Annotated in this window: 32 protein-coding genes and 23 pseudogenes (1 of these 55 running past the window's edge); 23 read left to right on the top strand and 32 right to left on the bottom strand. The window is 60.7% G+C overall.

Annotated elements, in window-relative coordinates:
• Positions 1-280 precede the first annotated feature (280 nt).
• On the bottom strand, positions 281-421 hold the full coding sequence (locus P6U30_RS11080) for a hypothetical protein (protein WP_407169176.1): 141 nt from the start codon (positions 419-421) through the stop codon (positions 281-283).
• Positions 422-566: 145 nt separating this feature from the next.
• Between P6U30_RS11080 and P6U30_RS11085 the strand changes: the two are divergent.
• Positions 567-1,476 (top strand): annotated as a pseudogene (locus P6U30_RS11085) (IS3 family transposase); the annotation flags it as partial.
• 258 nt (positions 1,477-1,734) lie between these two features.
• On the opposite strand, the pseudogene P6U30_RS11090 reads toward P6U30_RS11085, so the two are convergent.
• Positions 1,735-2,756: pseudogene (locus P6U30_RS11090) on the bottom strand (IS110 family transposase).
• A 79-nt stretch (positions 2,757-2,835) separates the two neighbouring features.
• On the opposite strand from P6U30_RS11090, the pseudogene P6U30_RS11095 reads away from it, so the two are divergent.
• Together P6U30_RS11095 and P6U30_RS11100 are read left to right on the top strand one after the other, a co-directional pair.
• A pseudogene (locus P6U30_RS11095) lies at positions 2,836-3,104 on the top strand (transposase); the annotation flags it as partial.
• A gap of 101 nt (positions 3,105-3,205) precedes the next feature.
• Positions 3,206-4,244 (top strand): annotated as a pseudogene (locus P6U30_RS11100) (IS110 family transposase).
• A gap of 288 nt (positions 4,245-4,532) precedes the next feature.
• Here P6U30_RS11100 and P6U30_RS11105 read toward each other — a convergent pair.
• From P6U30_RS11105 to P6U30_RS11120, 4 genes and pseudogenes are all read right to left on the bottom strand, one after another.
• A pseudogene (locus P6U30_RS11105) lies at positions 4,533-4,685 on the bottom strand (transposase); the annotation flags it as partial.
• Positions 4,686-4,728: 43 nt separating this feature from the next.
• Positions 4,729-4,851: pseudogene (locus P6U30_RS11110) on the bottom strand (IS66 family insertion sequence element accessory protein TnpB); the annotation flags it as partial.
• 119 nt (positions 4,852-4,970) lie between these two features.
• A complete protein-coding gene (locus P6U30_RS11115; protein ID WP_407169177.1) occupies positions 4,971-5,444 on the bottom strand; it encodes an Lrp/AsnC family transcriptional regulator in 474 nt (157 codons plus the stop codon).
• A gap of 766 nt (positions 5,445-6,210) precedes the next feature.
• Positions 6,211-6,684, bottom strand: a complete 474-nt coding sequence (locus P6U30_RS11120; protein ID WP_407169178.1) for an Lrp/AsnC family transcriptional regulator — start codon at positions 6,682-6,684, stop codon at positions 6,211-6,213.
• 323 nt (positions 6,685-7,007) lie between these two features.
• On the opposite strand from P6U30_RS11120, the pseudogene P6U30_RS11125 reads away from it, so the two are divergent.
• Positions 7,008-7,107, top strand: a pseudogene (locus tag P6U30_RS11125) (IS200/IS605 family transposase); the annotation flags it as partial.
• Positions 7,108-7,408: 301 nt separating this feature from the next.
• Here P6U30_RS11125 and tnpC (P6U30_RS11130) read toward each other — a convergent pair.
• From tnpC (P6U30_RS11130) to tnpA (P6U30_RS11140), 3 genes and pseudogenes are all read right to left on the bottom strand, one after another.
• Positions 7,409-8,419 (bottom strand): annotated as a pseudogene (gene tnpC, locus P6U30_RS11130) (IS66 family transposase); the annotation flags it as partial.
• 72 nt (positions 8,420-8,491) lie between these two features.
• Complete coding sequence (gene tnpB / locus P6U30_RS11135; RefSeq protein ID WP_407169179.1) at positions 8,492-8,839, bottom strand: IS66 family insertion sequence element accessory protein TnpB; 348 nt, start codon at positions 8,837-8,839, stop codon at positions 8,492-8,494.
• Positions 8,836-9,243, bottom strand: a complete 408-nt coding sequence (tnpA, locus tag P6U30_RS11140; protein WP_407169180.1) for an IS66-like element accessory protein TnpA — start codon at positions 9,241-9,243, stop codon at positions 8,836-8,838. Before tnpA (P6U30_RS11140) ends, tnpB (P6U30_RS11135) begins: the two co-directional genes overlap by 4 nt.
• 861 nt (positions 9,244-10,104) lie before the next feature.
• On the opposite strand from tnpA (P6U30_RS11140), the gene ehuB reads away from it, so the two are divergent.
• The 5 genes and pseudogenes from ehuB to P6U30_RS11165 form a co-directional block, all read left to right on the top strand.
• Complete coding sequence (gene ehuB / locus P6U30_RS11145) at positions 10,105-10,950, top strand: ectoine/hydroxyectoine ABC transporter substrate-binding protein EhuB (RefSeq protein WP_407169181.1); 846 nt, start codon at positions 10,105-10,107, stop codon at positions 10,948-10,950.
• 48 nt (positions 10,951-10,998) lie between these two features.
• Positions 10,999-11,649: an ectoine/hydroxyectoine ABC transporter permease subunit EhuC gene (gene ehuC / locus P6U30_RS11150; protein WP_407169182.1), complete on the top strand. Its 651-nt coding sequence runs from the start codon at positions 10,999-11,001 to the stop codon at positions 11,647-11,649.
• Between the two features lie 5 nt (positions 11,650-11,654).
• A complete protein-coding gene (gene ehuD, locus P6U30_RS11155; RefSeq protein ID WP_407170425.1) occupies positions 11,655-12,359 on the top strand; it encodes an ectoine/hydroxyectoine ABC transporter permease subunit EhuD in 705 nt (234 codons plus the stop codon).
• 223 nt (positions 12,360-12,582) lie between these two features.
• On the top strand, positions 12,583-13,389 hold the full coding sequence (gene ehuA, locus P6U30_RS11160; protein WP_407170426.1) for an ectoine/hydroxyectoine ABC transporter ATP-binding protein EhuA: 807 nt from the start codon (positions 12,583-12,585) through the stop codon (positions 13,387-13,389).
• Positions 13,390-13,641: 252 nt separating this feature from the next.
• Positions 13,642-14,020: pseudogene (locus tag P6U30_RS11165) on the top strand (IS66 family transposase); the annotation flags it as partial.
• On the opposite strand, the pseudogene P6U30_RS11170 reads toward P6U30_RS11165, so the two are convergent.
• The 4 genes and pseudogenes from P6U30_RS11170 to P6U30_RS11185 all read right to left on the bottom strand — a co-directional run.
• Positions 13,999-14,316, bottom strand: a pseudogene (locus P6U30_RS11170) (IS21 family transposase); the annotation flags it as partial. The pseudogenes P6U30_RS11165 and P6U30_RS11170 overlap by 22 nt on opposite strands.
• 166 nt (positions 14,317-14,482) lie before the next feature.
• Positions 14,483-15,339, bottom strand: a pseudogene (gene istB / locus P6U30_RS11175) (IS21-like element helper ATPase IstB).
• Entirely contained in the window at positions 15,336-16,598 is a 1,263-nt protein-coding gene (gene istA / locus P6U30_RS11180) for an IS21 family transposase (protein ID WP_407169139.1), read from the bottom strand. Before istA (P6U30_RS11180) ends, istB (P6U30_RS11175) begins: the two are co-directional and overlap by 4 nt.
• A gap of 1,649 nt (positions 16,599-18,247) precedes the next feature.
• On the bottom strand, positions 18,248-18,730 hold the full coding sequence (locus P6U30_RS11185; protein ID WP_407169183.1) for a MarR family winged helix-turn-helix transcriptional regulator: 483 nt from the start codon (positions 18,728-18,730) through the stop codon (positions 18,248-18,250).
• 474 nt (positions 18,731-19,204) lie between these two features.
• On the opposite strand from P6U30_RS11185, the gene P6U30_RS11190 reads away from it, so the two are divergent.
• Positions 19,205-20,728, top strand: a complete 1,524-nt coding sequence (locus P6U30_RS11190) for a porin (RefSeq protein WP_407169184.1) — start codon at positions 19,205-19,207, stop codon at positions 20,726-20,728.
• A 1,119-nt stretch (positions 20,729-21,847) separates the two neighbouring features.
• Here P6U30_RS11190 and istB (P6U30_RS11195) read toward each other — a convergent pair.
• From istB (P6U30_RS11195) to istA (P6U30_RS11210), 4 genes and pseudogenes are all read right to left on the bottom strand, one after another.
• Positions 21,848-22,624 (bottom strand): IS21-like element helper ATPase IstB, encoded by a 777-nt coding sequence (istB, locus tag P6U30_RS11195; protein ID WP_407170427.1) that lies wholly within the window; start codon positions 22,622-22,624, stop codon positions 21,848-21,850.
• A gap of 17 nt (positions 22,625-22,641) precedes the next feature.
• A pseudogene (istA, locus tag P6U30_RS11200) lies at positions 22,642-24,191 on the bottom strand (IS21 family transposase).
• A 195-nt stretch (positions 24,192-24,386) separates the two neighbouring features.
• Positions 24,387-25,229, bottom strand: coding sequence for an IS21-like element helper ATPase IstB (gene istB, locus P6U30_RS11205; RefSeq protein ID WP_407169186.1), 843 nt, complete (start codon positions 25,227-25,229; stop codon positions 24,387-24,389).
• Positions 25,226-26,728: an IS21 family transposase gene (gene istA, locus P6U30_RS11210; RefSeq protein WP_407170428.1), complete on the bottom strand. Its 1,503-nt coding sequence runs from the start codon at positions 26,726-26,728 to the stop codon at positions 25,226-25,228. The genes istB (P6U30_RS11205) and istA (P6U30_RS11210) overlap by 4 nt, the downstream gene beginning before the upstream one ends.
• A gap of 624 nt (positions 26,729-27,352) precedes the next feature.
• Between istA (P6U30_RS11210) and P6U30_RS11215 the strand changes: the two are divergent.
• Together P6U30_RS11215 and tnpC (P6U30_RS11220) are read left to right on the top strand one after the other, a co-directional pair.
• Positions 27,353-27,820 (top strand): annotated as a pseudogene (locus P6U30_RS11215) (transposase); the annotation flags it as partial.
• 36 nt (positions 27,821-27,856) lie between these two features.
• A pseudogene (gene tnpC / locus P6U30_RS11220) lies at positions 27,857-28,534 on the top strand (IS66 family transposase); the annotation flags it as partial.
• Between the two features lie 23 nt (positions 28,535-28,557).
• On the opposite strand, the pseudogene tnpC (P6U30_RS11225) reads toward tnpC (P6U30_RS11220), so the two are convergent.
• From tnpC (P6U30_RS11225) to tnpA (P6U30_RS11235), 3 genes and pseudogenes are all read right to left on the bottom strand, one after another.
• Positions 28,558-29,709, bottom strand: a pseudogene (tnpC, locus tag P6U30_RS11225) (IS66 family transposase); the annotation flags it as partial.
• 97 nt (positions 29,710-29,806) lie between these two features.
• A pseudogene (gene tnpB, locus P6U30_RS11230) lies at positions 29,807-29,989 on the bottom strand (IS66 family insertion sequence element accessory protein TnpB); the annotation flags it as partial.
• Between the two features lie 50 nt (positions 29,990-30,039).
• The gene (gene tnpA, locus P6U30_RS11235) at positions 30,040-30,405 is read right to left on the bottom strand and encodes an IS66-like element accessory protein TnpA (RefSeq protein ID WP_407169187.1); all 366 of its coding nucleotides are present in this window, start codon (positions 30,403-30,405) and stop codon (positions 30,040-30,042) included.
• 360 nt (positions 30,406-30,765) lie between these two features.
• Here tnpA (P6U30_RS11235) and P6U30_RS11240 point away from each other — a divergent pair, with 360 nt between their 5' ends.
• Positions 30,766-31,275 carry a hypothetical protein gene (locus P6U30_RS11240; RefSeq protein WP_407169188.1) on the top strand — a complete coding sequence of 170 codons (510 nt, stop codon included), beginning with the start codon at positions 30,766-30,768 and terminating at the stop codon, positions 31,273-31,275.
• Between the two features lie 253 nt (positions 31,276-31,528).
• Here P6U30_RS11240 and istB (P6U30_RS11245) read toward each other — a convergent pair whose 3' ends face one another.
• A complete protein-coding gene (gene istB / locus P6U30_RS11245) occupies positions 31,529-32,269 on the bottom strand; it encodes an IS21-like element helper ATPase IstB (RefSeq protein WP_407169189.1) in 741 nt (246 codons plus the stop codon).
• An 11-nt stretch (positions 32,270-32,280) separates the two neighbouring features.
• Positions 32,281-33,804 (bottom strand): IS21 family transposase, encoded by a 1,524-nt coding sequence (gene istA, locus P6U30_RS11250; RefSeq protein ID WP_407169141.1) that lies wholly within the window; start codon positions 33,802-33,804, stop codon positions 32,281-32,283.
• A 178-nt stretch (positions 33,805-33,982) separates the two neighbouring features.
• On the opposite strand from istA (P6U30_RS11250), the gene ltrA reads away from it, so the two are divergent.
• The gene (gene ltrA, locus P6U30_RS11255) at positions 33,983-35,143 is read left to right on the top strand and encodes a group II intron reverse transcriptase/maturase (RefSeq protein WP_407169190.1); all 1,161 of its coding nucleotides are present in this window, start codon (positions 33,983-33,985) and stop codon (positions 35,141-35,143) included.
• Positions 35,144-35,414: 271 nt separating this feature from the next.
• Here ltrA and P6U30_RS11260 read toward each other — a convergent pair.
• The 4 genes and pseudogenes from P6U30_RS11260 to P6U30_RS11275 form a co-directional block, all read right to left on the bottom strand.
• Positions 35,415-36,593: pseudogene (locus tag P6U30_RS11260) on the bottom strand (2-isopropylmalate synthase); the annotation flags it as partial.
• 834 nt (positions 36,594-37,427) lie between these two features.
• Entirely contained in the window at positions 37,428-38,231 is an 804-nt protein-coding gene (locus tag P6U30_RS11265) for an isocitrate lyase/phosphoenolpyruvate mutase family protein (RefSeq protein ID WP_407170429.1), read from the bottom strand.
• Positions 38,232-39,013: 782 nt separating this feature from the next.
• A pseudogene (locus tag P6U30_RS11270) lies at positions 39,014-39,406 on the bottom strand (transposase); the annotation flags it as partial.
• Positions 39,407-40,306 (bottom strand): annotated as a pseudogene (locus P6U30_RS11275) (IS481 family transposase); the annotation flags it as partial.
• A gap of 383 nt (positions 40,307-40,689) precedes the next feature.
• Between P6U30_RS11275 and P6U30_RS11280 the strand changes: the two are divergent.
• From P6U30_RS11280 to P6U30_RS11305, 6 genes and pseudogenes are all read left to right on the top strand, one after another.
• Positions 40,690-42,297: a carboxyl transferase domain-containing protein gene (locus tag P6U30_RS11280; RefSeq protein ID WP_407169191.1), complete on the top strand. Its 1,608-nt coding sequence runs from the start codon at positions 40,690-40,692 to the stop codon at positions 42,295-42,297.
• Between the two features lie 18 nt (positions 42,298-42,315).
• Positions 42,316-44,313 carry an acetyl/propionyl/methylcrotonyl-CoA carboxylase subunit alpha gene (locus P6U30_RS11285; RefSeq protein ID WP_407169192.1) on the top strand — a complete coding sequence of 666 codons (1,998 nt, stop codon included), beginning with the start codon at positions 42,316-42,318 and terminating at the stop codon, positions 44,311-44,313.
• Positions 44,314-44,317: 4 nt separating this feature from the next.
• Positions 44,318-44,425, top strand: a pseudogene (locus P6U30_RS11290) (IS200/IS605 family transposase); the annotation flags it as partial.
• Between the two features lie 1,048 nt (positions 44,426-45,473).
• Positions 45,474-46,733, top strand: a complete 1,260-nt coding sequence (locus P6U30_RS11295) for a glycosyltransferase (RefSeq protein WP_407169193.1) — start codon at positions 45,474-45,476, stop codon at positions 46,731-46,733.
• A gap of 126 nt (positions 46,734-46,859) precedes the next feature.
• Positions 46,860-48,074, top strand: coding sequence for a Bcr/CflA family efflux MFS transporter (locus tag P6U30_RS11300; RefSeq protein ID WP_407169194.1), 1,215 nt, complete (start codon positions 46,860-46,862; stop codon positions 48,072-48,074).
• Between the two features lie 28 nt (positions 48,075-48,102).
• The gene (locus P6U30_RS11305) at positions 48,103-48,969 is read left to right on the top strand and encodes an alpha/beta fold hydrolase (protein ID WP_407169195.1); all 867 of its coding nucleotides are present in this window, start codon (positions 48,103-48,105) and stop codon (positions 48,967-48,969) included.
• 63 nt (positions 48,970-49,032) lie between these two features.
• Here the strand turns inward: P6U30_RS11305 and P6U30_RS11310 are convergent, their stop codons facing one another.
• The 5 genes and pseudogenes from P6U30_RS11310 to P6U30_RS11330 form a co-directional block, all read right to left on the bottom strand.
• Positions 49,033-50,358 carry a type II toxin-antitoxin system HipA family toxin gene (locus tag P6U30_RS11310; RefSeq protein WP_407169196.1) on the bottom strand — a complete coding sequence of 442 codons (1,326 nt, stop codon included), beginning with the start codon at positions 50,356-50,358 and terminating at the stop codon, positions 49,033-49,035.
• Positions 50,358-50,612, bottom strand: a complete 255-nt coding sequence (locus P6U30_RS11315) for a helix-turn-helix domain-containing protein (RefSeq protein ID WP_280973140.1) — start codon at positions 50,610-50,612, stop codon at positions 50,358-50,360. The genes P6U30_RS11310 and P6U30_RS11315 overlap by 1 nt, the downstream gene beginning before the upstream one ends.
• Positions 50,613-51,025: 413 nt before the next feature.
• A complete protein-coding gene (locus tag P6U30_RS11320; RefSeq protein WP_407169197.1) occupies positions 51,026-51,199 on the bottom strand; it encodes a hypothetical protein in 174 nt (57 codons plus the stop codon).
• 148 nt (positions 51,200-51,347) lie between these two features.
• A pseudogene (locus P6U30_RS11325) lies at positions 51,348-52,908 on the bottom strand (ABC transporter permease/substrate-binding protein).
• Positions 52,905-53,705, bottom strand: coding sequence for an ATP-binding cassette domain-containing protein (locus tag P6U30_RS11330; protein WP_407169198.1), 801 nt, complete (start codon positions 53,703-53,705; stop codon positions 52,905-52,907). The pseudogene P6U30_RS11325 and the gene P6U30_RS11330 overlap by 4 nt, the downstream one beginning before the upstream one ends.
• A gap of 1,240 nt (positions 53,706-54,945) precedes the next feature.
• Between P6U30_RS11330 and P6U30_RS11335 the strand changes: the two are divergent.
• Positions 54,946-55,248, top strand: a pseudogene (locus P6U30_RS11335) (hypothetical protein).
• Positions 55,245-55,672: pseudogene (locus tag P6U30_RS11340) on the top strand (VapC toxin family PIN domain ribonuclease). The pseudogenes P6U30_RS11335 and P6U30_RS11340 overlap by 4 nt, the downstream one beginning before the upstream one ends.
• Positions 55,673-56,026: 354 nt before the next feature.
• Here the strand turns inward: P6U30_RS11340 and P6U30_RS11345 are convergent.
• On the bottom strand, positions 56,027-57,070 hold the full coding sequence (locus P6U30_RS11345) for a GSU2403 family nucleotidyltransferase fold protein (RefSeq protein WP_407169199.1): 1,044 nt from the start codon (positions 57,068-57,070) through the stop codon (positions 56,027-56,029).
• A 526-nt stretch (positions 57,071-57,596) separates the two neighbouring features.
• On the opposite strand from P6U30_RS11345, the gene P6U30_RS11350 reads away from it, so the two are divergent.
• Positions 57,597-57,671, top strand: partial view of a HipA domain-containing protein gene (locus tag P6U30_RS11350; protein ID WP_407170430.1) — the 5' portion only. The gene runs 534 nt beyond the window's last position; only the first 75 of its 609 coding nucleotides appear in the window; it begins with the start codon at positions 57,597-57,599; the stop codon falls past the right edge of the window.

Raw genomic sequence — 57,671 nt, forward strand, 5'->3', positions numbered from 1 at the left:
GGAAGGCTTGCACATCTCGTCGCATCCGCTTGTGCGGGATAGGGAGACTCCCTTCGTCCGCGGCGTCGATCTTGAGTGTAACCGGTATGAGCTCCCACGTCCGCGGCGATCAGCAGGCGCGTGCGTAGCGCATTGGCATCCACCGTGATGTTCGTCAGGCGGTCGATCACGGGAGAGCATGCGGCATCGTGCTCGCCGGTGAAGGCGACCGCTGCGCGGCGGCGATGCCGGCCTTGACCGGCGGCGCGCGCTGCCGCATCGGCTCACCGTGATCGACCGCTCATGCTGCAGGCTTTGCTGCATCTGATCCGTCACGGATCATGGCGTTGAGCGTCACCAGCATTTTGCGAATCACGGCGGTCAGCGCGACCTTACCCAGGCGGTGATTGTCGTTGATCAGTTGCTGATAGAATGCTTTCATGACGGGATTGAAGTGGATTGGCAACGCGGGCCCCGTTGAAGAGCATCTTGCGGACGCCTGGACGATCATGACCAATCGGCGTGACCTTGCCCCACGGGCTTAATCCAGTTTGAAGTTCGCTCTGGCCCACGACAAGGACCAGAGCATGAAGCGCAGCCGCTTTTCGGAAGAGCAGATCATCGGGATTTTGAAGGAGCACGAGGCCGGCGTTTCGGTCGCCGACCTGTGCCGCAAGCACGGCGTCAGCGACGCCAGCATCTACAAATGGAAGGCGAAGTTCGGCGGGATGGAGGTGTCGGAGGCCAAGGGGCTGGAGGATGAGAACACGCGGCTGAAGCGGCTGCTGGCGGATGCCATGCTCGACAATGTCGCGCTGAAGGACCTGCTGGGAAAGAAATGGTGACGCCCGCGGCCAAGCGGAAAGCTGTCGCCCATCATCATGGATGCCCACGGATGAGCGAACGGCGGGCGTGTAAAGCCATCGGCTGTTGCCGCATGACCATGAGATACAAGACGACCAGGTCGGACGATGCCGGCCTGCGCCAACGCATGCGAGCGATCGCTCATGAGCGCCGCCGCTTCGGCTACCGGCGCCTGCATGTCCTGCTCAAGCGGGAGGGCTATGCAATCAACCACACGAAGCTGTTCCGGCTCTACCGGGAAGAGGAGCTCGCGGTGCGCCGCCGTGGCGGCCGCAAGCGCGCCATCGGGACCCGGGCGCCGATGACGGTGCCGATGGCCCGAACGACCGCTGGTCGCTCGACTTCGTCTCGGATCAACTGACCGACGGCCGCCGCTTCCGCGTCCTCACCGTGGTCGATGACTGCACCCGCGAGTGCCTGGCGCTGGTCGCCGATACCTCGCTCTCCGGCACCCGCGTGGCGCGGGAACTGGACCGGCTGATGATCGAGCGCGGCAAGCCGACAATGGTGGTCAGCGACAACGGCAGCGAGCTGACCAGCAACGCCATCCTGACCTGGGCCGATCAGCGCCGCGTCGCATGGCATTACATTGCGCCGGGCAAGCCCATGCAGAACGCCTTCATCGAGAGCTTCATGTATAGACGGCCCCGCGGATGCAAGGGATTTCAGCAGCACTTTGGATACCGGTCGGGTGCGTTCATGTATACGGCCTGTGAGTGCGACCGATGCCATGGCCGCTGGCCCTGATGGAGATCGCGGATCGAGGCCTCATCAACGGGTCGCGCTTGTTGCGCTTAAAGCTCTTCGGGCTTGCTCGATCCCCAGCTCCGCCGGTGTCCATCATGCTGTCATTTGCCCTCACACCATAAGGTGGCCAACGTACGCGGAAAGTCAGGCCGCGAGCTTAGGCCGATAGAATTCCCCGGTCGTCATCATCGCCCAGACGATCCGGGCCAACTTGTTGGCAACGGCGATGGCGACGACCATGGGCCGACGCCGGTCAAGCAAGGCTTCGATCCAGCCGCCTCCAACCCGGGAGCGTGCCTTTGGGTACCGAACGACGTTACGTGCTCCGATGACAAGCAAGTGCCTGAGATAGGAATCGCCCTGTTTCGTAATCCGGCCGAGCCGATCCTTGCCGCCGGTGGAATTCTGTTTAGGCGTCAGGCCAAGCCAGGCCGCGAACTCTCGCCCGGAGCGGAACACGGTCGCGTCCGGCACGGTCGCGGCGAGAGCCGTGGCCGTTATGGGACCAATGCCCGGAATCGAGGACAGCAACTTCGCCATCGGATTTACTCGCTGGATCTGAGCTAGCTCGCGCTCGATGGCCTCGACCTGCCGGTCCAATTCCTTCAGTTGGTTCACAAGAACGGCCAGTGCGATGCGGGCATGGGCCGGTAGCGTCAGCCCCTTGTCATCCAGCAGATCCACCAGACCATCCACCCGTTGCCGGCCTTGCCCGACAATGATTCCGAACTCAGCAAAGTGAGCTCGAATGGCGCAGGCTGTCATGGTTCGTTGGCGGACCAGCAAGCCTCTTGCACGATGAAGCATCAAGAATCCTTGGTTCTCGACGCTCTTGATTGGAACGAACCGCATATTGGGACGGTGACCGCTTCGCAGATCGCGGCCGCGTCAGCGGCGTCATTCTTGGCCCCCCTACGTACGTAGGGTTTAACATAGGCCGGCGGAATCAATCTCACATCGTGTCCAAACTGCCGAATCTCCCGCGCCCAGTGATGAGCGGTCGCACAGGCCTCGATGCCGACCAGGCAAGGTGCGAGCGAGGAGAAGAACGAAATGATCTCACCTCGCCGAAAGCGTTGGCGACCGGCCACCTGGCCTTGGCTATTAACTGCATGGATGTGAAATACGTGCTTCGAGATGTCCAATCCAATTGTCGCGACTTCCATTGGTGCATTGCTCCTGTTAGCGGCTCGTCCATCGCCAGTATATCGCCGGCGCCGAGGGAGCGGGGCCGTCTTCCCCATCAACGGCCGGCTGCGCGACGAATCGTTGAACGAGACGCTGTTCACGTCGCTGGCCCAGGCCCGCGTCGCACTCGGATGTTGGCGAGCCGATTACAATAACACACGACCGCACTCGCAGCTCGGATGGAAGACCCCTCCGAGTTCGCCTTCACCTGTCACCCGCGCCGGGAGCTGGCGCTGCGCTATGCCGAAAGCTCCGCGCCAGCTCCCGTCGCTCCCACCGCCCAACCGGGCAAATCCAACAGCCAGGGCGAACTCAGGACTGGATAAAACTTGATGTGGTGGAACGGCCCGCTCCAACAGCATCAAAGTGCTAGAACGTGGTCGTTGTTCGAACGCCACAAAGGAGGGACCGTTCCGCGAAACAGGTTATCACCATCGGGTTGGATTTGGCCAAGCATGTTTTCCAGGTTCATGGCGCGGATGCCGAGGGCTCGCCCGTGTTCAACCGAAAGCTGCGACGCAGCGAAGTTCTGCGTTTTTTCGAGAGGCTGCCGCGATGCTTGGTGGGGGGGGAAGCCTGCCGTAGCGCCCACTATTGGGCGCGCGAGATCGCAGCTCTCGGTCATGAGGTGCGGCTCATTCCGCCGGCTTATGTCAAACCCTTTGTCAAGCGAGGCAAAACGGATGCGGCCGACGCGGAGGCCATCAGCGAAGCGGTGACCCGAAAGACCATGCGCTTCGTGCCGATCAAGACGGCCGAGCAACAGGCTGCCGCGATGGTGCTAAAGACTCGCGCGCTTCTGGTCCGGCAGCGAACGCAGGTGGTCAACGCGCTGCGCGCGCATCTGGCCGAATTGGGGATCATCGCCACCGCTGGCCTGGCAAAGGTTGAGGCGCTGGTCGCGATCGTACGGGACGAGACAGATGCCCGCCTGCCCGCAGCAGCGCGCTTCGCGCTGATGGCTATTGCCGACGAGATTGACGCTTCAGCTGACCAGATCGAGCGGCTCGAGCGCGCAATCGTCGTGGAGGCCAAGCATGACGAGGACATGCGTCGGTTGACCACGATCCCTGGCGTCGGTGCCATCACGGCGGCGACCATCAAGGCGCTTGTGCCGGATCCCGGCGGGTTCAAGTCGGCTCGCCACTTTGCCGCCTGGCTGGGATTGACGCCGCGACCCCATTCAAGCGGAGGCAAAGAGCGGCTGGGGGGAATATCGAAGATGGGAAATCCGGAACTCCGCTCCCTCCTCGTTGTCGGGGCAACGGCCGTCTTGCGGGTTGTCCGAAACGACGCTCGGGCGCGGCCGTGGCTGAAGGCACTTCTCGCCAGACGGCCCTTCAAGGTTGCCGCGGTCGCACAGGCCACAGGCCAACAAGACGGCGCGGATCATCTGGGCGCTTCTGAACAAGGGCGGAATTTATCGGCGCCCCGACCCACTGGCGATTACCGCGGTCGCGGTCTGATGGACGCAGTGACCGCCACAACGATCTGACCGGCGCAGGCCGGCAGAGGGTAAGGTGCAACAGCAGGCGATGAACCCATGGGACGAAATCCCGAAACGCGTGAAGCTACTGCCCCCAATGCGCTCAAGCGCGTAAACTTGATTTAGCTCCTCGTTCCGCGGATCTCATCGAGGCCAGCGGCCATGTGCCGCGCGCAAAGGCCGGACATATGACCGCACCGTTCCAATGTGTGCAATCGACTGAAAAAGCTCTTGCCACGCGGGCCGTTCCACATATGGGGGCAAGGTCAAGGCTCTTGAGCCACCAAGCGGCACGCTTCACCCAGCCGGCGAGCGTCGCGCGGTCGAGATGAAGGCCCTGGCCAGCCAGGATCTGCACTTGGCGGTACAGCGGCAGATACCAAGCGAACTTCGAGACCACCACGTGAGCCACGAGTGCCGACGCCATTGCGTCGCGCCACCTCGGAGATGTTCGCCCCCTCCTCAAAGCTCTCCGCCACGATCCGGGCCTTCTCCTCGCCCGTCCACCGTCGGCGCTCCCCAGTGATCACCTCGACGCGACGATAGGAGTCACCTTCCAGCCTGGCATCAAGCATGGCATTTGCCATCGCTACATCTCTACCAATCAGATCATGCCTGACTGTGTCGCAGGCGAACCGCGCGATGACGAGGTGGGGGCCTCATGCCGATTACGCTTAAGTAGGAATCTCCATGACAGCTAAGCTTGCTAGTCGGGCGGAAGCTCAATTGGAACGGCGAAGCCTGCCTTTACGCGGTCCATTATGACCATTGTCTTGACCCCCTTAATGTCGGGGTTCTCGTAGAAGAATCGCCGGGTGAACTGCTCATAATCTTCCATGGTGCACGCGGTAACGTAGAGAACAAAGTCAGCGTCGCCGGTGACGTAAAATCCGTTGACGACCTCAACCGACGATCTAATGGCCTTCTTGAACTTATCGATTATATCTGAACGCTCCCGCTCTAAGCTCACTAGCACAAGCATTTGAATCGGGTTTCCTACTGCCTTCGGCGAGACGATCGAGACGTCGGCCTCGATGATGCCTTCCGAACGGAGTCTCTTCAGCCGCCGTTGACATGCGGTCGCTGAGAGGCCGGCCAGTTCGCCGATGACCTCGGAAGTGAGACGGTTGTTCTTCTGCACAATTTCGAGGATGCGGGCATCTATTTTATCGTATCGCATAGTCGGCTCCATCGCAGAGGCCAAATTCGCCGCAAATTGCCTGCGTCATGCAGGAAATCCTCCGAATGGCCGGAAACCGCGACGCAAATATCTTTGCGACACTAGTATCCTGAATGTAAAGGTATTTTCAACGGGGGCCGAGAATGGACGTGCATCCCTGACGTAACACGTCACGGCAGACTTGACGATCGTCGTCGGCGATTACCTAGGCTATGGACAGCAATCCGGATCAAAGAACGCTCGCCCTCGCTCAGAGTCATGATGTGGAGAGGCATTTGTGCCGGGCGGGCGCAATCGGCCGCAGCGGCGAGTTCGTCACGATCGACCAGCCAGATATCTCTCGTTGCACACGCTGTGCGGTACCGACTAAGCCACCCGGATTGCGAAAGGCTCGACGGGATACTGGGAGTTGGCGCTCTCTGCCGGGCATGGAGGCGGACTTTAACCCGATGCGCTGCTGTGGACTGCGACCTTCGCGCCGGAAATCTGTGGCCGGAATATCCTGATCAATGAGCTAGCTGCTAGCTATAACGTCCAGCCCTTTAGCTAAGATCTCGGAGAATACGCTGGTGGCGCGCTTAGGCAGCATGATCGCAAACCGTCCCGGTATTCGAACCAAATGCCGCCTCGGTTCAGCCGGCCATCCTTGACCTCGACCTCCAAAGGCACTCCAGAACGTTTGGCGTGATGATATATAAGCGCTGGGCTACGACCCGGAGCGCCGAAAGTGATAACGTAAAAGGGGCCGCGGTGCCAGACACTCGGATCAGTCCTCCGGAGCATGAATTGGAACGGCAAAGCCTGCCTTCACGCGATCCATTATGACCATCGTCTTGAAACCCTTAATGTCCGAGTTCTCATAGAAGAATCTCCGGGTGAACTGTTCATAATCTTCCATGGTGCGCGCGGTAATGTAGAGAACGAAATCAGCGTCGCCGGTGACGTAAAATCCGTTGACGACTTCAACCGATGATTTGATGACCTTCTTGAACTTATCAATTATATCTGAACGCTCCCGCTCTAGGCTCACCAGCGCTAGCATTTGAATCGGTCTTCCTACTGCCTTCGGCGAAACGATCGAGATATCGGCCTCGATGATGCGTTCCGAACGGAGTCTCTTCAGTCGTCGTTGACAGGCGGTCGCTGAGAGGCCGGCCAGTTCGCCGATAATTTCGGAAGTCAGACGGTTGTTCTTTTGCATAATTTCAAGGATGCGAGCATCTATTCCATCATACGGCATAATGTACTCAGGGTTGAGGGTGAAATTCGTCGCAAAGTGCCTCCGCCATGCAGGAAATCCTCCGAAGAAAATTGCTGCGCAAATGCGTTTGCGATTCAAGTATCCTGAACGTACGAACAATTTCAACCATCGACCGCAGAGATTTTCAGATGGCCGCCTCGGTACAAGGGTCCGCGCTTCGGACTTGCTACCAGCATCTAGCCTACCAAGGGAGGCCCTCCAGCTCTGCCGGGGAGGCAGCAGAAGTTTGACATTTCAGGCGGTCGTCCATCGACGAAACTCGCGACTCGTGAGCCACCACGCGCACGAGAAGGAGTTTCGCGATGGACGATTACGAGAGCCTAAGCCACAGCAAATGGAGAGTGCAAATATCACGTGGTCTTCATTCCCAAGTGCCGCAGGAAGGAACAGCACGCGCACTTGTCACGGGTGATCCGGGGGCACTGCGCCTACTACGGCATCTCCGGCAACGGCCGACGGATCAGGTGGTATCATCACCAGCTCACGCGGATATGGAAGAAATGGCTCGCGCGGCGTGGCCGCCACAGCAATCTGCCGTGGTCACGCTTCCGGGCCATGCTCGCGCGACACCCGCTGCCGACAGCCAAGATCGTCCACCAATATGCCGTCTCGTGAGCGAAGCTTACGCGTGAAGAACCGGATGCGGGTAATCCGCTCGTCCGGGTCTGTGAGGGGCGGGGATGGCAACATCCCCGCCTACTCGGCACGCGGCCTCGATGATCGGGCCGCCCTTGCGGTTGGCCTCGTAGAGCCTGCCAAAGCCGGCGTAGGCGTCGGCCTGCATCAGTCCGGCATAGCCCGCCAGATGCTGCTCCGGATGCGCACCGCCACGATCGGGCGAGTAGAAGAACACGGCCGCCGGCGGATCTGGGCCAGCAAACGGACGGTCGTCGCGTACGTAGGTCCAGAGCCGGCCGGTCCGAGTCTTGCCCTTGGCCTGGACCGGCACCGTGGTGTCATCCGCGTGGATGCGCTCGGCTGCGAAGACGTGGCTCTGGATCGCATCGACCAGAGGCATCAGGGTTGCCGCGCAGGCACCTACCCAGTCCGCGAGCGTCGACACGTCGAGGTCGATGCCTTCACGCTGGTAGACATCGCTCTGACGATGAAGCGGCAGGTGCAGGCCATACTTGGCAAACAGGACATGGGCCAGCAGCCTGGGCCCGGCACGCCCACGCGCAATCGGATGCGAGGGGGCCGGCGGCTGGGTGATCGCTTCGCAGGCCCGGCAGACGAGCTTCTCGCGCACGTGCTGGACCACCTTCCACTGGCGCGGAACGAGCTCCAGCGTCTCGGTCACGTCCTCGCCAATCTTGCGCAATCGGCTGTCGCCACAGCATGGGCAGCTGGCAGGCACTGGATAGACAATGCGCTCCCGCGGCAAATGCTCCGGCAGTGGCCGGCGGGCTGGCTTGCGGCGCTCGAACGACGGCACCGCAATCTTCTCGGCCGCCATCTGCGCTGCGGTCTCGGCTTGCGCCGCGTTCTCCTCCAGGTCGGCGAGCTTTAGCTCGAGCTGGTCCAGTAATGCGCCTCGCTCGGAGGACTGTCCGAACTGCTCGTGCCGGAGCTTTTTGATCGTGAGCTTGAGCTTCTCGATTAGCAGGGTCCCCGCCTGGGCCTCGGCTTCCGCGACCAACCGGGCCGCTCGCTCGGCGCGCAGCATCGCCTGCAGCGTAGTCACATCGTCGGGAAGAGAATCATCGGCGCCCATCACCGACCAGAGAATCACAAGACGCGGTCTCTGTCCGAACCGCTGATCGTGCCCCGATTCAAATCCCAGCGATCAGCCCGCCGCCTGCGGTCGCCAGGTAGGTTGCGGCATCCGCCAGTCGATGCCCTCCAGCAGGTAGCCAAGCTGGGCTGGGGTGATTGTCACCACGCCATCAGCCGACGATCGCCACAGGAAGCGGCCGCGCTCCAGCCGCTTGGAATAAAGCGACATGCCCAGTCCATCGTGCCAAAGGATCTTGATCAGCTTGCCGCTTTTGCCACGGAACACATAGAGGTCGCCGCCGTGCGGGTCTCGCTTGAAGGCTTCCTGCACCAGCAAGCCCAGCGAGTTCATGCCACGACGCATATCGGTGTGGCCCGTCGCAATCCACACCCGCACGCCCGACGCAATGGGGATCACCGTAGGCGTCCATCTGCCAGAGCCGCCACGGCGGCCTTCAGCGTCGCCGCGTCGACCGTACCCGTGATCCGCATCCGAGCCCCGGCCGCAAACTCGATCTCGATCGACCCACCGCTGCTGGCCGGCGTGACTGGACTAGGCGTCGGCCCTGATTCCGCGATTACCACTGCCGGTACGAAGCCAGGTTGGGCGGCATCCTTCGGCTCAGGCCGAAACGACCGTCGCCATCGCAGCAGCAATGAGCGCGAAACGCCATACCGCCGCGCTGTTGCCGCGACTTGGCGCGGCGCCTGTAAGCTCTCCAGGACGATCTTGAGCTTCTCGTCCTCGGACCAGCGCCGCCGCCGGCCCGTGCCCACCACCTCAAGCCGTTCGACCTGGGCACTCCGCCTATCACTGTCCATAAGGACAGTACTCAACAACACGCCTCATTCGGCAAGGCGGCCTTCACCGGACGGATACGACACGCAGGGCTGACGACGTGCCACACGGACATGCGGACTGGCTTCGACGGGCTGGCGCTACTGGTGCGGGATCGACCACGTTTCAACGCTGAAGGCGATGGTGCTCCAGATACATGCGCTCGCCGAGGCGGAAGCGAAGGCGCCGGGCTGCGCCCTTGGACTGACAGGTGATGGGGCTGAAGGTTTAGGTCGACCAGCCCGTGACGGAGAAATGAGCTGCTCAAAAAAGCATCGAGAGGGCGGCCCATCGCGAGCTTCTCCATCGCGAGCGGTCCCAATGGCTGCTCCGAAGCCATCTAGAGGATGCAGCGCGTAGGTAGTGCCGAGGCAGGCGATCCCGCGAGCGAAGCGCGTGAGCCGGCAGCTGCCATGAGATCAGGCGCAGAATTTCAGACTGATCGGGCCCTAAATTAGGGGAATTCGGCTTCGAAACCGAGTAACGCTGTCGTGCGACATAGTGAAAAACGACCGGTTGCAAGGAAGCAAAGCATGGCCAAGATGACAATCGTGACCGGATCGGCGACGCGGTTGGCTGCGGTCGAGCCGAGCGGCCACCAAGACACCAGTGGTTGAGCGCGATAAGATCGAGCGCCGAGCGCTATGCGGCTACTCCAACGGCATCGCCATTCCTGGTTTCCGCGGGGGGGGGGGCATCTCGCTGCATACTAGTTCTCGAGCCTGGAATGACATCGCATCGTCGCGGGCTGAACGGCTATGCGCATATCCAATGAATCTGTTGACCATTTGATCTGGTTTGCGGGACTCTCGTCGTAATTGTTAAGTTAAGAACAGGATGCTCACATGAACAAACTGACCCGTAGAGTGACCTTATTGCTGGCTTCGGCATGCATGGTCGTCTATTCGCTCGCCGCCAAGGCTGACGATTCGCTGGAGAAGGCCAAGAAGAATGGGGTCACGTTTGGCCTCTCTAGCGATCCTCCTAACTCGTATGTGGGACCCGATGGAAAGCCTGCGGGCTTCAGCGCCGACCTTGCACTCGCTATTTTCAAAAGAATGGGAATCGCAGACGTTCGACCAGTGGTGACGGAATGGTCCTCCCTGATCCCGGGGCTGAAGGCAGGTCGGTTCGATGTTGCCACCGCGATGTTCATAATTCCATCGCGATGCCAGGAGGTTGCATTTGCCGAGCCCATAGTGAAGACCGGCGACGCGATGCTGGTGAAGCGGGGGAACCCAAAGAACATCCATAGCTACGAGGACGTCATCAGAAACCAGAACGTTACTCTCGCGATCGTCGCCGGAGCCGCCGAGCAGGGCTACGCACGACGTGCCGGTGTCCCTGATAGTCGCATCTTGGTGCTTCAGGATCCGAGCGCATTGCTTTCAGCGGTTTTGTCGGGTCGTGCTGACGCCGCCGCTTGGAATCCGGCTGGTGTCAAGTCGATGTTAGCACAGGGTAGCGAAGGTGTGGAGCAGGCGGAGCCATTTACCACCCCGCCGTGGGCCATCGCATACAGCTCGTTTCCGTTTCGGAAAGAAGATACTTCGTTGCGTGAGGCCTTTAACAAGGTGCTCAAAGATTTCGTCGGCTCTGATGAGTACATGAAGATCCTTGCCAAGATTGGGCGTGGATCGGAATCCGTGCCGGGTAAGGTGACAGCTGATGAGCGCTGTAAAGCGCAGTAGCTGAAGGATTGTACGAACCGAAAGATTGGGCGAACCGGCGGCGTTGAGATGCTAGAGTTTCTGCCGTACCTACTAAGAGGAGCCGAGGTAACCATTGAGATTACCTTGGCGGCCTCGATTGTGTCGATCATTGTAGCGACCATCGCTGGCATCGCCCGGCTTTCCAGGAACAGACTGGTGCGCTGGATCGCGACTGGCTACGTTGAACTTTTTCGCGGCACTTCGCTGCTCGTTCAGCTCTTCTGGCTGTTTTTCGTCCTGCCGAATTTCGGGATCAAGCTAAACGCGTTCGTTGTGGCGGTCCTCACTTTGGGCCTCAATAACGGTGCCTATGGATCTGAGGTCGTGCGCGGCTCGATAGTTGCGATTCCTCGTTCCCAAATCGAAGCGGCCATCGCATTAAACATGCCACCAGCGTTACGGATGCGCAAAATCATTCTACCTCAGGCATTGATAACGATGCTGCTCCCCTGGGGCAATCTGCTCATCATCTTGCTTAAGGGCACAGCACTCGTATCTCTGATAACAATTCAAGAGCTTACGTTCCAAGCGTACAACCTAAATGTTGTCACATTTAAGACACTGCAACTCTACGGCCTGTCCCTCGTGCTCTACTTTATCATGGCGCAGGGAATAGCGCTGGTGGTTCGCGCTTTATCCCGACGCGTCAATCATGGGATTACGAGGGGTGGGTTTTGAGTGAGATGTTCGACTGGAATTTTGCATGGTCAATAACGCCGATGCTTGCGGCGGGTGCTCTCGTGACGTTCGAGGCGACAGTTATTGGGTTCATCGTGGCGGTTTTCGTTGCACTTCCCCTAGCGTTAGCGCGACGCAGCCGCGCTGTGCTTCTTGCATGGCCGATCGGGTTCGTGATCGAGTTCATTCGATCGACGCCGTTGCTCATACAGGTCTACTTCATCTTCTTCGTTGGACCCCAATTCGGCATTACGCTCCCTCCGATGGGTGCAGGCCTAATTGCCATCGGACTCTACTATGGATGCTTTGTTTCAGAGGTGTATAGGGCCGCTCTTGACAGTGTGCCCAAAGGTCAGTGGGAGGCTGTAGTCGCGTTAAACCTAGGCCGCTGGCGCGCCTACAAGGACGTAATCTTACCTCAAGCGATTCCGCCGATGATCCCCACCTTGGGTAATTATCTTATCGAAATGTTCAAGGCGACCCCGGTTCTCTCTGTCATCTCCGTCTTGGAAATGATGGAGCGCGCCAAATTGATCGGTTCGGAAACGTTCCGCTACACAGAACCGATGACGCTCGTGGGGGTATTCTTCCTGATAATGACCCTAGCCTCCTCACTTCTCATACGGAAGCTTGAGCAATTGTTCGGAGCTCAGCGGCAGGACCGCGGTGCGATCGATCGCGAAGTCTCGACTAGTCTTGCGAGCACGTAGCATGGAGCCCGCCGCGTAGGCGGTCATCAGCGTGCGCGAGTCGTCAGGCTCGGGTTAATACCTGAATTGCTTGAGCCGTGGACCTGGGGCTTGGAGGGACAGATGCCTGCATTTGATCACCCACATGCGCTAGGCGGCTGTAATCGCCGATATTCACAAAATAACGGAGGCAACGCTAGATATGGAAATGGTCGAAAATCTGTCGGAAGGCAGGGCTGAACGTATGTGTGATCTGCAGACACAAACCGCCACGTCGACGCTGCCCCCTGCGGTTCAGTTCGTCGATGTCACGAAGCGGTTCGGCTCGTTGGTCGTGCTCAAGAGTCTCAATCTTTCCGTAGCACGGGGCGAGAAGGTCGCGCTTATTGGACCATCAGGTTCCGGAAAGACAACGCTCCTCAGGACTCTGATGACGCTCGAGCCAATCGATGGAGGCGTAATCGAAGTCGATGGAGAGCCGTTCACTCATGAGCGGATCGACCACCGTCTCGCGCCGGCGCGAGAGGCGCATATGCGGCGCATCCGCAGCAAAATCGGTATGGTCTTTCAGCAGTTCAACCTGTTCCCGCACATGACCGCGCTACAGAACATTATCGAGGGTCCCGTTCACGTGCTTGGCCTATCTAGGGACGAAGCGACCGAGCGCGCAGTTTCCTTGCTTGGCAAGGTTGGCCTAGTGGATCGCAAGAATCATTATCCGGCGCAGCTCTCCGGTGGCCAACAGCAGCGTGTCGCGATTGCGCGGGCCCTGGCGATGCGGCCGAAAATCATGCTGTTCGACGAAATTACGTCGGCCTTGGATCCTGAACTCGTCCACGAAGTTCTGCAGGTCATGCGACACCTCGGAGAGGAGCAGGACCTCACCATGCTGATTGTCACGCATCAAATGGGTTTCGCTGCCGAAGTCGCCGACCGGGTCTGCTTTTTCTCGGAAGGTGCAATCCTCGAGCAAGGCCCGCCGGACGTGATATTCCACACTCCTGCTCACGAACGCACGAGGGCGTTCCTTCGAGCCGTCCTCGAAGCTTAATGCGTCAAACACTGGCGACGCCGGCCGGCGTCTTGCTCCGGACCTTCGCGAATATGCTTTCGAGCCGGCGGAGCGTCCGGGCCTGCACCGGCGCGACGGGCGATGATCCCAAACCCGGAGCTTGCGACGAGCGACCACTCGGAATTCCCGCGACCCGGGGCCGCGTGGTTCAGGCCCTACCGCCAAGCTGGTCCTGGAGCCGATCTTCTCAGCTTATGGCTATCGAAGCCGGACGATCTTCCATCGGACCTTGTGAGTGCCCTGGCGGTGCTGCAGGCCGAGCGTGAGGCGCGGCTGCGCGCCGAGGCGGTGGCTGCCAGTGCGCGGGCGGAGCTGTCGGACAACGAGGCGCTAATCGCGCATCTCGAACTGCGGATCGAGAAGCTCAAACGCGAACTGTACGGGCAGCGCTCCGGGCGCACGGCACGGCTGCTCGAGCAGCTGGAGTTGGAGCTCGAAGAACTCGTCACCACGGCGAGCGAGGATGAGCTTGCCGCGCAGGCCGCCGCGGAAGACGCAGAACGTCTGCCCCTTCATGCGCAAGCGGCCGGTGCGCAAACCATGGCCGGATGACATCGAACGCGAGCGCGTCGTCATTGAGGCTCCAACGACCTGCGCCTGCTCTCCGGGCGGCGTCTCAAAGCGGACCTCAAAGCCGATTGTCCGCGACGGTCGGAGTAGTTCACGCACCAGATCGGTGATCGCGGTGTATCCACCCTGATATCCGCGCTCCTTGAGTTCTCGCCGCAGGCGGCGGCCCGTCAGAGCCGGGAAGGCGGCGAGCCGTTCGCGCAAATACGCTACGAACGGATCAATCCGACGCGTGCGCGGCGGCCTCGGCGAGTAAGCCGGCGCCGTCAAGCCCTTGGCGAGGTGTGTCCGCACCGTCTTGCGGTCGATTCCAAGTTGGCGGGCGATGGCCGACACCGAGACGCCCTGCCGATGCTATTCCAGGATCACGACAAGCTCCCCGAGTTTGATCACCGCACCCCTCCCTCCCGCCAACGGGAGGAGCATCTGTCAACGGGCAGCGAACTTTCCGTAAGAATGGGCTTCCAAATTTCCCTAGGTGACGGTGATTGTGGTTCGGGGATCAGCCGCTATCGGGATCGTTATTGGTCCTTCCGGGTGGGCGGCCGCGGCGCTTGGGCTGCGGCGGGTTTGTGAGCGGGCGCGAGCGGACGTTTTCCGGTACGAGGGCAGCGTGCTGGCGAAGCCGATAGCTCGATCCCTCGATTTGGATAACAACTGCGTGGTGAAGCAGGCGATCAAGCAATGCTGTGGCGACGACGGCATCACCAAAGACCTCGCCCCATTCGGCGAAGCCGCGGTTCGAAGTGAGGATCATCGCGCCTTTTTCATAGCGGGCGTTGACCAACTGGAAGAACAGATTGCCGCCGCCGGGCACGACCGGGAGGTAACCGATCTCGTCGACGACAAGGAGGAGGCGCGGGCGAGGAACCGCAGGCGCTCGCGCAAAGTGCCTTCGCGTTCGGCTTTTGCGAGGGTGGTGACGATGTCGGCGAGCGTGGCGAACGCGACGCTCTTTCCCGCCTTGACGGCCTCGACCGCGAGCGCCGTCGCGAGATGGCTCTTGCCGGTGCCGGGTGGCCCAAGCAGATGGACCACCTCGGCGCGGTCGATGAACTTCAATTCGGCAAGCGCCAGGATGCGATTGCGATCGAGCGAGGGCTGGAATGCGAAGTCGAAGCCGGCGAGCGTTTTGACGGTGGTCAGGCGAGACATTCTCAGCGCGGTGCTGACACGGCGATTGTCGCGCAACGTCAGCTCCTCGACAAGCAGCTGATCGAGCGCCTCAATCCAGGTGACCTCACCCTGTTCGACTCGCCGCAGCGTAGTGTCCAATATTTCCAGCGCACGTGGCATCCTGAGTGCGACCAGGCTTTTCTTGACGCTGTCGATCGCTGCCGGTTGCGTGTGGATGGTCATGGCCGGCCTCCCGAGTGGGCGAGCCGTTTGCCGACAGCTTGGTAAAACTCCAACGACCGTCGTGGGATGTGATCGCCGGCCCGACCGACGAGGGCTTCGGACACGCCAGGTCGCGACCTGGATCGGTTGACGGCCTGGCGATGCTCGGGGGCGACGCGAGTTCGCCGGCGGCCTTCCAGAACGGGATGGACGGCGACGATTTCGCCTTGGTCGAGAATGCGGATTACATCAGGCAATTGCTGCACTTCGACAATGCGCCGCGTACGGTCTGGTACGCTGTAATAGTTGCCGCCGATCGACACGAGCCCGTCGTGGCTGACACGGCGCTCGAGTTTGAGCAGCGCGTCGAACGGCCCTGCCGGCAACGCCTGCAGCTCGGGTCTTTCGGCGGCAAACGCCTCAGCGACGACTTTCTGCGTGGTGCCATGCACGCGTACGTTCGCAACCGTCGCGAGCCAGTCATCGAGCTGGGTGTTGAGATCGTCGAGATTGCGGAAGCTGCGCGCGAGGAAGAAGTCCTGCCGGATGTAGCTGAACGGACGCTCGACCTTGCCCTTGGTCTTGGCGCGGTACGGCCGGCAGGCCCTCGGATGGAAGCCGTAATGTTGTGCGAGCGCCAGGAGCGACCGGTTATAGACGATGTGACCATCGCCGTCCTCGCCCGTCACGGCCGTCTTCATGCGGTCGTAAAGGATCTCGATCGGGACACCGCCGATGACCGCAAAAGCCTGTATGTGGCAGCGCAGCAGCGTCTGCAGGTCCTGATGCATGACGAAGCGGGCGAAGATGAACCGCGAATGGCCGAGCACCATCGAGAACAGCCAAATGATCCGTGTCACACCGGGCTCGTCGGTGAAGATGGTCACGAAGCGAGCAAAGTCCACTTGCGCCTGCTTCCCGGCAGGCGTCTCAAATCGCACCTCAAAGGGTTTAGGTGCGTTGTCGGGACGGATCGCAGCCGCGAAGCGTTTCACGGCCGTGTAGGCGCCGGTGTAGCCACGCTCGCGAAGCTCGCGCGTTAACCGGATGGCACTCAAGTCGGGGAATGCGGCGATGCGCTCGCGCAAATAGTCCAGATAGGGTGCGAGTTTGTTCGGCCGGCCAGCCTGGCGAGGGCCATAGGCGGGTGGCTCGAGACCACGCGCGATGTATTTGCGGATCGTTTTCGGGTCGCGCCCCGTGCGCCGGGCAATCGCGCTAATCGACAAGCCCTGACGGTGAAGGTCCAAAATCACGATGAGATCTCCAAGCTGGATCATCCGTTCCGCCCCCCGAATCACTTCGGGACAGGATCGGATGCGGAAAGCCTGAAGGGGCCGCAGCGCTCCGGTATGTGGGGCCTACGCGCCGCGGCCCCTTCAGGCTGGGATGCCAGCTAGGGAATTTTCGATGCCCATATTTGGGGAGTATTCACCGCCCAGTGACAGCATCGGTGAGTCGGTTCGCCGCCCGGCCTTCCAGCGCATGCCCTGGAAGGCCGGGCTGCACGAAACCTGGGGAATTTTCAAACGGCACTCTTGAGGAGTTTACGTCCGGCACTCACACCGATGCCGTCCTCGCCGCCGCCGGCTACAACTTCCGTCGCCTCATCCGCTGGCTCGAGCTTCTGTTGCACCAAATCCTCGCCCAGCTCATCCTCCCACTTCAGCTCGTTCCGGGCTGAATCGAGTTCTTCACGGACGACTACAAATGGAAGGCGAAGTTCGGCGGTATGGAGGTGTCGGAGGCCAAGCGGCTGAAGACATTGAACACGCGGTTGCTGGCGGATGCCAAGTCGATCCTGCGGCGCGGGCTCGATCGCGCCTACGCAAACGAGAGTCCGCCGGACGGCCCACGATCCGACACGACAACATCCGCGGCACCGATTACTACCAGCGAAGAAAGGAGGGACGATGTTGACACGACACATCCCACCCACGATCGCCTCGTTGCGCTCGAGCTCAACAGGCATCGCAAAGGCCCTCGATGAACAGCAGCGACAGCCTGACATCGCCGCGCTGGCGTTCGAGGAGCGCCTCGCATTGCGCGCGACGAGGTGCCGCGGTGTTCCTTGACAATCTCGATGACCTCTACGGAACCATAGATCGACAGAGCTGGGTCGAAGATGGACAACCATCGGAGATGCTCAGTGCCGTCTTTGTGAGCTGAACATAAAAAAGGGAGCCTTCGATGGGACGACCGAGGCTTGGCTCTGAGCTCTGACCACCTTTGAAGTGGCTAGGCGACTACTTGATGAAGGCGATCTCTGAAGTGAAGAAATTTCGTCGAAAGTCGAGGCTGTGATTCAGAGGTTCGGATCTCTGAAGAAGGTGGCGCGGATACAAATTGCGTGCTGCGAGCAAGTCGAATTGCTAAGCTACTACTTGCCAGCCGGCGATTCCGATTTATGCGCCCCGGCTGTCATTTGCATCAGCAGGGAAGGAGAAACAGGAGCGACGCTGCTCGGAAGGCTCTTGTCCGCGCTGAGTGGTTGGGGCATGTCGGTTCTGGTTGTCTCTCATGACGACGTCTACAATCGGCCGGCGTGCCGGAGGCGATCAAACTACAGGCTGACTGCTCGGCGGCGCACATCGATCTGGAGTTGGCCATGCCGCGGATGACCAAGACCGCCGTCGGGGAGATCGAGAATTTCGTGTCTTCCGACGATCACACCTTCGGATGGCTAAAGTATAAGCTCGCAACAGTTCAGGTCGATAACCATTGTCGGCCAGGACAGCACTATTGATGTTGGGCCGCTTCCAATCCCGAAATTGGGTGCCCTGAGCAGTTTCTTCAATGTGTGATCCGGGACCGCCATATAAGAGGCATCTTAAGAAACACCATGCAATGCTTCCCTTCAGAGGGCGACCAGCGATCATAAGGGAAATCATGAGTTAGGAGCGGATCGACAAGGCATCGGTTGATCCGCCTACAATATGCCTATACTCAGTTTTTGAGAGGCCAATCGGCTATTCTTGGCGATCGAGGTCAGCCGCTTATTCAGATAGCGAAGGGAGTCCTCATCGAGTTCGCCAAACATCGTCGAGTTGAGGGCTTGCCTTTTGATTGATAGATTCGCGATTTCCGCCCGTGCCCTTTGAGTCAGCGACATCTGCAGGAACCTTGCGTCATCGGGCGATGTTACGCGGGTGAGGAATTCCATGTTTTCGAGCTTCTTCGTTTGGTTGGTAACGAAGGCGGGATGGATTCGTAGTTTACTCGCAACCGCAATTCCCGGGACCCCGCGCCCCTCGTCGAGCTCATCGATCGCCATCAGGATCAACCACTGTGGTTCGGTTATTCCCAACATCTGGGCCCAACTTTTGTGTATTTCCTCGAGTTGGGAGTGAATCTCGACAATGTTCCAGATGAAATCACTAACGGCCCTTTCGGGGTGTCCTTTTTCGGTCATGTCGGTCTTTCCGCCAAATTCGAGTCGCTAGGGCGCACAGCGGATCCCTTTGCACGAACCTTGGTATCCCTCTTCGGCCTCCCGAAATAGAGCTCGGGAGACACAGTCGCAATCCGAAAAGAACACTTTACAAATGCAATTATCTCAAGGCATCAATGTGTCGGACCGATACTCGGCCATCGGTCACGTCATCAAAAGATAGCCCTCCTGGAGGTCCCCCCGGGGCTGTTCATTTCGTAAAAATCCGCGCTGATAACACGCCAAACCTGATGAGACGCAACTGTTGCTCGAGTGCAACATATTCCAACAAAGCAATGCTTGCTTACAATAGTTTATTGTAGCAATTGATTTTAAAAATTATATGGCAATTGACAGCGAGGGGGCGCCTCGAAGTTGTTCCGTCAACCACCGCCCATGGCGAGGTTCGGCGGATCTTTGAAGGATGGAAACGACGTTTCCAACTTGGAGGTTCATATGAAACTGACAAAGAGTTTTATCCTCGGTTCCGCGGCGATGTTTGCGGCCGCCGGGGCGCAGGCAGCAGATCTTCCCCTGAAAGCCAAAGCTGTCGAGTACGTGAAGATTTGCTCCCTCTATGGGGCCGGCTTCTACTACGTTCCCGGCACTGACACGTGCATCAAATTGGGGGGGTATGTGCGGGCCGAAACCTCAGTGGGTACCAGCTATCATTATGACGCAGCCAATAACGGTGTGGGTGGTGCTCGCAACCGCCTGAGCGACTATTTAAGTTGGCGCGCTCGTGAAGACCTCAGCATCGACACGCGCACCGCGACCGAGTACGGCATGCTTCGCACCTACTTCGATGCGACGTTCACTTGGACGTCGGGTACCTATACAGGCAGCGGCACGACCAACGTGAACGGCTCGACGGTCTACACCACATCGACCGCTTCTCAAGTTGCTGGTGGTTTTCTCGGCGTCTACTACGCCTTCATCCAGTTCGCTGGTTTCACCCTGGGCAAAGCGCCGTCGCAGTTCTCCGCTCCCTGGGGCAACTATCCAGCGAACAACATCGACGGTCTGCCCGGCGGTGGCGGCTGGATCGCTGGCGTTAATCAGTTCAGCTATACTGCTGATTTCGGCCAGGGGATCACGGCCTCTTTCTCGGCCCAGGATCCGGTCATCACAGGTACGACAAACGTTTGGAACGTGAGCGGTGCCACGGCCGCCGGTCTCGCAACCGGTGCGTATGGAGCCAACGACATCGGCGGTGCGCGGGCCCCTGACCTCATTGCGGCGGTTCGTGTTGATCAGGCTTGGGGACTATTCCAAGCCTCGTTTGCCGCGCACGATAACCATGCTGGCTATTATGGTGCGTCCGAAGTGACGGGCTATCCTTCCGACAAATGGGGCTGGGCTGGTCAGCTGGCGTTGTCGATCAAGGACATCCCGACCGGCGCGGGCGACACGATCAACCTAACGGGCGTGTATACGAACGGTGCAAGCCGTTACAACTTCCAGGACCTGATGTCGACCACGTATGCAATATACGGGGGCACGAGTTTGCCGGGCACCTACCAGAGCGTCGGCATTGGTAGTGTGTCAGACTCTGTGTTCGTGACCGGATCTAGCCAGGAGCTGACCACAACGTACGGCTTCCGTGGTGGTTACACCCACAACTGGAATCCCAATTGGAATACTGGTATTTATGGCGCGTGGGCTGCTCTACGATACAACAACGCTGCCAAAGGCTACATCTGTGGCGCGTTCGTGGCAAGCCTTGCGCTATCGAGCGGGCTCGCCGGCTGTAACCCCGACTTGAACTATGCGGTTGCTGGTGTGATCACGCGCTGGACGCCAGTCAAGAACCTGACATTCTCGGCCGACCTCGCTTACACGATGATCGATCAGAAGTATGCGAGCAGAAGCACGGTGGCGCTACCCCTGCAAACCGGTATCGCCAAGCCGGCGGCCGCGTACGAGCTGAAGGACCAGAACAGCCTCACGCTGCTGCTCCGCGCTCAGCGCAACTGGTGAGCTTCTTTCAAGCTAGCAAAAGGAGAGAGAAAGGCGCTGTATAGCTAAGTTAACCTCCAAGGAGGCCTCCAGTATGCCCACTGGGGGCCTTTTTAAATCGAGATTCATTCTATCCGACCTGTCGAACTGAGGTCCATGCGGCAGCCGGTGTATAGGCAGTATGACCAGCCGATATAGCCCGAACAGTCCGTCCAGTCCTTCAAGGGCGGTGCCGCATTATGGCCGTTTCTGTCCGACGGAGATGTGGAAGCTGTTCACGCGCTTTGATGAACGTCTCGGAGCTATAGCGCCGCAATCTGGCTGGGAAGCTTCGATCCTGATTGCGGCGCGGCATGGAGCTTGGCTCCGACAGAGTACAAGTCACTCACCATGCACAGGGGACGGCGCTTGCTGCGCCTAAACGACTTGCGACGCGCAATCCCTCATTCTTCGGTCCGCTGGGTGCGCCTCGGTCACGCGCCGGTTGGGTGACAAGAACAGGATGACGCGAGAGATCGCGTTCGGTTCTGGGTGACACTCCCTCGGCCTACTCGACAGGACGTCGTGTTCCGCACTATGCGCAGCAACTTCTATGAAGTCACGGCAGCGGGCCCGCACCCATCGCAAGCGAGGCGCTGAAGCACATCGTCGCCATCTAAGCGATCAGGAAAGAGATCCGCGGCCGCAGCCCGGAAGAGGGACGAGCGTTGCCTCGTGCGACAGCAGAGCCGGCCTTTGGTGGACGCCTTTGAAGCCTAACTGTCATTCGGCCTGCAAAATTGGCTCTGACTCACTTTTGATGCAGTTCAAGGGGATGTCTGGCGCATTGATTGGGGGAGAATCAGCGCCTGCAGCAATCGCTCCACCGCTCCAGTCTGGTGCCGCGTGGGTTTGTTGTAGAGAGTGCGTACTACGAAGGCGATAAGGCCGTTATTGTGGTCCGGGCGTCCGGAAGCGTTGCTCTGTGCCCGTCGTGCGGAACGGTTTGCCGACGCGTTCATAGCCGATATCGACTGCGCGTGACCGATCTGCTGCGTATTTCGCAAAAACGGGACAGTGGTTTCGCTAACTAAGGGACAGTAGTTTCGCTAAATCGCGGACAGTGCTGCTGCGGCGGGCTTTTCGGTTGCCTGATTGAAGTCACTTAAGATTGGTTTCGCTGTTTTCGGTGCTGGTCAAGGGGGGCGCGGCTTTTTTCTTCCGCATGCTGTCGCCTTCGAGGGCGATGCGGTGCGCATTGTGGATGATCCGGTCGAGGATAGCGTCGGCGATGGTGGGTTCTCCGATCATGTCATGCCATTGCGCAACGGGCAGCTGGGCCGTGATCAGGGTGGATTTGCGCCTGTAGCGCTCTTCGAAGATTTCCAGGAGATCGAGGCGCTGCTGGTCATTGAGGGTGTGGGTGCTCCAATCGTCCACGATGAGCAACTGGACGCGCGCGAGCTTGTCGATCAGACGTGGGAAGCGACCGTCGAGGCGGGCCATGGCGAGGTCTTCGAACAGCCGTGGCATCCGCAAGTAGAGGACGGAATGATCGAGCCTGGCGGCCTGACGTCCGAAGGCACAGGCCAGCCAGGTTTTGCCGGTACCGGTCTGGCCGGTGACGATGAGGTTCTCATGGGCTTTGAGCCAGGCGCCTTGCGCCAGCTGCAGGGTGTTACGCCGATCAAGCCCGCGGCGGGACGCGAAGTCGATATCTTCGATACAGGCGTCGACGAAGCGCAGCTTTGCTGCGGCCAGGCGATTGGTCAGGCGTTTGTCGGCACGCGTGGCGGCTTCGCGATCGAGCATCAGGCCAAGCCACTCCTCCCGGCTGAGATCGGCGGCATTGTCCTGTTCGGCCAATTGCCGGTAGGCGGCCGCCATTCCGGCCAGGCCGAGTGCCTGCATCTGGTCGAGGGTCGGGTGGGTCAGCATCACGATGGTCCTTTCCTTCATTGATAGTAGGCCCCGCCACGGATGTTGGCGTGGGAGGGCGTGGCTTTGACGGGTTCGGTGGCAGGGCTCGCGCGGTCGAGCCCGGACTTGAGGATGGCGCTCACGGAGGAGTAGCTGATCGCGTTGATGGCGAGCGCCCTCTCGCAGGCTGCTTCCAGCCGACTGCGCTCGTAGCGTCGCGCCAGAGCGATGATGCCCATGGCGGAACGATAACCCTGTTCGGGATGCGGGCGCTCGCGCATCAACCGCTCGACCAGCGTGGCGACGCAGACGCCAATCCGCGCCGCCATCTTAATCAAGGCCGCCGGCGTCATATTGGCGTAACGCTGATGGGCCTTGGGCATGTGCTCGTTCACCGTAACATGGCCGCCGCGCTGGGAACGACGCACATGGCTGGCGACACGCTGGTGATCCTGGAAGATCTCGACGGCCCGATAGGTAAGCCGGACGTCCACTCGACGACCAATCAGCCGGTGCGGCACCGAGTAAAAGGTCTTGTCGACCTCGACATGATAATCGGGGTGGACCTTGGCCGTTTTCCATTCGGCATATTCGAATGGTTCGCCGGGCAGTGGCGCCAGCGCGGCGCGCTCGATCTCCTCGAACAGCTCCCGGCGGGATTTCCCGACATGGCGCATCGGCCGGCTGTTCAGCTCCTCGAGCAATTCACCAATCGCGCTATTGAGATCGGCCAAGTTGAAGAACCGCCGGTGGCGCAGCCGCGCCAGTATCCAGCGCTCGACAATCAGCACCGCGCCTTCAACCTTGCCCTTGTCGCGCGGCTTGCGGCTGCGGGTCGGCAAAATCGTCGTGTCGTAATGCTCGGCCATGGCGGCAAAGGTTTGATTGAGCGTCGGCTCGAACCACAACGCCTTGACGACCCCGGCCTTCAGATTGTCGCAGACGATCGCTTTGGGAACGCCGCCGAAGTACGCTAAGGCCCGGGTCTGGCCTTCGAGCCAATCTGGCAGTCGCTGACCGAAGCTCGCCATAGCGAAGGTCAGCGACGAGGCCCCGAGCACCGCGACAAAAATCTGAGCCTGACGGATCTCGCCGGTTTGCGGGTTGATCACCTACACCGTGTGGCCGGCATAATCGGTCTGCATGACCGCCCCTGCCGCATGGCGATGGCGGAAGGTCGGGGTCGCCCGGCGCTGGTAGACGGCAAACTTCTCGCAGAACCATGTATAGCCATAACCGTCGGGATGGACCGTTCGGTATTCCTGCCACAGCAGCGTCAACGTCACGCCCTTGCGCTTGAGCTCCTGCGCAACGCGCGGCCACTCAGGCTCTCTCAGGTCCTGGGGCGGCCGTCCGAGCCGGCGGAACAGGGCCCGCTGCAACGCCGCCTCGCTCTCGTAAATCGGCGGCAGCGGCCAGCTTAAGCCGGCTTCGCGTGCCGCAGCAGGTAGGTGGCAACCGAGGTCTTGCTGATCTGCAGCCGTTCCGAGATAGCCCGGACCGACAGGCCTTGCTCATATGTCCGCCTCAGGATCGATCGAAGGTCCTTCACAGTTGTCCGTTTCGCTTGCTTCCGTCTCGGCATTGCCCCCTCTCAAACTCAGCTTGAGAGAGAACATTGCCCGAACGGCGCTCCCGAAAACCAACCTCCACGGCTGTCTATAGCGCGACAATCAGGATGAGAGCGGCGCGTCAATCAAGATGAGACGAGGCGGCCGAGTCAGGAGATAATTGACGCTGGCCGTCGACTTGGCAAGCGTTGATTGACGCTGCGCGACAATCAAGCGGCGCTGCCAGCGTCAATCAAAGTCTTGTCGAGTTCGTTTGGGGTAGTGTGAACAGGCGGCCGGCCTGGACCGCGCTTGCGATCGAGGGCAGCTTTTCGACGGTAACTTTCGACGTTCATCTCGAGGATCGTGGCGTGGTGGACCAAACGATCGATGGCAGCCAACGTCATTGCTTGGTCCGGGAAGATACGCCCCCATTCGCCAAATGGCTGATTGGCCGTGATCAGCAGCGAGCGTCGTTCGTAGCGGGCGGCGATCAACTCGAACAGCACGCTGGTTTCCGCCTGATCCTTGCTCACATATGTGATGTCGTCGAGGATCAGGAGGTCATAGCGATCGAGTTTGGCGATCGCGGACTCCAGCGCCAGCTCGCGCCGCGCGACCTGCAGCCGTTGCACCAGATCAGTGGTTCGCGCGAAGAGAACGCGCCAACCGTTCTCGACGAGAGCCAGGCCGATCGCCGCGCCGAGATGGGTCTTGCCGCCGCCCGGTGGACCGAACAAGAGCAAATTGGCGCCGGCCTTCAACCAGGCGTCGCCGGCGGCGAGCGCCATCGCCTGTGCCTTTGATAGCATCGGCACGCTTTCGAAGTCGAAGGTGGCGAGCGTCTTGCCGGCGGGCAAACGCGCTTCCACCATGTGTCGCTCGATCCGACGGCGGGCGCGATCCGCAGCCTCGTGCTCGGCAAGGGCGGCGAGGAAGCGGGCGGCAGGCCACCCTTCCTTGTCCGACTGTGCGGCGAGCTTCGGCCAGATCGCCTTGACGCCCGGCAGGCGGAGCTCATTGAGAAGCAGCTCGACACGGGCAGCATCGACGGAGGTAGCGATACCGGTCATGCTGCTTCTCCCAGGTTCGAGCGGCCCGACATGACGCTGACGGAGGCGAGTTCATCGTAGACGTCGAGCGGCGCCAGCTTGACGGCGACACGCGGGATCGAGGCCGCCTCGGGCCGGAAGCGGTCGCGCAGCGCGGCAAGATCGGGTAACTGTCCGGCGTCCAGATCCATCGCGATCGCCTCGGCGAGTTCTGCTTCGCAGGCGCGCTCGTGAGCCAGCGCCAGAAGCTCGACCGTCACCTTGCAGGCGCGCCGGTCATCACCATGCTCCCGCAAGGTCTCGAACAGACGTTTGTAAGCTGCACGCGGGAAGAGTTGGTCGCGATAAACGAGATTGAGGAGCGCCATCGGCTTGCGCCGCAGGGCATGGATGATGTGCCGGTAATCCACGACATGACCGCCCTGGCTCTCGGACACAGGCCGACCGCGCCGCAGCGTCACGACCGGTGTGACGCCAAGGAAGCATTCGAGCCGGTCGTCAAAGATGCGCACACGCAGGCGGTGGCCGATCAATCTTGAAGGCACGGTGTAGAACACGCGCCGCAGGATGAAGCCGCCTGACGACGTCACCGGGATCACTTTCTCCTCGAAGTCGGTCGTGCGGCCTTTTGGCAGTGGCGCCAATGCCTCCTTCTCGAGCGCGATCGGCTTGGCGAGGTTGGCGTTGCGCCGGCCGACAATCTCGTCGACAAAAGCTCGGTACGCATCGAGACGGGCGAAGTCGCGCGTCCCCCGCAGCAACAGCGCATCTTCCAGTGCCCGCTTGAGATGGCCGTGCGCGCTCTCGATCGAGCCGTTCTCATGTGCGATGCCCGCATTGTTGCGCGTTGGCGCCATGCCATAGTGGCCCATCAGCCCGGCGTAGCGCTGCGTCAGATCCTCCCGTGCGTCGGCGGCCAGATTGCGGAACGCTGCCGACAGGCTGTCGCTGCGATGCTCCCGCGGCACGCCGCCAAGCGCCCACAGCGCGTTCTGCAGGCCCTCCGCCAGGGCGACGAAGCTTTCGCCGCCGAGCACGACATGGGCATGCTCGAAGCCGGAGAACGCCAACCGGAAGTGATAGAGCCGGTGATCGAGCGGCTCACCCGCGATGGTAATACCGAGCGCGCTCACGTCGGTGAAGTCGGACAGACCCAGGCGGCCGGGCTCGTGCTGCTGGCGGAAGATCACGTCCTGTTCGGGGCCGTTGAGCGCCCGCCAGGCGTTGATGCGCCGCTCCAGCGTGCGGCGGATGTTCGGGTTCAGGTCATGATGCCGTCGGCGCAGCTCGTCCAGCACGCCGATCACGCGGATGCCGGGCGCAGCCTTCAGGATCGGAACGATCTCGGCCTCCCAATACTGCGCGAGCGGATCGGACCGGCGCCGGCCCCTCGGCGCCTTCTTCTGCGATGGCGGACGCGCATCGCCCTCGATGCGATACGCGCTTGCCTTCGAGAACCCCGCCTTGGCCGCGGCGGCCTCGGGGGACAGTGTCTGTCGGTAGGTCATGTACAGCCTCATCTGGTGGTCGGTGATGTGGAGGCCAGGCAAGGCATCGATTCCCTCTTGTCGAGACGAATCAACAGCTTGCACCAGCCGCACCCGGCCGCCAGACGGGTCCAAAAACGCGCGACGCCGATGGGGACGGTCCTCCAGTCGGGCTACGCCCTCCCTTCGGTCCGTCCCCATCGGCGCAGTCTCACCTTGATTGTCGCTGGAGTCTCACCCTGATCGCCGCCGCGCAGCTGTCCGCGAATTACCGAAATCCGCGTCCGGCAATTGCCGAAACACGCAATCTGCCGCTGTCCGGGCGGATCGTCGAGCTCCTGGTGATCGCCCGCCGCTTCCGCTGCGACGCCGTCTTGTGCGGACGCCAGATCTTCACTGAGCGTTTCGCCGACGGGATATTGGCGCCATCGGCGCGACGCACGGCGCGGCTGGACACTCTCGTCCATCACCTCGGTCTGGCGCTTGGGGGGCGACCGGCAGCGGGCTTCGCAAAACGGCTGTTGCTGCGGTGAGCAAGGACACGCTTCTCCGCGCCCGGCCTCCTCCTCACCCATGCCGGGAGCAAAATAAATGAGGCAACGGACCGAACTCGGGAGCATGGATACGTGAGGCAATACGCGCTCTCATCCTGATTGTCGCGCCATACTCCGCGTCGTCAGCGAGTGGGCGACCCGCAGACGACGGGCTGAAAAGGCCGACGCCCGAAGCCTTCAGCGGATTCCGTCGGCCAGAACGATCGCGCGCCTGATGACCATCGGGCGGGACTTGCTCACGAAGGCGGAGACCGTCACGGTGGCGGCGATCGAAGCTGGCGTACCAACCCTGGTCGAGGCACGCGAGATCATCGCCGAATTCCACCTGATGATCCGGCGCAAGACCGAGGCAGGCCTCATCCCATGGATCGAGCGCGCCCGCGCCAGTCTCGTCGCCTCGTTCGCCAGCGGCGTAGCGAAGGATGAAGCGGCGGTTCGAGCAGCAATTACTTTGCCCTGGTCCAACGGACAGACCGAAGGTCAGATCAGGCGCCTCAAGCTCGTTAGACGTCAAATGTACGGTCGCGGGAAAATCGATCTGCTTCAAGCCAGATTGATCGGCGCAGAATGAAAGGAGCTGCATCAAAACTGCGTCAGAGCCAAAATTGGACGCCGATTGACAGGGCACATCTGGACCTACGTTCGCGACGATCGGCCATTCGGCGGACGGGCGCTCCCGGGTGCGCTCTATTACGCCTCGCGCGACCGGCGGCAGGAGCATCCCACACGCATCTTCAAAGCTTCTTCGGTATCCTCCAGGCCAATGCCTATAGCGGCTACAACGAGCTGTATGACGCCTCGCGCGCACAGGGAACGGTGACGCCTGCACTCTGTTGGGCCCACGCTAGGCGGCAGTTCTTCGAGCTGGCGGACGTCGCCGCCAATTCGAGGCGAGACAAGAATGCCGCGGCGATCTCGCCGATTGCCCTTGAGGCGGTCAAGCGCATCGATGCACTGTTCGATATTGAGCGCGGCATCAAGCGCCGAACAGCGTCTACGGGTGCGCAAAGAGCAAAGCGCACCCTTGCTGGCGGCGCTGGAAGCGTGGCTGCGCGAGCAGCGTGCTCGGCTATCGAACTCCTCATCGGTCGCCAAGCCAATCAACTACATGCTGCGCCGCTGGGATCGGTTCACTCGCTTCATCGATGAAGGGCGGATCTGCCTGACAAACAATGCGGCGGAGCGCGCGCTGCGCGGCTTTGCTCTCGGCCGCAAGTCCTGGCTGTCGGCCGGCTCGGAACGCGGCGCTGACCGCGCCGCCATCATGGCGACGCTGATCATGACTTGCCTATGCCGCGCTCGGCATAGTGCCGTGGCGATGAGGCTGTAGACGGCAGCCGCACGCCGGCCACCCTCGTCGGACCCGGCGAAGGTCCAATTTTTTCGTCCCACGGCGACCGCCCGGAGCTCACGCTCGGCAGCATTGTTCGACATGCAAAGCCGTCCGTCATCAAGGAAGCGGCTAAACGCATCCCAGCGGCTGAGGCAGTAGTTTATCGCTTTGGTCGTGTCGTTGTTCCTGGAGAGCTTGGCGCGCTGCTTGCGCAGCCAGGCCTCCAGCTCGACCATCAGGGGACGGCTACGCTCCTGGCGTACACGCAAACGCTCCAGCGCAGTAAGACCGTTGATCTCGCGCTCAATGGCGAACAGAACATCGACGCGCTTGACCGCCTCGGCCGCGATCGGCGCCTTGGTGAGCCGTGCCAGATCAAAAAACTTGCGCCTGCCGTGCGACCAGCTTGCGGCCTCGATGATCGGGCCGCCCTTGCGATTGACCTCGTAGAGCCTGCCGAAGCCGGCGTAGGCGTCGGCCTGCATCAGTCCGGCATAGCCCGCCAGATGCTGCTCCGGATGCGCACCGCCACGATCGGGCGAGTAGAAGAACACGGCCGCCGGCGGATCTGGGCCAGCAAACGGACGGTCGTCGCGTACGTAGGTCCAGAGCCGGCCCGTCCGAGTCTTGCCCTTGGCCTGGACCGGCACCGTGGTGTCATCCGCGTGGATGCGCTCGGCTGCGAAGACGTGGCTCTGGATCGCATCGACCAGAGGCATCAGGGTTGCCGCGCAGGCACCTACCCAGTCCGCGAGCGTCGACACGTCGAGGTCGATGCCTTCACGCTGGTAGACATCGCTCTGACGATGAAGCGGCAGGTGCAGGCCATACTTGGCAAACAGGACATGGGCCAGCAGCCTGGGCCTTGCACGCCCGCGCGCAATCGGATGCGAGGGAGCCGGCGGCTGGGTGATCGCTTCGCAGGCCCGGCAGACGAGCTTCTCGCGCATGTGCTGGATCACCTTCCACTGGCGTGGAACGAGCTCCAACGTCTCGGTCACGTCCTCGCCAATCTTGCGCAATCGGCTGTCGCCACAGCATGGGCAGCTGGCAGGCACTGGATAGACAATGCGCTCCTGTGGCAAATGCTCCGGCAGTGACCGGCGGGCTGGCTTGCGGCGCTCGAACGATGGCTGTCCGAACTGCTCGTGCCGCAGCTTCTTGATCGTCCAGCAGGTGGCCAAGCTGGGCTGGGGTGATTGTCACCACGCCATCAGCGGGCGACGGCCACAGGAAACGGCCGCGCTCCAGCCGTTTGGCGTAAAGCGACATGCCTAGTCCATCGTGCCAAAGGATCTTGATCAGCTTGCCGCTTTTGCCACGGAACACATAGAGGTCGCCGCCGTGCGGGTCTCGCTTGAAGGCTTCCTGCACCAGCAAGCCCAGCGAGTTCATGCCACGACGCATATCGGTGTGGCCCGTCGCAATCCACACCCGGACCCCCGACGCGATGGGGATCACCGTAGGCGTCCATCTGCCAGAGCCGCCACGGCGGCCTTCAGCGTCGCCGCGTCGACCGTACCCGTGATCCGCATCCGAGCCCCGGCCGCAAACTCGATCTCGATGGCGCCGCCGGCGGCCGACGCGACCGGACCAGGCGTCGGCCCTGATTCCGCGATCAGTATCGCTGGTACGAAGCCAGGTTGATCGGCGACATCCTTCGGCTCCGGCCGGAACGAGCGTCGCCATCGCAGCAGCAATGAGCGCGAAACGCCATACCGCCGCGCCGTAGCCGCAACCTGGCGCGGCGCCTGTAAGCTCTCCAGGACGATCTTGAGCTTCTCGTCCTCGGACCAGCGCCGCCGCCGACCCGTGTCCACCACCTCAAGCCGTTCGACTTGGGCACTGCGCCTATCACTGTCCATAAGGACAGTTCTCAACAACACGCCTCATTCGGCAAGGCGGCCTTCACCGGACGGATAGTGCGCCAGTGAAACTGGCGAAGGATAGTCGATGAAAGTTCGATACAGGAAAGGAGTAGCGACCCACCTTGGCCCCGAGTCATGCGGAGGCGTTCGTGAGGATGACTTCGAAGCGTTGACAGGGAAAACCGCAGGCCAGCCATTGAGCCGCGAAATCGGAAGTCTGGAGCGCCGACGCTGTTATCCTAAGCGGAAGGCAACACTTTGGGCGGCGCACATCGCTAGCCGCTCAACGGCTCCACGCGGTCGGAGACCCTGAGCATGCGGGGAAATCCTTCGCACAGGAACTGGGAGATCTCGTCGTCGCCGGAGGACGAACAGCCTTCGGGCAGGCTGGGGAAAGGCGAATGCCATAAGCCCAGCGTCATCGTCGACGAGAAGTCGGATGTCCGCATAGTACCAATGAACGACCTGAACAAAAGCGACGGGTCCACACCGTTGCTGGCGGAAGGTCCGGAGGGAAGGCGGACAGCCAAGGGCAATAGCAAACATCCTCCCGCGCCCCGGACCCTGAGCCGGACCAGCGCGTCGACGAGGCTGGAGGCTATACGTGAACTGGCAAGACGGAATAGGAAGACACGGTTTACGGCGTTGATGCATCACGTGACGCGCGAATTGCTGACGGAAAGCTTCAGGCAACTGAAGCGCTCCGCGGCGCCCGGCGTCGACGGGATGACATGGCGCGACTATGAGGAAGGGCTCGACGAGCGAATAGCAGCGCTTTGGGACGCGGTCCAATCAGGCCGCTACCAGGCATGCGGATTCCGATGATCGCGCGCAGGTATTCCAATCTGATGCCGCGCAGCGTTCCGATCTGATCGCGCGCAGGTGAAGTACCCGATCGTTAAAGGCAATTGGCACTATCGTTAGCCCGTGGTCAAGCGGCTGCCGAAGAGATCGCGTCGCATGTTTGATGGTGTCGCTCGATGGAGCGAAGCTGACCGGACGCGCGCCCCCAACAGTGCCGTAGCGGCCGGTCAGCTTCGCGGGCTGCAGTCTCGGCCTTCATTGGCAGACCGCGTAATCAAGGCCGAGGAAGAACGGGCGGGCGACGCATGGAGTCACCGTTCAGTTCGAGCCTGTGAGCGTTGTGAAGCAGGCGATCGAGTATGGCATCAGCATAAGTTGGGTCGTTTATGAGCTCATGCCATTTGGCAATTGGAAGCTGGCTGGTGACGAGCGTCGACCGACGGCCGTAGCGATCTTCGAGGATTTCGAGCAGATGATGCCGCGCGTTGGCGTCGATGGCCTGGAGGCCCCAATCGTCCAAAATCAGGAGCTCGACGGCGGCTATGCTCTTCATCCGCGAGCTGAGTCGGCCGTCGCCCCGGGCAAGGTCCAGTTCTTCGAACAACCGCGGCAGCCGGGTGTAAAGTACCGAGTGGTTGTCCCGGCAGGCCTTGTGACCAAGTGCACAGCCAAGCCAACTTTTCCCGATGCCTGTCGGCCCGACAATGGCGCAATTCTCGTGGTTCTTGATCCAGTCTCCCTTGAGCAGCATGTCGAACAAGCAGCGGTCGAGCCTACGGGGGGCGCGGTAGTCGATATCCTCGGGCACGGCATGATGACGCAGCTTTGCCTTACGAAGGCGAAGCGCCAGGCGCCGGTTGTTACGCCAGGTCGCTTCATGGTCCAGCAGCAGCGCCAACCATTCGGCGTGAGCGAGGCCATGGACCTCCTCGTTGTCGGCAAGGCTCTTAAAGGCCTCGGCCATGCCGGTAAGGCCGAGCTGGGTAAGCAAGTGGAGCGTGGGGTGTGTCAGCATTTTCTTCCCTATTAGTGGTAATAGTCCGAGCCTCTGATGTTGGTGTGTAGGATCGGCTCGCGCTCGGGGGACGTGGGCGTTGCAACGCGATCGAGCCCCTTCTCGAGGATCGATTTGACGCTCGGGTAGTTGCGAGCCTGGATCTCAATTGCGCGCAGCGCGGCCGCCTCGAGGCGCTCGGCGCCAAAGCGCTTCTCAAGCCGGATGATCCCCAGGCACGAACGATAGCCCTGTTCGGGATGCGGCCGATCCTCGATGATCCGGTCGATCAGCAGGCGCAGCATCGGGCCGATCCGGCTTGCCTCGCTGCGGATCTTTGCCGGCGTCCACTCGCCATAGCGCCGGTGGCTGGAGGGCATGTGGGCGCTGATCGTCGTGTGCCGCCCGTTGCCGCTGCCGCGCATATGCGCGGCAATACGCTCGCCCCCCAGGAAGATTTCAACCGTTCGCGCACAGATCCGCGCTTCTACCTCGCGACGGGCGAAGCGATAGGGCACCGAGTAGTAGTGTCGTTCGATCTCGACGTGATAGTCGAGCCCGACCCGGCATCGGCGCCATTCGGCATGGACCCACGGCTCGCCGGGAAGCGGTTTAAGATTCGGCGCGTCAATTTCCTCGAACAGCTGGCGCCGTGTGCGGCCATACTGGCGCAGCACCCGTCCGTCATTGAGCTTGGCCAGCCACTCGGCGATCGCACCGTTGAGTTCGGCCAGGCTGTAAAAAGTTCGGTTGCGCAGCCGCCCCAGCAGCCAGCGCTCGATGATTCCGACGCAGGCCTCAACCTTCGCCTTATCTCTCGGGCGACGCGGCCGTGCCGGCAAAATCGCCGTGCCGTAATGCTGCGCCATATCGCTGTAGCTGCGATTGACCATAGGGTCATAGAGGCAGGCCTTGATCACCGCGACCTTGGCGTTGTCGGGCACCAGCAGTTGCGTCGCGCCGCCAAAAAAGCTGTAGGCCGCGTTATGTCCCGCGATCCAGTCGCCGAGCTGCTCGGTCCACGTCGCCAGCGCGAACGACAAGCTGGATGCGCCCATGACCGCCACGAAGATGTGCGCGTCACGCACCTCGCCAGTCTTACGGTCAACCACCGGCACCGTGTCGCCGGCATAGTCGACAAACAATTTCTCGCCGCCGCCGTGGTGCTGGCGCATCACCAGCGGCAGCCGGCCTTCCCAATTGCGGAACAAGTCACAGAAGCGGCTGTACCGGTACCCGTCCGGATGCTCTGCAATGTACTCGTCCCACAGCACCTGCAGAGTCACATGCTTGCGCTTGAGCTCGCGGGCAACAACGGACCAGTCAGGCTCGGCCACCTTGCGACGACCGGGCTTCACGCCAGGCACCCCGTACAGCAGTTGCTCCAGCTCGGCGTCGCTTGTCGCTTCCGGGACCGGCCATGCCAGACCCGCGCACGCAAACCGCTTCAGCGTGTCACGTACCGTCGTCGGTCCGATGCCGACGCGCTCGCCAACCACGCGCGTCGAGAGCCCAGCCTCAAGGCTCAACCTCACAATCTCGCGCACCTGGCGCATGATAACCCTCCTCGTCGGCATCCAATCCTCCCAGCTGCTTCCAGCCGGAGAATTGGCCCAGCGATCGGGCCTCACACCATCCGAAACTGCGCGCGATCAAATCGGAATGCTGCGCGGAGAATGCTCGGAATGCTGCGCGCGATCATCTCGGAACCCTGCGCGCCATCAAGTCGGTACGGTGCGCACCATCATCTCGGAATCCGCACAGGCACTCCCGTCTCGCCGAGTGTATATCCCCAAGTTGAATGGCAAACTGAGACCGCTCGGAATCGCTGCGCTGGAGGATAAGATCGTCCAGCACGCGGTGACGACGGTCCTGAATGCAATCTACGAAGCGGACTTCCTCGGCTTTTCCTACGGATTCCGGGAGGGGCGAAGTCAGCATAAAGCGCTGGACGCACTCTGGATCGGCATCCATCAGAAAAGAGTGAACTGGGTGCTCGACGCCGACATCCGCTCGTTCTTCGACACGATCGATCACGAATGGATGATGCGGTTCCTCGAGCACAGGATTGCAGACCGCCGGCTCTTGCGATTGATACGCAAGTGGCTGACCGCTGGCGTTGTCGAAAGTGGATCGAAGTCCGTAGCACGGATAGGTACGCCGCAAGGCGCGGTGATCTCGCCGCTCCTCGCCAATATTTATCTGCACTACGTCTTCGACCTCTGGACCCACCAATGGCGAAGCAAAACGGCGAAAGGGGATGTCATCGTCGTCCGCTATGCGGACGACAGGGTCGTGGGCTTCGAAACAAAGTCCGAGGCCCTACGCTTTCTCGACGCACTGCGTGAGCGGATGGCGAAGTTCGGTCTCTCGCTGAATGAGGAGAAGACACGGATTCTGGAATTTGGACGGTACGCGGCCGAGCGCCGCGCACGCCGGGGGCAACGCCGCCCGGAAACGTTCGACTTCCTCGGGTTCACGCACATCTGCGCTGTGACCCGAATGAATCCGCACTTCACAATCCGGCGCGTGACAATCGCCTCCCGCATGCGGGCGACGCTGAGGGCGATACGACACGACCTGATGAAACGCCGCCATGCGCCCATCGCTGAGATCGGCGCCTGGCTCCGTCGCGTGGTGCAGGGGTACCTGAACTACCACGCGATTCCAGGGAATCTGAAACGGCTCGGCATGTTCCGCGCCGAGGTCTGCCGGGCAGGGCTGCGCTCGCTTCGCCGACGCAGCCAGCGCTCCCGCATGACCTGGGATCGATTCCAGCGTCACGTTAGGCGATACATCCCGAAAGTCCGCGCCTGTCATCCGCATCCCAATCCGCGGTACACGCATGACCCAAGGCAGGAGCCGTATGCGGTAGCTCCGCACGTACGGATCTGAGCGGGGGGCGCTGGGAAACCAGCGTCCCTACCGCGACCTCGAAACGCCGGCCTCGTGGTCCTTCAAAATCCCGATGATCTACTCTTCCGAAAAGCGGCTGCGCTTCATGCTCTGGCCCTTGTGGTAGGCCAGAACGAACTTCAAACTGGATTAAGCTCGTGGGGCGAGGTCACTGTGGACCCGGTGGGAAGGCGATTAGCCTTTCCCGACCCCTATCTTACCCCGGCACGTGGAAGAAGCCGTCCTGCGGTTGCTGAATGGAGAACTACGGTCTCGCCAGTTCGGCCGCAACTAAGGCTCTGATATCCTCATCAGAGATGTGTTTTTTTTGATCTGCTAAAGCTTTAAATTGCATGAATGCATGTTCCAAGGCGGGCTCTGAGTGCAAGTAGCCAAGCTCCTGCACTTTCCGTGCGAATGCACGGCGGCCGGAGTGTTTTCCCATTACGAGTGACGTACGCTCCACACCAACACTCTCAGGCTTCATAATTTCGTACGTCTGCGCATTCTTCAACATACCATCTTGATGGATCCCGGCTTCGTGCGCGAACGCATTCCGGCCGACGATCGCTTTATTATACTGTACGGGAAATGAAGTTGCCTCGCTCACTAGCTTAGAGGCGCGAGCGAGCATCTGAGTCTCAATATTGGTCCAATAAGGCAGCAGATCGTTGCGAACCTTAATGGCCATGACTATTTCTTCCAGAGACGCGTTGCCCGCGCGTTCACCAATTCCATTGATCGTGCACTCAACCTGTCGAGCGCCAGCGCAGATTCCAGCAAGCGAGTTCGAAACTGCCATCCCAAGATCGTTGTGACAGTGAACCGAAAGCTGAGCCTTATCAGAATTGGGTACGCGTTCCCGCACCATCCTAACCATTGCGGCGTATTCTTCCGGCATGGAATAGCCGACAGTATCTGCTAGATTGATCGTGGTGGCTCCGGCCTTGATTGCTGCCTCGATGCAACGGCATAGGAATTCGTGATCGCTGCGCGTAGCGTCTTCGCAAGACCACTCGACATCGTCGGTATGCGTTCTCGCCCTTGTTACTTGGGTGGTTACCAACTCGCGAACCTGTTCCTCTTCCATCTGAAGCTTCCACTTCATATGGATTGGCGAAGTAGAAATGAACGTGCTAATGCGGCCGCGTTTTGCAGGCCTGACCGCCTCGGCGCAACGATCTATGTCTTCGGACTTGGCGCGCGAAAGTCCGCATACCACGGCATTCTTTGTTTGTTTGGCAACTGCATGTACTGCTGTATAGTCTCCCTCCGATGCGGCTGGAAACCCCGCCTCGATGACGTCAACCTTCATTTCGTCGAGCATCTCTGCTATCTGAAGCTTTTCCCCAAGGTCCATTGTCGCGCCTGGTGACTGCTCACCATCACGCAACGTTGTATCGAGGACAATGATTCGCTCCTTCTCGGACGTCGAGGTTATAGAAGTCATAGAATCGTCCTTGCTACTTGCTCACTTGTGTTCCGTCAAAAAACACCAAGTCAGACCGAGAATATTCTCTCGTGCAACACGCCCCAACATGATCTACGGATCTCGCTTCTCCGCAACTGCCAGCGGAGCGTCGTATCGAGGAGTAAGCTGATGCTGCAGTTGTGCATGCATCGACGACTTCCTTATGAAGGCGGCCAAACAGAGCAAGCCGCCGCCTTCACATCTGCTCCTTCTCGTACATAGGTTCTTCAGCGTTTGCTCCCGTTACTGTTCGCGGCACACCGATCCGTGCTCGCGCGAGACCGGCAAATTGTGTCTCACGGCCCTGACTTCCCCAATGGGCGCCCCGCTTCTATTTCTCCAAGCGGTGCTACAACGCCGGTCTTGTGGCGCATACTACCAACCTTGCTAGTTCTGCCTGACAATCGTTCATGGATAGTCGTCAGTCAGTGCACCGCAAAACTCCGGCGGAGGAAGAAGACGGGCTCCAGCCGTCGCCCGATTCAAGTTCTTAACTGCCAAGCATGAGCAAGAGCGTCAGTCGCGGTACTGAGTAGTGTGATCGTGCATCACATGCTTTCCAATTTTTGAGGCGGTCGTGGGATCGTGAAATTGGTCCAACGATCAGGCGGAACGGTTTCACCGATTGCGTCTCTGCTTGCCAAACCTTCATTAATCGGCTGAAGGCCTGGTGAGGTGTTCCAATCCACCAAATGGCCTTGCAGAGGCGTTCCTTGCTAAGTGCGATTGCGTGCACGAATATATTTGCCGCCTTGTAAACAACCAAATCCGCTCCGACCTGTTGCAGCGCGAATGAGAAGTCATTGCCCTGGGTCAGTAGGGAGCGCGCGCTTCCGAGCGGGCAAGTTCGTCGTACATGAACAGTTCGAAGAACTCGTCGAGCGTCGCAATGTCGAGCTCAGTGTTGACGGTGTTCTCCTCAGTGATGATGCGGTCGTCGACCTGTCGCATGGCCGCTATCGCAGCTTGCATGGAGTGGTTGGCCCAGATCACCGCGGAGATGCGGGCGTTACGGTATGCGGAGAGGGGCGTTCGATCGTATTTCGTTGGAACGATCACGACGGGCAACCTGTTCCGCCACGCGTGCACGAACCAGAGGATTTCGTCCGCGGTGCTCTTTCGCGAGTGAATTAGGATCGCATCGGCGCCCGCGTCTGCGTAAGCGTGAGCGCGCAAAATTGTTTCGTCGATTCCATGCGCGCCGATGAACGTCTCGATCCGGGCCACGAGGACCAAGTCGTCCGCGACTGTGTCCTTCACGGCGCGCAAGCGGCCGGAGAATTCATTGATATCGGCGAGGGGGCGCTCACCAAAGAGCGAGTTCATCTTCGGAAAACAGCTGTCCTCCAGAGCGACGCCCGCAGCGCCACGTTGATGAAGCTTGCGGGCGAGGGAGCGTGCGCTGTTGAAATCATCGAAACCGGTATCTCCGTCAACCAGAACAGGCAGTTCGGTAGAGCCAACTATCCGCTCGACTACCCTGAGGAGTTGGCTGCATGACACTTCGGCGGCATCGCGGTAGCTGAGGGAGCAGGCAATTGACAGGCTCGACGCCCAGAGACCCTTGAAACCTGCGCGCTCGGCGATTGCGGCGGAGAGGCCGTCATGCGCTTCCATCAGGAAGGAGAGTTCGCTGTTGGAGCAGACCTGAGCGCCTAGCACTTTAACAAGTGAGGAGTCAGCGTGCGGATCGGAGCCATTGATGAGAACAGATTGTGATCGGTCTCGCATGCTGGCTCCTTGCCAGTGCGGTTGATCAGCCGTCATTGGTGAACGATAGGTGGCATGCTTCTGTTATCTAGATCAATTACTAAGGTTGGTAGTTGATTGCGGTGCAGAGTATTTGCATGTCGTATAGAAGGCGCAGTCGCAGCGGCCGCTCTTATAATGAGATTATTCCATCATCGGTCGGGGAAATTCGAAGCACCTGCTCGCTCAGTCGATGTGCCCATCGGGTTCATTTAACTGCATTGTTGATCTTGCAATCCCTAGCGTGTGTTGAGACCGCGTCGACGGACGTATTCTACGCGCCTTCGGTTGCTAAGAGTGTTCGAGAGTCGAGTTTGGAAAAGGATGGTGCCATCAGCCGAATCGAATTGCGACGGCCTGTTCTCTCATGTTTGCCGTCAAGTAACTTGATCAAGCTGAGCCGCTCTCGGCTCAGCGCCCGGGCGCTGGACTTTGAAGGTGTCCACGGTAGGAGGCAGGGCCAAAGACGACGGTTGATCAAGCTCTCATGCGCGGGTTGGCTACCGCATGACCGTGGTTTCGTCTTGGGGCTGCCTCGGTCTAGGGGGCGAGCGTCGGCAATGCCAGCTCATAACAGGCCACGAGGAATCTCCACCGCGCCCTGCCTCCTGCCCTGGGCACCGATATTGATATGGTGGCGCAGCCTTCTTTCAGGCGGCCGGCCCGACTTGTACTTGACGAGCGATCGCCCACAGGAAGCCGACCATCTCGCGCGCAATGGCGGTGGTGACGATCACCTTGGGTTTGCCGGCGGCCGACAGACGGCGATAGCGGGCGCAGAGCCTAACCTGGGCCTTTCAGGCGATATCGCGGATAGTTTGAGGCAAGCGCTCGTTACGGTCATGGAGCTTGCGACTGACGCGGGCTTGCATGCGACAGGTCCATGCCCCCTCGATCAGAGCCCGCCTGGCCAGAGCGTTACCGGCCTTGGTGATGCCGCCACGTCGGATGGTGGCGCCGCTCGAATGCTCCGACGGCACGAGGCCGAGATACGCCATCAGTTGGCGGGGATTGTCGAAGCGGGAGAAGTCGCCGACCTCAGCAGTGTTGGCCTTCAGGCTACCATGCGGCCGATGCCAATTGTAGCGATGGAGCCAGTTGGGCAGTTCGGCGGTTCGCTGATATGAGCTTTGATAGGCTTGCGCATAAGCCCGAAGCGCGGTTTGGATGAAGCGCTCGGCTTTGCCGTTGGTCTTAGGAGTATATGGCCTGGTGAAGATTTGGCGAAGGCCGAGGCGTTTGCAAGCGGCTCGGAACATCTTTGAGCGGTAGCACGAACCATTATCTGTCATCACGCGCTCGACGCGGACTCCGAGTTTGGCAAAGTAAGCGACAGCGGCCTCAAGAAAAGCCACAGCACTTTCCTTGCGCTGATCGGCCATGACCTGGACGAAGGCGATGCGTGAGGCATCGTCGATGCAGACGTGGACGAACTCCCAGCCGATGCCGTGGTGGCGATTGACCGCGCCGGGATAGCGCCCGGTGATGCGATGTCCCACCGAGCCGATGCGGCCGAGCTTCTTGATATCGAGATGGATAAGCTCGCCCGGGTGCTCGCGCTCGTAGCGGCGGATCGGCTCGGCCGGCTCCAGCGCGGCGAGCCTGTTCAGGCCGAGCCGGCGCAGGATGCGGCTGACGGTCGCTGCCGATACTCCGACCTCAGTGGCGATCTGCTTGCCCGTGTAGCGCCGCCGGCGCAACGCCTCGACGACGGCGCATGTGGCCGCCGGGGTTTGGCCTGGCAATGAATGAGGCCGTGAGGAACGATCCCGCAAACCATCTACACCTTCGGCGCGGAAACGGTTGACCCACTTGGCCACAGTCTTCGGCGTAACGTTGAATTGGCGTGCAGCTACGACCTTGCTGAGCCCGCCTTCAACAACACTGCGCACCATGGCCTCTCGACCTTTGGGCGTCAGAGGCGCATTCTTGTGAGTGTCCATTCGGTTCCCCCGCGAATCACTGTGTGTTTGGCGACATCAGCGTTCACGGTCGGGGCCGAATGGACAACCTCCTGAAAGTTCACAGCTAGGCTAGGGGCCGGCGGATCCTGCTCTGGAGTGGAGCTCTGCTTCAGCAGTGGAGCCGGAGATGGGATCCCTCGATGCTTGAGAAACTCAATAGCCTTTCGGGGACCTGCGACATCGAAAATGATCGTTTCTTCTGATGATGAGTGTCGAAGTTCCGACATGCTGTCGGAACCGCGACGCGTCGGTCTGAGGAAAATAGTCTGTAAAAATCAAGGTATCGCAAACCGGCACGAGCATTGAAAAACCGGCACGAGCATTGAAAGGGAGATGTCATCCAATCGCCAGGAACTCCCGCAATGCCAATCATGAAATCGGACGTCGCCACCTCGAGCGAGGAATACGCACGCAACCACCACGCTTACGCCGAGCGCGTCGCCGATCTTCGGGGGCGCCGTGCTGCGGCTGCGATCGGCGGTCCCGAGCGGGCGCGAAAGCTGCATAAGGAGCGCGAACAGTTGCTGCCGCGGGAGCGGATCGCCGCGTTGATCGATCCCGGATCGCCATTCCTCGAGTTCTGCCAGCTGGCCGGCGAAAATCTGTACGAGGGCGTGCCGCCCGGCGGCAGCATCGTCACGGGCGTCGGAATGATCTCCGGCCGTCCTTGCATGATTATCGTCAACGAGCCGACCGTGAAGGGCGGGACCTATTACGGCATAACCTGCAAGAAGCATGTCCGCGCTCAGCGCTTTGCCTGGCAGCATCGCCTCCCCTGCGTGACCATGGTGCAATCCGGCGGTGCCAACCTGCCCGATCAGCCCAATATCTTCCCCGACGACGGCCAGTTCGGCTCGATCTTCTACAACCAGGTCAGGATGTCGAGCGAAGGCATCCCGCAAATCGCGATCGTGCACGGTCCCTCGACCGCGGGCGGCGCCTACATCCCTGCTCTTTGCGATGAGGCCGTGATCATCCGAAACCAGGGCGCCTTGTTCCTCGGCGGCCCGCAGCTCGTCTACGCCGCAACGCGCGAGGAGGTCGGCATCGAGGCGCTCGGTGGCGGCGAGATGCACAGCCGCGTCAGTGGCGTCACCGATCACCTCGCCGAGAATGACGCGCACGCGATTGCCATTACCCGGGAAATCGTCGCCAACCTCGGCGAAATTCCTCGACAGGTCTGGACGGTCGCTCCAATGCGCGACCCGCTGTTCGACCCGGGCGAAATCTACGGCCTGATCAGCGCAGATCCGCGCATCCCCACCAACAATCGCGACATCCTCGCCCGCCTTGTTGACGGCAGTGAATTCCACGAGTTCAAGCCGCTTTATGGCGACACCCTGATCACGGGATTCGCTCGGATCATGGGCTTTGAGGTCGGCATCCTCTGCAACAACGGCGTGCTGTTCTCCGAAAGTGCGCTGAAGGCGACGCATTTTATTGACCTCTGCTGCAAGCGTGACATTCCGCTGCTGTTCATGGCCGACGTCACTGGCTTCATGGTCGGCCGCGAGGCGGAAGAAGGCGGCATCACCAAGAACGGCGCGAAGATGATCACGGCGATGGCGAGCGCGAGCGTGCCGAAATACACGCTGATCATGGGTAACGCCTACGGCGCCGGATATCTCGCAATGTGCGGCCGCGCGTTCCGACCGAATGCCATGATGATGTGGCCCAATGCGCGTTCCGCGATCATGGGTCCCGACCAGGCCGCGACCACGCTTGCAATGGTCAGGGACGAAGTGCACAAGCGTGAGGGCACGAGTTGGATGGACGGCGAGCGGGAGGCCTACATGGCGCCGATCCGGCGGATGTTCGAGGATTTCGCCAATGCCTACAATTTTGCGCGTAACACCTGGTGCGACATGGTGATCGATCCGCTCGAAACCCGCAGCGTGATGGCACTGCTGCTCGACTTGGCCGGACGCACGCCGCATCAGCATACCGATTTCGGCGTGTTACGGATGTAGACGCAGGAGAGGCCCATCGTGTTCAAGAAGATCCTGATCGCTAACCGCGGTGAAATCGCCTGTCGCATCGCCCGCACCTGCCACCGCCTCGGCGTCGCCGTGGCCGGCGTTCATTCCAGTGCGGATGCCGATTCGCTACACGTCAAGGCGATCGGCGAATCCATCGAGATCGGCGGCGCGCCTGCCGCGGAAAGCTATCTGCGGATTGAAGCCGTCATCGCCGCCGCCCGGACAGCCAAAGCCGAGGCCATTCATCCGGGTTTCGGCTTCCTCGCCGAGAACGCGGCATTCGCCCGCGCCGTCGATGCGGCCGGCCTGGTATTCATCGGCCCCACGCCGGAAACCATCGAGCAACTCGGCGACAAGGCGTCCGCCAAACGGGAGGCGGTGGCGGCCGGAGTTCCCACGGCGCCCGGCAGCAAAGTTCCAAGCGCAGATCCCGCCGAGATCGAACGCGCCGTCCGCCAGCTCGGATTGCCCGTGATGCTGAAGGCCGCGGCCGGCGGCGGCGGCAAGGGCATGCGCGCCGTCTCGTCGCTTGACGGAATCCGCGACGAAATCGAGTCGGCCATGCGCGAAGCCAGAAACGCCTTCGGCGCTTCCGGCTTGATTGTCGAAAAGCTGATCCAGCACGGCCGTCATATCGAGGTGCAGATTGTGGGAGACGGCAACGGCAACGTCGTTCATCTGTTCGAACGCGAGTGCTCGCTTCAGCGCCGCCACCAGAAGTTGATCGAGGAAGCGCCGGCCGCGAACCCGCCGCCGAAGATTCGCGCGCGTATCCTCGACGACGCCGTCCAGCTCGGTCGCCGCCTCGGGTATCGCGGTGTCGGCACGGTCGAGTTCATCGTCAGCGGCACGGACTACTTTTTCCTGGAGATCAATCCCCGGCTCCAGGTCGAGCATCCTGTCACCGAAATGGTCACCGGCATCGACATCGTCGAGACCATGCTCCGCGTCGCCGCCGGCGAAGGTCTGCCGTTCACGCAGGACGATGTCTTGTGCCGGGGTCATGCCGTGGAAGCACGCATCTGCGCCGAAGATCCGGATGATGGGTTCATGCCCTCCACCGGCAACGTTGCCTATGTCAGTTTTCCACAGCAAGACATCCGCGTCGAGACCGGCGTGGAAAGCGGCTCGACCGTTACGCCCTACTACGATTCGATGCTTGCCAAGTTGATTGCGCATGCCGACACCCGCGACCAGGCACTCGATCGGCTTCGTCGTGCGCTTGATGAGACGTCAATCTTCGGCGTCACAACCAATCGGGAGTTCCTCGGACAACTGATCGGGTTGCCCGCGACCAGGAACGCCACATTCCATACTCGCCTCATCGATGAGCAGATCGATGAGTCGAAGCGGATCAATGATATTGACACCGATGCGCTCGCGCTGGGAGCCTATTTCTGGATGATGCGCCAGCGGCAGCCTGGATCCAACGGACCGTGGCAGTCCAGAAAACTGACCGGCTGGCACATGGCGGCCGAGGACGACGGAATGGCGCTGATCCCCATCCTGCATCTCGAGAGCGCAGGAAGGAGCGCGGAGATCCGCTTTGCACCGATGCAATCCGACGGCTCCATGTTGATCGGCGTGAACGGGGCCAAGGTCGCAGTGAGGCTGTCGGCGCTCGGGGACGACAGGTTCATCGCCGTGGCAAACTCACGCCGCGAGATCGTACGTATCGTCCAGAGGGACAACGCCATCTACGTTCACGATCCTCGTCGCGCGTGCGCGATAAGCGTCACTTCCTATCTGAGGTACCTCAATACAACTCCCGAGATCAGCGGCGAACTGCGTGCCCCGATGACGGGCGTGGTGCTGAAAGTCAAAGTCGCCGTTGGCGCTCGCGTGAAAGCAGGCGATGCGATGATCGTCATGGAATCCATGAAGATGGAGCTCCGCATCGCGAGCAAGATGGATGGCATCGTGACCGCAGTCCACTTCAACCCTGGCGATAGCGTCGAGCGGAACGCCGTCGTTGCCGTTGTCGAGCACGATCCGGTCCTGAAATAATGGTGCCCGGGGATACTTCGTCTCGACCGTCGGTCGAGACGAAGCGGTGATTAGGGAATACATCCGCAAGCAGGAGGCCGAGGATACCCGGCTCGACCAAATGAACATCTGGCTGGCGCTAAGGCCGCCTCTAAGCGGCCAACGAAATCGGGGACGCGTTAGCGTCCCCACGGCCGCTCTGAGCGGGCCCAATTCCTAAAGCCCCAGCTTTGCCAGGGGATATTTACTGTCCAAAGGTAATATACGCGAAGCTGCATATTTCGTCAATCCAGAAATTATACGCAAGCCCGTATAAAAATCGAACATACGGGATCCCGGATATGCTGGAGGTCAAGGCCCAGAATCATTAGCACGTCTCGACAATTTGCCGATCGGGAGGGTTGCGCGTTCGGTAACCTTATGCGTGACCGTCGCTCCGGTCGGCGTCTCTGACAGAGAGACGATGCTGCGCATGCCAACCTCATCGGCACGCCCTTGACTGCGCTCCTACAAAGTAAGGACACGAACTCGCGTGCGATCCGTCCGGTGAACACGTCGACGGCAAATGGCACTTCAAAAACTTTGGCGCGTAGCGGATGGATTAGGCGAACTTAGGAGACCACGTCGTCAATTGGCGAAGTCGTCGATCTCCACAAACCGCCGCAGGCAAGATCGTGGCTCTCGTCGCGCGCGAGAGCGCAAAAAACCACTTGAATCTCTCGTGGCGTAAGATTGTAGGCTTGAGATCGGGACCAAACGACACGCTGCGTCGACGCTGGCATCAATGAATCATCGGCAATTCAAATTTCGAGCTTCACGCCTCTCTTCGAGAGATCCGTACGTCGACGCTGCAAAGCGAGACGCGTCGCACGCGATGCGCTCGGTCGAGTTCTCTTCGAGAGCTTGCGCAACTGCGCTTCAGTAGGTCGAGACAGATCGGCCAGGCCTCGTCAACGCATGAGGACGTGGCGCACTGTGGGAGTAGTGTCGTCGATCGAACGGATTATGACTGGCGCGTCGGAAGCTCGAAGCGCTTGTTTCATGCGGGTAACACGTTTTTGTCCCCGCATGCTGGACGGCTCGCGCGCAGCATCCTTGGGCTCGCGCGCGCGGGCTTTAAGTTGCGCCTTCGGGGCGAGGGCTGCAGATCTTGGAATGCGCGACTGCGAAGAAAGGCGCCGATGACTTCTTACAATTTTCTCTTCGCCTCGTGGGGTACGTTGGGAAATCTCAGTCCGCTCTTGACAGCGGCTCGCCGATTGCGCCGGCATGGTCACCATGTCCGCCTGATCGCCGATCCGGCCATGCGGGTCGAAATCGAGGCCGCCGATTTCGAGTTCGTGACATGGCGCCGCGCTCCAATAGGCAGGGCCGCCGACCCGACCGATGTCTCGGATATGCGCGAGAGGATGCGCAGGGTCGTCTTCGAGCCTTGTTCTGCCTACGCAGCCGACATTCGCGACGAGATTGGACGCGTGCCAACGGATGCGGTGCTCGGTCTCGACCTGCTGTTTGGTGCGGCGGTCGGGGCGAAAGCATGTGGCGTGCCGTTCGCATTTCTCTCGCCTCACGTCAGCATTCGGATCCTGCCCGGAATGCCGCCCGCGACCTCCGGACTGGGGCAACCGAAAACGCCGGAGGAACACGCCGAAGTCAGGCGAGCCTCCGATGCGCTCGCGGCAACATTCAATGCCTCTCTTCCTATCCTCAATCAAGCCCGCGTCGAGTTCGGTCTTCCTCAACTTAGCGACGCTATGGAGCTATTTGACGAAGCCGATCGCGTTCTGTTGGCCATCAGCCAGGCCTTCGATTTCGAGGCGGACGCTCTTCCGGGCAATTTTCGCTACATCGGGCCTTTGCTTGACGTGCCAAGTTGGTCGAAGTCGTGGCAGGGTCCGAGGTCCCCGCGATCCGATCGCCCTCGTGCGCTGATCGCCTGCAGCACGGGTGCACAGGGCCAGCGCGAAGTATTTCAGCGCGTCATCAATGCCGTCGGCACCATTGATCTCGAAGCTGTGTTCACGACCGGTCCAAATCTGGACATAGCCGATCTTCAAGCTCTGAAGAACGTCCATCTGGTGCGCGGCGCGCCCCACGACACCATTATGAAGGACGTCTCTGTTGTCATATCTCAGGGCGGTCACGGAACCGTTACCCGAGCACTGATCAATGCTTTGCCGCAACTCATCCTGCCAATGGGACGAGACCAGTCAGCCAATGCAGCGCGGATAGAGGCAAAGGGAGCAGGGCTTCGATTGGCACCGACAGCGTCCGCGCCGGAGATAGCGGCAGCCATCAAGCAGCTGATCAGCGAACCGCAATTCAAAGTCGCAGCCCGAAGCCTTGGCCAAATCATCCAGGCTGATATCGACACTTCGCCTGTTGTCCAAGAGATGGAGATTCTCGCGGCAATCGGACGACGGCGGCGCGGCCGCGCGTGACGAGCGAGCCGAGGTGCTGATCGGGCGGTGCTCCCGGACAGTTGCCTGATCGATGCGTTGTCTTTCCCTGATGAAAATTCCTCCAAGCCGGCGACATGGCGCGCCTTGACGCCGATCAATGGAAACATGGCCCTGCGCATCAATCCAAATTCGTTCGCCTTTACCTTGTTGCTCGGTCTTCTGGCCTCCTTGCCGACATTTGGCATCGACATGATCCTGCCAAGCCTCTCGGCTGCGGCAGCCGATCTCGGCGCGACCTCTGCCGATGTCGGGCTCGCGATGAGCGTCTATCTCATGACCATGGGAGCATCGCTTCTCATCTATGGGCCGGTATCCGATCGCTTCGGCCGCAAGCCGATCATTATGTTTGGCTCTGCACTCGTTGTCGCCGCAAGCTTAGGCTGCCTCCTGTCAAGTTCGCTATCGCAGCTCCTGTTCTTTCGCGCGCTCCAGGGAGCTGGTGCATCGGCGAGCGGGATCGCCGCGGTTGCGATTGTCAACGATCTCTTTGAGGGCGAGACCGCGGCGGCAAGGATGGCCAATGTGGTGCTCGCGATCTACGTCGTCCCGATGATTGCGCCAATCGTCGGTGCTGTGCTGCTTGCGCTGGGCAGTTGGCGGACTGTTTACCTTGTGCCGCTCGCGGCAGGATTAGTGCTGCTCGCCGCAATGTCGGCCTTCAGCGAGAGCGCGACAATCGATCCGAACCTCAAGCTCGGCCATGCGACGATCCTGAAAAACTATCGTCGCGTTCTGCGGCATCCACTCTGTGTAGGCTACATCCTTTGCAACGCCGCGGCCGCGGGAGCCGTATTCGCCTACGTGACCGGTTCATCACTATTCTTCATCAATGCTCTGGGGCTCAGCCCGTATCAATATGGTGTGATCTTCGGAGCCAGTTCGCTGTCAGTCATGCTCGGCACCCGCATCAACAGGATTCTCGGCCGTTCGGGGCTATCGCCGGCGCAAGTGATTGTGACGGGCCTCGCACTCTCGACTTTCCTGGCCACCTCCCTGGTCGTCGTGATGCTCGCGGAAGGCACGTCGGCCAGTCTGGTGGTGATCGTGATCGTCGGAGTCGCATTGTCGTTCGGCTTGATCTCGCCGCACACCACGAACGAAGCCGTGCGGCCGATGCCCGAAATCGTAGGCACCATCAGTGCTGCAAGGGCTTTCGTTCAAATGATCGGCGCGGCGTTGTCGAGCGCAATGGTCGCGGCACTTTTCGACGGGCATTCGGCATTTTCGATGGCTGCCGTGATGCTTGGTTTTTGCCTGTTGGCATTCGCCATCTATGTCGGCCTCGTTCTTCCAGCCGAACATGTCGTTGAGGCCGCCTGAACGCCAACCAATTTCGAAAGGAAAGACCGTGATCTCTTATGACACGTTGGAGCCCGTTGTGTTGCGTCGCGACGGCGTACGTCTAGCGCATGTTGAGGCCGGTCCTAGTACCGGTCAAACCCCTCCGCTGCTCCTTATCAATGGCTGGACTGGCGACCACGGCATCTTCACGCCGCAGATCGCCCATTTTGCGCAGTACCGTCGCGTGGTGGCCGTCAATATTCGCGGTCACGGCGCCAGCGATGCGCCTGAGCAGGAGTACACTATCGCGGGATTTGCTGACGATATCGCCTGGCAATGCGCTCAACTGGACCTGCTCAAGCCGGTTGTGATCGGTCACAGCATGGGAGGCCGGATCGCGCTCGAACTATGTGGCCGCTATCCGGACTTGGCTTCAGGCATGGTCATGATCGACACGATTGTCATGCCGCCTCCGAGCTTGCGCGAATCTCGCGAGCTTTCCGCGTTCCTGGAAGGTATCGGCGGACCCAACTATCTTGCGGTCTTGACCGCAAACGCATGGGACATGGGCTGCGATTTCGACGATCCCACCCGGCGAAAGACGATCTACGAGACTTATGTACGTCCGTCTTGCGAGAAAACGCCACAGCATGTGGCCTATTCGATGATACGGAACGCAACCTTGAACTATGATCCCGTCCCCGCCGCTAGAGCCTGCCGGATCCCCATGGCCTATATTTCCGCAGACGTTCCGCTGGTGAACATGGCGCGCGACCTCGATCGGCTGCAGGAGATCTGCCCGCAGCTGGTCATAGCGAAGACGATGCTCGCCGGACATTTCAACACGATCGAGGTTGCCGATCAGGTCAATGCCATGCTGGATCGCTTCTTGACTGTCGGCCTTCGCCCGTGCCGACGTCGAAGCCTTGAATAGTTATGCGTCGCACCTCAAGAATCCCGTGCTCCGCTGGTTCCTCTGTCATGGTCCTGACCGGAATCAAGGTGCTGCATTGGACCAGGCTTCCTTCATCAGGGTGATCCGGTGCAGTGCGGCAATCCTGATCGACTCCGTGAGCTCCGACGGAAATTCCTTCGGAAGCTTGTCAAGAACCCGGGCGAAAGCCGGCTCGAAACTTTCGACCAGAGACTCGAAAACTGAACGGACGAGGGGAGCTCCGACACCGGACATTTCGGCCGTCTGGATGAAGTGGCGAGGCTGGATTTCGCTCATTCTATAGTGTCGGCTCTTGCCGACGGACATCGCGAGCTTGAATACCTTGGGCTGAATCTGCTTTGCATCCAGGCTCGGTTGGGCGGTCAGCACGTCGTACAGGGGGGTGAGGCGGAAACGCCCCCCAGGGCTTAAGAAGACACTGAAGTTCTTGGCGTGATCATCCGTTGCTCCAATCAGCCAGAACGCGACGGCTGCGCGCATGAATGTCGCCAGATCCTCCGCCGGCACGTCGCTACCCTTGAGCAGTTCCAGAATCTCTTTCATCCCGGGGCCACCTTCCGACTGGTATTTCCTCGAAGGCGGCACCGACAGAGACTGGCAACAATCTTCCTGGGGAAGGCGCAGCAAGCGCCCGTTGCCTGTCCAGCGTCGATCAAATCGCTGGATGATCAGGGTCCGGCGTCCCCCGAACTCGCCGATCTCCGCGTTGGCAGTCGGTATGCCGAGGCCGGACAGCAGTTTCAGACAGAAATATTCGTTCTCAACGCTGTTGGAGAGGTCAATGCCGTTTGGCAGCCTGCCAATTTGCGGCTTGAGAATGTGCGTGGTCGCGGCAGTGCCGACCGGCTTGTACCATTTGCCATCGCGGCGAAGTAAGGCGGTTTTCTCCTGCGCGCCCGCAATCGAAAGTCTGAATTCTTCATCCTCGCCAACCCCGAGCGGAGCTGTAGCGAGGTTCTGGATGATGTTGCCAATATCGGCGTCACTAACCGGTTTCCCGTCGACCTTCCCGGCCGGACCTGGATCGACCCCCTCAGGCAAAAACTGGAGCGCGCCAACGCAATCATGCCCGAGCGCGGACAGCATGCTGTAGGCGTCGATTCCACTCGCCCCGACACGTTCGGCCACGCGTCTGCGCATCGGTTCGCTATCGGGAAGCAGATTGTCGAACACGTTGACGACCGGCGCGCCGATGTAGCGGTCCTCTCGAAGGGGCAGCGAGAGAGAAATTGGAAAAGTGGATTCCCAGGCCAGCCATTGCGGATCGTACCGGAAATCGATTGCTCCGCTTGATTCACGCCGAAGCATGCCGACCAACCGTCCGTTGACGAACACATTTAAGGGAGCGTTCGCTCGTCGACGGGCCATCAGAAGACGCTTTCAATATCGGCAGCGCTCGACTTGCTGCGCGGGCGGATCACCAGTTCGAGATCAAGGGCTGCCAGGGCTTCCATCAGGGTGCGCAATTGAATTGCGGGCGCGCCCCCCTCCAGGCGGGAAACTGTTCCCTGCCGCAGGTGAATGCGCTTACCTAGATCGGACTGCGTCAGCCCGGCCTGTTTGCGAACCCGGCGCAGGACGGCTCCAAGTTGCCTTTCCGTGCGGGCAATATGCTGCGTCATATCCGGCCTCCAAGGGGGATATACGCGATCTCGTATATTAAGTAAATACACGCGATCGCGTATATTTCAGATTTATACGCAATCCCGTATAAGCATGGAATAAGCGATGGCCCATACGCACGGATCTGAGATGCCCGGAATCGGCACAATTATGCACGTCTCTGGGATCTTCCCCCGGTAACCTTTCCGCTGATGCGCATCGCGAGGAGCGATTGTCGCTCCATGGTCGGCGCCTCTGATAAAGAGGCGATGCCGCGCGAGACCAACGTCATCCGCACGCGAGCGCACCCTGCAACGTAAGGGACGCGAACTCGCGCGCGAAATACGTCTTCGTACATCAGGCCCGGGGCGCACTGTAAATCGAGGGGTGCTGGACACCGTCCCTTGGCGCGTCGCCGATGGATTCGACGAACTTAGGAGACGGCGCCTTCAAGAATGACGAAGTCGCCGATCTCCACAAAATCGCCGCTGGCAAGATCGTGGCGCTCGTCCTCCACGCGTTGCAAAGCGCCGTGATGAGGCGCGCCGCTGCCACTGTCCGAAGCCTCGTGATCGCCCGGTCGCAGAGGCGGCCCGATCGCCGGCACTATTCTGCTCGTCGTGACCGGCCACGTGCTGTTTTAGCGGCAAGACTTCGGGCGTGAGTGCGTAAGCGGGGGGAGGGGCGGAGGGCAGAGGCCGACCGCGCCGCGTCCACAGTGCTGTGCCCTGATTATTTTGCGCGCCGGCCCCCGCCTACTGCCCACTGATCCTCTGCCACAGCCAACGTGCCACCGCGGCGGGCGAAGAATTCGCGTCGCTTCCGCCGGCGCGCAAATTGGCTTCGCGCATCGCCGCGATGTCGATCCGGCCAAGCAGCGGCTTCAGTTCGGCCTGCAACGCCGCGTCATGCGCGCGCCGCGGTGCCAGCAGTAGGACCGCATCATAAGGTGGGATCGCGTGCTTGGGATCGGCCAGCGCCACCAGGTCGTATTTCTTGATCCGCCCATCGCTGGTATAGCCCGCGATGACGTCGACGTCGCCACTGGCCACTGCCGCATACATGAAATCCGGCTGCATCTGTCGTTGCGTGCGGAATAACAGGCCATAAGCCTTGTGCAGCGAGGCCCATTCAGGGCGTGAGAAGAACTCGTAGTCGCCCGCAATCGACAGCGCCGGTGGCGTGCGCAGCCAGGTCGGCGATCGAATAAATACCCAGCGCATCGGCGCGCTGCCGCGGCATCACCAGCGCATAGGCGTTCTCGAAACCGAGCGCGCCGAGTAGGGTGATATTCTGCTTTGCCAGGATCGTCGTCAACTCGGCGAGCAACGTTTCGCGCGGCGGCATATCGGTGCGGTAAAACTGGTTGACCCACAGCGTGCCGGAATAATCCACGTAGACGTCGATGTTGTTGGCTGCGAGCGCTTGGAAGATCACGTTGGAGCCGAGGCTCTCGCGCGTCGAGGCCTGCAATCCCGCCGCCTGCAACCGCTGCTCGATCAACGCGGACAGCACATATTGCTCGGCAAACGTCTTGGCGCCGACGATGTAGGTCGACGGCGCCCGCGCTATCGAAGGGGTCAGGGTGGCCGCGACCAGTGCGGCAATCCCGACGCTGCCAAACGTCGTGCGCAGGCGCCTGCGTTCGCGCAAGCCTCGCTCAATGAGCGCCAGAAGCTGATCGACCGCGAGCGCGAGCACCGCTGAAGCGACACAGCCGAACAGCACGAACACCCAGTTCTGCGTCTGCAATCCGGCGAAGATGTAATTGCCGAGGCTGGTCTGCCCGATCGGCGTCGACAATGTCGCGGTCCCGATCACCCATACCGCCGAGGTGCGGATGCCGGCCATGATCACCGGCAGCGCCAACGGCAATTCCACCGTGAACAGCGATTGCCCCGGCGTCATGCCCACACCTTGTGCCGCCTCAAGCAGTGTGGGATCGACGCCGTTCAGCCCGGTGATGGTGTTGCGCAGCACCGGCAGCATGGAATAGAGCGCCAGCGCCAGCATGGCGGGCAAAAATCCGAACGCGGAAAAGTCGAAGCCGAACCAGCGAAGCGTCAACGACGCGATGGCGAGCAGGAGCGGGTAGAACAGCGCGAGCAGTGCCAGCCCGGGCACGGTCTGCACGACGCTGGCGAGGCCTAGCAGGAGGCCACGACTCACGGCGTGGTTGCGCGCGAGGATCGCGAGCGGCAGGCTGATCACGAGCCCGAGCGCCAGCGCTGCCAAGCTGACCTGGACGTGGCTGCCAAGATAGTCCGGCAGGTGCGCCACAGCGTCGCGCCAACGCGGGTCGGACAGGAAACTCATCCCGTGCTTTCTCCCGGGAGCAGGGCATTCAGCCGCTCGGCCTGACGCCTGGGCGTGCGCAACAGCTCCGCCACACAGGGGTCGGTGTTGTTTGACAGCTCAGCTGGCCGGCCTAGCGCTACAAGCTGTCCAGCCCGCATCACCGCGATGCGATCGGCAAGCAGCAAGGCCGCCGTCGTATCGTGGGTGACCATGACCGTGGTCAAGGCGAGCCTGCGATGCAGAGCGCGGTAGTCCTCGCCGAGAATGTCGCGGGTCAACGGATCGAGCGCGCCGAAGGGTTCGTCCATCAGCATGATACGAGGACGGGCGGCGAGCGCCCGCGCCACGCCTACGCGCTGCTGCTGCCCACCCGACAGTTCATGCGGAAGGCGATCGCGATGGAGGGAGCGATCGAGACGTACTAGGTCGAGGAGCTCGTCGACCCGCGCGGCGATCTCGGCGGCGGTCCAGCCGAGCAGTCTCGGCGTGATCGCGATGTTGTCGGCGACGCACAGATGCGGAAATAGCCCGCCACTCTGGAACACATAGCCCATGCGCCGGCGCAAACCCACCGGATCGACGTCGCGCACGTCCGCGCCTTCCACCACGACACGACCACTGTCGGCGTCGAGCAGACGATTGGCAAGCCGCAACAGCGTGGATTTGCCTGAGCCCGAGGCGCCCACGATCGCCACGAATTCCCCCGCTGCAATATCGAGCGAGACATCGTCGACGGCCATGACGCGTCCGGCGTCATGGCCGTTACCAAAGCTCTTCACGACATGGGCGTAAGCGATCAGCGGTGTGAGTGCCATGGTTGGACTGAACAGGTGCGCGAGCGTCCGGAATCCGAAGGGCGCTTCATTCTGCGGTAAGTAGTTAGCGACCCCCCCGATTTGAACGACACCAGCAAGTCTACGAGACTAAAGCGGCCCGCCGTGACGCGCGGTAATGCGGTTGTTGGCTTGAGATGTCGAAATCGGTCATGGCGTCGGGCATTCCGATATGAAGCGTAGCACTATGACCCGAATAGTTCACGCTCGCCGAGCGCGCGTGTTGGTCCGTTTCGTACAAAGTTTGCCTTCGATCGGTCCCGTTCCTGCAAAGGCAAATACGCTAGTGCGAAAAGCGAAGCGGACCAGGCGGGCGCGGAGTGCGGGTGGATAGCCACGTTATGCCGCAGCTATATCGGCCTGCATGAGTCCGACGGCAAGCCGATTGCTCGCGCGACGCGTGCTCGTCGTGAGGCCTCTCAGATCTTACAGGCAAGCGATCAGTCGCCCAGGCCGCGGACATCGTCCTTCCACTATCCGTCGAGTTTACGAACTTCATATTCACGCGCGGCGGAACCGCAAAGTCCACGTCGGCCGTCCCAAATTCACGCTGCTCTGGATGCGCTTGGTAGTCACCGCACTGCTAAGCAGAGCCACGAGCTCTGAGCCTTTGCGGCGATACCACTGAACTTCTGCTGATCAGTATTGGCGCTGGAACTCTGCCATTGATCACAGACGAACGATGGCGCTGACACCAGTCGACGGCCGATCGTTTCAACCATTAGCGTTCCGTCAGGTAACCCAAGTATCGGCGTCGCCCCGGCGCGTGACGATCGTCCGTTTCGGAAGAACGAAATCGTTGCGGGCAGGCGGCGCCGTCCCGTTTGCATCGGAGATGATTTATGCGGGACATTGACGAGCGCGGGCAATCGCCCATTTCCGATCTTTGGGCCAATGAAGCTGCCAACGCCGACGCCTCTCGTGTTGGACCAGCCGCTGGCCGTACTGAAGAGCGCCAATTATTCAATGCCGTCATGGACCGCATGCGCCCGGAATCTGAGGATTCGGGTGCCTTCTTCAGGGGCATCGAGCGCTACACAGCGGTGTCCGGCCGGACCGGTCTGCCCATCGCGAGTCTCAGCCGCACTCAGGAGCGCATCAAATGGCGTGCCTTCTCTGCTCCTCGAACAGTCTCGCCCGGCACGACGGGCGAGCAGATGAGTCAATTCGATCAGGCGCGGTTCGGGACCATTGCCACCAGATGTAGTATGGAGGGCGGGCCATGGGCAACGCCGCACGGAAGAGAGCGACGAAGAACTACCGTGCGCGCCTGTACGCAGCGCGGCTTCACGCGCTTCGAAGTTATGGCCCACGAGTCCGGTCGCGATCTGATCCGGACGCTGGCCCGCGGCCTGGCCGAGGAAGGACCGGAAGCAGAGCAGGTTCGCGCCGCCGTGAAGACGGTCATCGCGGGCGAGCCCTCCAAACATGGTGCTATCCTCACCGCACTGCGTCGTTCGCCTCTGGCGGGTGCTGACCTGATCTTTCCCGCCATCGTGAAGAGGGGCGCAAGGTCGGCCCGTGAAGCGCTACCTTCTCGACACCAACATCATCAGCAACGTCGTCAACCCATAGCCGTCGGGGTCGCTGCTGGCCTGGATGGTGGCGCAGCGAGATGAAGATCTGTTCATCGCGTCACCAACCGTCACGGAAATTCGTCGCGCGGCTCTCGAAAAGCCGCGCGGCAAGAAGCGCGATGCGCTCGACACCTGGTGCTCGGGACCGGAGGGGCCTCAGGTCTTGTTTGCGGGGCGCATCCTGCCGTTCGACGACTGGGCCAGCCTGGTCTGGGCTCGCCTCATGGCGGAGGGTGAGGCCGCCGGCCGTCGCGCAGTGGGCATGTCACCGCCGCCGTCGCTGGTGCGAATGACTGCGTCGTGGTTACCGATCACGAAAAGGATTTCGTCGGGCTACAGATCGTCAATCCGATGCGCGAGGGCGCATCATGAACAACATTAGATCCATTGACATGATGTTCCTCGGCTTGGCTGCGCTAGAAGCGCATGCGCGCGGCTACGCTTTCGAAAAAATCTTTCCACGATCTGTTCGATCGCCTATGGCTTTGCGCAACGGCAGCCTTTCGATTAATGGGCGAACAGATCGACGGCAGATTTCAGTTCGGTAACGAGACCTGTCTCGTCGAAGCCAATTCGGCAGTCGCGACTGCGCATAAGTATCGTGTCGAGCATTACTCCACTCATCTCCCGTATGTCCCCATGCCCGACCTTTACGGGGATGAGCAGGAGCGCTGGATCATAATCATGGTACCGCCGCTACGCGGCGGCTATTGTCGAGCCTGACCGCTAGGTCCGCACTGCGGTATCTTTCTGAACGAAAAGTCGCGCCGCGCTGTCTACCAATTCTTTCGGTAGCATCCTTAGCTGCTCTGTGTCGAAGGGCAGGTGGGTCAGATAGTTCGCGACCAGAGCGCCCACGGCTTCCGCCTGTGCTGCATCTCGTTGGCGCTTCAGTGGCTCCCTGTTCGCGCGACCGGACAACCAAAGCTTATGGGCGGCCCAGGCCCGCGGATCTGGAGCGGCGATGCGAACCGGCTCGCCCTTTTCGTCGATTGCGACCGCCTCGAAACCCGGAGAATTATGTAGCCAATCGAGTCCTTCGATTTGAATGGCAGAAGGAACTTCGGGGTCCGCGCCGATCTTGCCCGGAACCTCCTTCCAAGGACGACTCTGCATGGGCTTGATCAGATCGACGAGATAGCCATCCCGGTTCACAGCTCGACATGGCTGCTTGGCGCGTTCGAAGCTGGTGTCGACGCGCTGAAGTATTCTCAGCAGTGAAGATTCGGAGACGTCGTCATCTCCCACGAACGTAAGTCCGCCACGCGCGTCGAACAGAAGGTCGATATGTTCCGTCGTAGCCAGGCCTGAATCGATCCTGACGCCGGAGGGGGCCTCATAACCGTACATCGCGTTCGTTCCGAGAATCCGAATGCCCGAACCCAGCACCCCGAAGCCATCGAGGGCGCGCATAATCCGGGCTCCGATCAGCGGTACGCGACCGAGGCCGAGCGCGCGATTGACCGCGGCTTGGCGCTCCATCGTATCGCGCAAATTCTTCAATCTGTCTTCCGCCGCAGCACGCTTGGCCTCAAAGTCGGCCTTCATCTTTTCGGTTCCGGGAGACCGCGCCCCGAGGGAACTTTGCTTTCGGCGGCATGCTTTGTCGTAATAGCTGCGGACGAGGTATTCGTGGCCTTTGGACTTCATCCAGGTCAGGGAACCGCGATGCGCGGCATGGATTCCCTTAGCGTCTCGCAGGGCCTGAAACCGTTGCAGGCTGTTCACCATCTCGCGGCGCTGATCGTTATTAAGTTCTTGAAAATACACGGTTTCAACATTAGGTTCTTGGCTTGGTCCTCACTGTTGAAACCGTATTTATCATTCGGGATCTGGCTTCAACAACTTGAGCGAAATATGACGCAACTGTTGAAACCGGGAACTGTTAGCTACTCTTCGGGCCGCTTATGCCGCATTGGGGGCGATATCGAAGGGGAGCGCCCGGCGAAGCCGAATAGGGAGGCGCGGCCGCAAAAACCCACGGTCAGTATGGCCGCGAGTAACATGTCGTTCGCACATAGCCGACTGTCGTGCGCTCCGCATCGTGTCTCAGGCCATAGCTACCCCGTTTGCGGCTGAAGGTCTTGCGACGCGGGGCACGAATTCGACTGCGCTGAACGAACTCGGCAATCGGCTGGTCCGGCATTTCCGCGCCGCTCGGCTTGAAACGCATGGGCCTCCTCGACGGACTCGTCCCGGTCGCGGGAGCGCCGGCAGCTTTTGGCTTTCCCGATCAAGCTAGCTGAAGCCGCCGACGAGCCACTTCGATGGCCACGCCGAGAATGAGCACATCTGCCTGCAACTTGCACGCGAACTCGCGCTGCCCGCCGCCGAATCTAGGGTGATGCGGTTCGAAAAGGAAGTCGCGATC

The organism is Bradyrhizobium sp. ORS 111, from assembly GCF_045571485.1.
Taxonomy (GTDB): Bacteria; Pseudomonadota; Alphaproteobacteria; order Rhizobiales; family Xanthobacteraceae; genus Bradyrhizobium.

Coding starts and splice junctions, on each gene's coding strand:
- P6U30_RS11080 (WP_407169176.1), bottom strand. CDS start 421: ATGAAAGCATTCTATCAGCAACTGATCAACGACAATCACCGCCTGGGT.
- P6U30_RS11115 (WP_407169177.1), bottom strand. CDS start 5,444: ATGCGATACGATAAAATAGATGCCCGCATCCTCGAAATTGTGCAGAAG.
- P6U30_RS11120 (WP_407169178.1), bottom strand. CDS start 6,684: ATGCCGTATGATGGAATAGATGCTCGCATCCTTGAAATTATGCAAAAG.
- tnpA (WP_407169180.1), bottom strand. CDS start 9,243: ATGGACAGTGATAGGCGGAGTGCCCAGGTCGAACGGCTTGAGGTGGTG.
- ehuB (WP_407169181.1), top strand. CDS start 10,105: ATGAACAAACTGACCCGTAGAGTGACCTTATTGCTGGCTTCGGCATGC.
- ehuC (WP_407169182.1), top strand. CDS start 10,999: ATGCTAGAGTTTCTGCCGTACCTACTAAGAGGAGCCGAGGTAACCATT.
- ehuD (WP_407170425.1), top strand. CDS start 11,655: ATGTTCGACTGGAATTTTGCATGGTCAATAACGCCGATGCTTGCGGCG.
- ehuA (WP_407170426.1), top strand. CDS start 12,583: ATGTGTGATCTGCAGACACAAACCGCCACGTCGACGCTGCCCCCTGCG.
- istA (WP_407169139.1), bottom strand. CDS start 16,598: ATGATCCAGCTTGGAGATCTCATCGTGATTTTGGACCTTCACCGTCAG.
- P6U30_RS11185 (WP_407169183.1), bottom strand. CDS start 18,730: ATGACCGAAAAAGGACACCCCGAAAGGGCCGTTAGTGATTTCATCTGG.
- P6U30_RS11190 (WP_407169184.1), top strand. CDS start 19,205: ATGAAACTGACAAAGAGTTTTATCCTCGGTTCCGCGGCGATGTTTGCG.
- istB (WP_407170427.1), bottom strand. CDS start 22,624: ATGCTGACCCACCCGACCCTCGACCAGATGCAGGCACTCGGCCTGGCC.
- istB (WP_407169186.1), bottom strand. CDS start 25,229: ATGACCGGTATCGCTACCTCCGTCGATGCTGCCCGTGTCGAGCTGCTT.
- istA (WP_407170428.1), bottom strand. CDS start 26,728: ATGAGGCTGTACATGACCTACCGACAGACACTGTCCCCCGAGGCCGCC.
- P6U30_RS11240 (WP_407169188.1), top strand. CDS start 30,766: ATGCGGGGAAATCCTTCGCACAGGAACTGGGAGATCTCGTCGTCGCCG.
- istB (WP_407169189.1), bottom strand. CDS start 32,269: ATGCTGACACACCCCACGCTCCACTTGCTTACCCAGCTCGGCCTTACC.
- istA (WP_407169141.1), bottom strand. CDS start 33,804: ATGCGCCAGGTGCGCGAGATTGTGAGGTTGAGCCTTGAGGCTGGGCTC.
- P6U30_RS11265 (WP_407170429.1), bottom strand. CDS start 38,231: ATGGAAGCGCATGACGGCCTCTCCGCCGCAATCGCCGAGCGCGCAGGT.
- P6U30_RS11280 (WP_407169191.1), top strand. CDS start 40,690: ATGCCAATCATGAAATCGGACGTCGCCACCTCGAGCGAGGAATACGCA.
- P6U30_RS11295 (WP_407169193.1), top strand. CDS start 45,474: ATGACTTCTTACAATTTTCTCTTCGCCTCGTGGGGTACGTTGGGAAAT.
- P6U30_RS11300 (WP_407169194.1), top strand. CDS start 46,860: ATGGCCCTGCGCATCAATCCAAATTCGTTCGCCTTTACCTTGTTGCTC.
- P6U30_RS11310 (WP_407169196.1), bottom strand. CDS start 50,358: ATGGCCCGTCGACGAGCGAACGCTCCCTTAAATGTGTTCGTCAACGGA.
- P6U30_RS11315 (WP_280973140.1), bottom strand. CDS start 50,612: ATGACGCAGCATATTGCCCGCACGGAAAGGCAACTTGGAGCCGTCCTG.
- P6U30_RS11330 (WP_407169198.1), bottom strand. CDS start 53,705: ATGGCACTCACACCGCTGATCGCTTACGCCCATGTCGTGAAGAGCTTT.